The organism is Nostoc sp. DedQUE02, from assembly GCF_034531035.1.
In the GTDB taxonomy this organism is placed as follows: Bacteria; Cyanobacteriota; Cyanobacteriia; order Cyanobacteriales; family Nostocaceae; genus Nostoc.
On record NZ_JAVRBY020000005.1, the window covers coordinates 230686 to 288356 of the forward strand.

57 protein-coding genes (2 of these 57 only partly in view) are annotated in these 57671 nt (G+C 41.1%); 30 read left to right on the top strand and 27 right to left on the bottom strand.

Annotated features, from left to right (window positions below; translation table 11 throughout):
* The 3 genes from RMX98_RS07640 to RMX98_RS07650 all read right to left on the bottom strand — a co-directional run.
* Nucleotides 1-265, bottom strand: partial view of a hypothetical protein gene (locus tag RMX98_RS07640; RefSeq protein ID WP_322677356.1) — the 5' portion only. The gene continues 173 nt to the left of window position 1, outside the view; 265 of the gene's 438 nt are visible here — the first part of the coding sequence; it begins with the start codon at nt 263-265; its stop codon lies off the left edge, out of view.
* Between the two features lie 718 nt (nt 266-983).
* Nucleotides 984-1379, bottom strand: a complete 396-nt coding sequence (locus tag RMX98_RS07645) for a type II toxin-antitoxin system VapC family toxin (protein ID WP_322677357.1) — start codon at nt 1377-1379, stop codon at nt 984-986.
* Nucleotides 1376-1660 carry a hypothetical protein gene (locus RMX98_RS07650; protein WP_322677358.1) on the bottom strand — a complete coding sequence of 95 codons (285 nt, stop codon included), beginning with the start codon at nt 1658-1660 and terminating at the stop codon, nt 1376-1378. The genes RMX98_RS07645 and RMX98_RS07650 overlap by 4 nt, the downstream gene beginning before the upstream one ends.
* A 387-nt stretch (nt 1661-2047) precedes the next feature.
* Between RMX98_RS07650 and RMX98_RS07655 the strand changes: the two genes are divergently transcribed.
* A complete protein-coding gene (locus RMX98_RS07655) occupies nt 2048-5029 on the top strand; it encodes a CHAT domain-containing tetratricopeptide repeat protein (protein WP_322677359.1) in 2982 nt (993 codons plus the stop codon).
* Here the strand turns inward: RMX98_RS07655 and RMX98_RS07660 are convergent.
* Nucleotides 5026-5406, bottom strand: a complete 381-nt coding sequence (locus tag RMX98_RS07660) for a hypothetical protein (RefSeq protein WP_322677360.1) — start codon at nt 5404-5406, stop codon at nt 5026-5028. The two genes, RMX98_RS07655 and RMX98_RS07660, sit on opposite strands and share 4 nt — an antisense overlap.
* Before the next feature lie 152 nt (nt 5407-5558).
* Here RMX98_RS07660 and RMX98_RS07665 point away from each other — a divergent pair, with 152 nt between their 5' ends.
* A complete protein-coding gene (locus tag RMX98_RS07665; RefSeq protein WP_322677361.1) occupies nt 5559-5768 on the top strand; it encodes a toxin-antitoxin system, antitoxin component, Xre family protein in 210 nt (69 codons plus the stop codon).
* Nucleotides 5769-5831: 63 nt separating this feature from the next.
* Here RMX98_RS07665 and RMX98_RS07670 read toward each other — a convergent pair whose 3' ends face one another.
* The 3 genes from RMX98_RS07670 to RMX98_RS07680 form a co-directional block, all read right to left on the bottom strand.
* Complete coding sequence (locus tag RMX98_RS07670; RefSeq protein ID WP_322677495.1) at nt 5832-6875, bottom strand: M42 family peptidase; 1044 nt, start codon at nt 6873-6875, stop codon at nt 5832-5834.
* Nucleotides 6876-6888: 13 nt separating this feature from the next.
* Nucleotides 6889-7929, bottom strand: a complete 1041-nt coding sequence (locus RMX98_RS07675; protein WP_322677362.1) for an SGNH/GDSL hydrolase family protein — start codon at nt 7927-7929, stop codon at nt 6889-6891.
* A gap of 399 nt (nt 7930-8328) precedes the next feature.
* Nucleotides 8329-9723 carry an S-layer homology domain-containing protein gene (locus RMX98_RS07680; RefSeq protein ID WP_322677363.1) on the bottom strand — a complete coding sequence of 465 codons (1395 nt, stop codon included), beginning with the start codon at nt 9721-9723 and terminating at the stop codon, nt 8329-8331.
* 1540 nt (nt 9724-11263) lie between these two features.
* Here RMX98_RS07680 and RMX98_RS07685 point away from each other — a divergent pair.
* Nucleotides 11264-12469 carry a histidine kinase gene (locus tag RMX98_RS07685; protein WP_322677364.1) on the top strand — a complete coding sequence of 402 codons (1206 nt, stop codon included), beginning with the start codon at nt 11264-11266 and terminating at the stop codon, nt 12467-12469.
* 16 nt (nt 12470-12485) lie between these two features.
* Here the strand turns inward: RMX98_RS07685 and RMX98_RS07690 are convergent, their stop codons facing one another.
* Nucleotides 12486-13511 carry a PleD family two-component system response regulator gene (locus RMX98_RS07690; protein ID WP_322677365.1) on the bottom strand — a complete coding sequence of 342 codons (1026 nt, stop codon included), beginning with the start codon at nt 13509-13511 and terminating at the stop codon, nt 12486-12488.
* The gene (locus RMX98_RS07695) at nt 13499-13699 is read right to left on the bottom strand and encodes a hypothetical protein (RefSeq protein ID WP_322677366.1); all 201 of its coding nucleotides are present in this window, start codon (nt 13697-13699) and stop codon (nt 13499-13501) included. Before RMX98_RS07695 ends, RMX98_RS07690 begins: the two co-directional genes overlap by 13 nt.
* 601 nt (nt 13700-14300) lie before the next feature.
* Between RMX98_RS07695 and RMX98_RS07700 the strand changes: the two genes are divergently transcribed.
* Entirely contained in the window at nt 14301-14561 is a 261-nt protein-coding gene (locus tag RMX98_RS07700; RefSeq protein WP_322677367.1) for a chlororespiratory reduction protein 7, read from the top strand.
* A 433-nt stretch (nt 14562-14994) separates the two neighbouring features.
* Here the strand turns inward: RMX98_RS07700 and RMX98_RS07705 are convergent, their stop codons facing one another.
* Nucleotides 14995-15564, bottom strand: coding sequence for a DUF2854 domain-containing protein (locus RMX98_RS07705; RefSeq protein WP_322677368.1), 570 nt, complete (start codon nt 15562-15564; stop codon nt 14995-14997).
* A gap of 296 nt (nt 15565-15860) precedes the next feature.
* Here RMX98_RS07705 and RMX98_RS07710 point away from each other — a divergent pair, with 296 nt between their 5' ends.
* Nucleotides 15861-16034, top strand: coding sequence for a hypothetical protein (locus RMX98_RS07710; RefSeq protein WP_322677369.1), 174 nt, complete (start codon nt 15861-15863; stop codon nt 16032-16034).
* 126 nt (nt 16035-16160) lie between these two features.
* Here the strand turns inward: RMX98_RS07710 and RMX98_RS07715 are convergent, their stop codons facing one another.
* Both RMX98_RS07715 and ppk1 read right to left on the bottom strand, forming a co-directional pair.
* Nucleotides 16161-16577 (bottom strand): response regulator transcription factor, encoded by a 417-nt coding sequence (locus RMX98_RS07715; protein WP_322677370.1) that lies wholly within the window; start codon nt 16575-16577, stop codon nt 16161-16163.
* A 190-nt stretch (nt 16578-16767) separates the two neighbouring features.
* Nucleotides 16768-18948: a polyphosphate kinase 1 gene (ppk1, locus tag RMX98_RS07720; RefSeq protein WP_322677371.1), complete on the bottom strand. Its 2181-nt coding sequence runs from the start codon at nt 18946-18948 to the stop codon at nt 16768-16770.
* Nucleotides 18949-19971: 1023 nt separating this feature from the next.
* Between ppk1 and RMX98_RS07725 the strand changes: the two genes are divergently transcribed.
* From RMX98_RS07725 to RMX98_RS07745, 5 genes are all read left to right on the top strand, one after another.
* On the top strand, nt 19972-20391 hold the full coding sequence (locus tag RMX98_RS07725) for a hypothetical protein (RefSeq protein WP_322677372.1): 420 nt from the start codon (nt 19972-19974) through the stop codon (nt 20389-20391).
* 246 nt (nt 20392-20637) lie between these two features.
* Nucleotides 20638-23202 (top strand): GAF domain-containing protein, encoded by a 2565-nt coding sequence (locus tag RMX98_RS07730; RefSeq protein ID WP_322677373.1) that lies wholly within the window; start codon nt 20638-20640, stop codon nt 23200-23202.
* Nucleotides 23196-23645: a response regulator gene (locus tag RMX98_RS07735; protein WP_322677374.1), complete on the top strand. Its 450-nt coding sequence runs from the start codon at nt 23196-23198 to the stop codon at nt 23643-23645. The genes RMX98_RS07730 and RMX98_RS07735 overlap by 7 nt, the downstream gene beginning before the upstream one ends.
* A gap of 5 nt (nt 23646-23650) precedes the next feature.
* Nucleotides 23651-25933 carry a response regulator gene (locus tag RMX98_RS07740; protein ID WP_322677496.1) on the top strand — a complete coding sequence of 761 codons (2283 nt, stop codon included), beginning with the start codon at nt 23651-23653 and terminating at the stop codon, nt 25931-25933.
* A 206-nt stretch (nt 25934-26139) separates the two neighbouring features.
* Nucleotides 26140-27051 carry a hypothetical protein gene (locus RMX98_RS07745; RefSeq protein ID WP_322677497.1) on the top strand — a complete coding sequence of 304 codons (912 nt, stop codon included), beginning with the start codon at nt 26140-26142 and terminating at the stop codon, nt 27049-27051.
* 214 nt (nt 27052-27265) lie between these two features.
* Here the strand turns inward: RMX98_RS07745 and ychF are convergent, their stop codons facing one another.
* The 3 genes from ychF to yidD all read right to left on the bottom strand — a co-directional run bounded on the left by ychF (nt 27266) and on the right by yidD (nt 29082).
* A complete protein-coding gene (gene ychF, locus RMX98_RS07750; protein ID WP_322677375.1) occupies nt 27266-28357 on the bottom strand; it encodes a redox-regulated ATPase YchF in 1092 nt (363 codons plus the stop codon).
* Between the two features lie 45 nt (nt 28358-28402).
* Nucleotides 28403-28630 carry a hypothetical protein gene (locus RMX98_RS07755; RefSeq protein WP_322677376.1) on the bottom strand — a complete coding sequence of 76 codons (228 nt, stop codon included), beginning with the start codon at nt 28628-28630 and terminating at the stop codon, nt 28403-28405.
* 167 nt (nt 28631-28797) lie between these two features.
* Nucleotides 28798-29082, bottom strand: a complete 285-nt coding sequence (yidD, locus tag RMX98_RS07760) for a membrane protein insertion efficiency factor YidD (protein ID WP_322677377.1) — start codon at nt 29080-29082, stop codon at nt 28798-28800.
* Between the two features lie 61 nt (nt 29083-29143).
* Here yidD and RMX98_RS07765 point away from each other — a divergent pair, with 61 nt between their 5' ends.
* Nucleotides 29144-29845 (top strand): SEC59/DGK1/VTE5 family protein, encoded by a 702-nt coding sequence (locus RMX98_RS07765; RefSeq protein ID WP_322677378.1) that lies wholly within the window; start codon nt 29144-29146, stop codon nt 29843-29845.
* A gap of 258 nt (nt 29846-30103) precedes the next feature.
* Here the strand turns inward: RMX98_RS07765 and RMX98_RS07770 are convergent, their stop codons facing one another.
* Nucleotides 30104-30481 carry a hypothetical protein gene (locus tag RMX98_RS07770; protein ID WP_322677379.1) on the bottom strand — a complete coding sequence of 126 codons (378 nt, stop codon included), beginning with the start codon at nt 30479-30481 and terminating at the stop codon, nt 30104-30106.
* A gap of 127 nt (nt 30482-30608) precedes the next feature.
* Between RMX98_RS07770 and RMX98_RS07775 the strand changes: the two genes are divergently transcribed.
* A complete protein-coding gene (locus tag RMX98_RS07775; RefSeq protein WP_322677380.1) occupies nt 30609-30788 on the top strand; it encodes a hypothetical protein in 180 nt (59 codons plus the stop codon).
* A gap of 99 nt (nt 30789-30887) precedes the next feature.
* Nucleotides 30888-31076, top strand: a complete 189-nt coding sequence (locus RMX98_RS07780) for a hypothetical protein (RefSeq protein ID WP_292814625.1) — start codon at nt 30888-30890, stop codon at nt 31074-31076.
* A 335-nt stretch (nt 31077-31411) separates the two neighbouring features.
* On the opposite strand, the gene RMX98_RS07785 is transcribed toward RMX98_RS07780, so the two are convergent.
* The gene (locus tag RMX98_RS07785) at nt 31412-32311 is read right to left on the bottom strand and encodes an alpha/beta fold hydrolase (protein ID WP_322677381.1); all 900 of its coding nucleotides are present in this window, start codon (nt 32309-32311) and stop codon (nt 31412-31414) included.
* 445 nt (nt 32312-32756) lie between these two features.
* Here RMX98_RS07785 and RMX98_RS07790 point away from each other — a divergent pair, with 445 nt between their 5' ends.
* From RMX98_RS07790 to RMX98_RS07810, 5 genes are all read left to right on the top strand, one after another.
* A complete protein-coding gene (locus RMX98_RS07790; protein ID WP_322677382.1) occupies nt 32757-33311 on the top strand; it encodes a thioredoxin family protein in 555 nt (184 codons plus the stop codon).
* Nucleotides 33312-33382: 71 nt separating this feature from the next.
* Nucleotides 33383-34111: a UMP kinase gene (pyrH, locus tag RMX98_RS07795; RefSeq protein ID WP_322677383.1), complete on the top strand. Its 729-nt coding sequence runs from the start codon at nt 33383-33385 to the stop codon at nt 34109-34111.
* Entirely contained in the window at nt 34098-34646 is a 549-nt protein-coding gene (frr, locus tag RMX98_RS07800; protein WP_322677384.1) for a ribosome recycling factor, read from the top strand. The genes pyrH and frr overlap by 14 nt, the downstream gene beginning before the upstream one ends.
* A gap of 194 nt (nt 34647-34840) precedes the next feature.
* Nucleotides 34841-35962: a geranylgeranyl reductase family protein gene (locus RMX98_RS07805; RefSeq protein ID WP_322677385.1), complete on the top strand. Its 1122-nt coding sequence runs from the start codon at nt 34841-34843 to the stop codon at nt 35960-35962.
* Nucleotides 35963-36016: 54 nt separating this feature from the next.
* The gene (locus tag RMX98_RS07810) at nt 36017-36442 is read left to right on the top strand and encodes a hypothetical protein (protein WP_322677386.1); all 426 of its coding nucleotides are present in this window, start codon (nt 36017-36019) and stop codon (nt 36440-36442) included.
* A gap of 45 nt (nt 36443-36487) precedes the next feature.
* Here the strand turns inward: RMX98_RS07810 and RMX98_RS07815 are convergent, their stop codons facing one another.
* Nucleotides 36488-36691 carry a hypothetical protein gene (locus tag RMX98_RS07815; protein ID WP_322677387.1) on the bottom strand — a complete coding sequence of 68 codons (204 nt, stop codon included), beginning with the start codon at nt 36689-36691 and terminating at the stop codon, nt 36488-36490.
* A 171-nt stretch (nt 36692-36862) separates the two neighbouring features.
* A complete protein-coding gene (locus RMX98_RS07820) occupies nt 36863-37096 on the bottom strand; it encodes an EF-hand domain-containing protein (RefSeq protein WP_322677388.1) in 234 nt (77 codons plus the stop codon).
* 180 nt (nt 37097-37276) lie between these two features.
* On the opposite strand from RMX98_RS07820, the gene RMX98_RS07825 reads away from it, so the two are divergent.
* Nucleotides 37277-37411, top strand: coding sequence for a hypothetical protein (locus tag RMX98_RS07825; protein WP_409881298.1), 135 nt, complete (start codon nt 37277-37279; stop codon nt 37409-37411).
* Between the two features lie 6 nt (nt 37412-37417).
* On the opposite strand, the gene RMX98_RS07830 is transcribed toward RMX98_RS07825, so the two are convergent.
* Complete coding sequence (locus tag RMX98_RS07830; protein ID WP_322677389.1) at nt 37418-37600, bottom strand: hypothetical protein; 183 nt, start codon at nt 37598-37600, stop codon at nt 37418-37420.
* 103 nt (nt 37601-37703) lie between these two features.
* Here RMX98_RS07830 and lysS point away from each other — a divergent pair, with 103 nt between their 5' ends.
* Nucleotides 37704-39389, top strand: a complete 1686-nt coding sequence (lysS, locus tag RMX98_RS07835; protein ID WP_322677390.1) for a lysine--tRNA ligase — start codon at nt 37704-37706, stop codon at nt 39387-39389.
* A gap of 324 nt (nt 39390-39713) precedes the next feature.
* On the opposite strand, the gene purF is transcribed toward lysS, so the two are convergent.
* The 5 genes from purF to RMX98_RS07860 form a co-directional block, all read right to left on the bottom strand.
* A complete protein-coding gene (gene purF / locus RMX98_RS07840; RefSeq protein WP_322677391.1) occupies nt 39714-41213 on the bottom strand; it encodes an amidophosphoribosyltransferase in 1500 nt (499 codons plus the stop codon).
* A gap of 424 nt (nt 41214-41637) precedes the next feature.
* Nucleotides 41638-44028 (bottom strand): phosphoribosylformylglycinamidine synthase subunit PurL, encoded by a 2391-nt coding sequence (gene purL, locus RMX98_RS07845; protein WP_322677392.1) that lies wholly within the window; start codon nt 44026-44028, stop codon nt 41638-41640.
* A gap of 103 nt (nt 44029-44131) precedes the next feature.
* The gene (locus RMX98_RS07850; protein WP_322677393.1) at nt 44132-44464 is read right to left on the bottom strand and encodes a type II toxin-antitoxin system death-on-curing family toxin; all 333 of its coding nucleotides are present in this window, start codon (nt 44462-44464) and stop codon (nt 44132-44134) included.
* Entirely contained in the window at nt 44451-44765 is a 315-nt protein-coding gene (locus tag RMX98_RS07855) for a hypothetical protein (RefSeq protein WP_322677394.1), read from the bottom strand. The genes RMX98_RS07850 and RMX98_RS07855 overlap by 14 nt, the downstream gene beginning before the upstream one ends.
* A gap of 949 nt (nt 44766-45714) precedes the next feature.
* Nucleotides 45715-46200 (bottom strand): allophycocyanin subunit alpha-B, encoded by a 486-nt coding sequence (locus tag RMX98_RS07860; RefSeq protein ID WP_322677395.1) that lies wholly within the window; start codon nt 46198-46200, stop codon nt 45715-45717.
* Between the two features lie 275 nt (nt 46201-46475).
* Here RMX98_RS07860 and rlmD point away from each other — a divergent pair, with 275 nt between their 5' ends.
* Both rlmD and RMX98_RS07870 read left to right on the top strand, forming a co-directional pair.
* Nucleotides 46476-47846 carry a 23S rRNA (uracil(1939)-C(5))-methyltransferase RlmD gene (rlmD, locus tag RMX98_RS07865; protein WP_322677396.1) on the top strand — a complete coding sequence of 457 codons (1371 nt, stop codon included), beginning with the start codon at nt 46476-46478 and terminating at the stop codon, nt 47844-47846.
* A 426-nt stretch (nt 47847-48272) separates the two neighbouring features.
* Complete coding sequence (locus RMX98_RS07870) at nt 48273-48722, top strand: anti-sigma regulatory factor (RefSeq protein ID WP_322677397.1); 450 nt, start codon at nt 48273-48275, stop codon at nt 48720-48722.
* 74 nt (nt 48723-48796) lie between these two features.
* Here the strand turns inward: RMX98_RS07870 and RMX98_RS07875 are convergent, their stop codons facing one another.
* A complete protein-coding gene (locus tag RMX98_RS07875) occupies nt 48797-49075 on the bottom strand; it encodes a DUF6439 family protein (RefSeq protein WP_094328229.1) in 279 nt (92 codons plus the stop codon).
* Between the two features lie 136 nt (nt 49076-49211).
* On the opposite strand from RMX98_RS07875, the gene RMX98_RS07880 reads away from it, so the two are divergent.
* The 4 genes from RMX98_RS07880 (at nt 49212) to RMX98_RS07895 (ending at nt 51491) form a co-directional block, all read left to right on the top strand.
* Nucleotides 49212-49574, top strand: a complete 363-nt coding sequence (locus RMX98_RS07880; RefSeq protein ID WP_322677398.1) for a hypothetical protein — start codon at nt 49212-49214, stop codon at nt 49572-49574.
* 2 nt (nt 49575-49576) lie between these two features.
* The gene (gene asnS / locus RMX98_RS07885) at nt 49577-50968 is read left to right on the top strand and encodes an asparagine--tRNA ligase (protein ID WP_322677399.1); all 1392 of its coding nucleotides are present in this window, start codon (nt 49577-49579) and stop codon (nt 50966-50968) included.
* 80 nt (nt 50969-51048) lie between these two features.
* Complete coding sequence (locus RMX98_RS07890) at nt 51049-51279, top strand: DUF2281 domain-containing protein (RefSeq protein WP_322677400.1); 231 nt, start codon at nt 51049-51051, stop codon at nt 51277-51279.
* On the top strand, nt 51273-51491 hold the full coding sequence (locus RMX98_RS07895; protein WP_322677401.1) for a type II toxin-antitoxin system PemK/MazF family toxin: 219 nt from the start codon (nt 51273-51275) through the stop codon (nt 51489-51491). The genes RMX98_RS07890 and RMX98_RS07895 overlap by 7 nt, the downstream gene beginning before the upstream one ends.
* 37 nt (nt 51492-51528) lie before the next feature.
* Here RMX98_RS07895 and RMX98_RS07900 read toward each other — a convergent pair whose 3' ends face one another.
* Nucleotides 51529-52821, bottom strand: coding sequence for a hypothetical protein (locus RMX98_RS07900; protein WP_322677402.1), 1293 nt, complete (start codon nt 52819-52821; stop codon nt 51529-51531).
* 142 nt (nt 52822-52963) lie between these two features.
* On the opposite strand from RMX98_RS07900, the gene RMX98_RS07905 reads away from it, so the two are divergent.
* The 4 genes from RMX98_RS07905 to RMX98_RS07920 form a co-directional block, all read left to right on the top strand.
* Nucleotides 52964-53440, top strand: coding sequence for a chemotaxis protein CheW (locus tag RMX98_RS07905; RefSeq protein WP_322677403.1), 477 nt, complete (start codon nt 52964-52966; stop codon nt 53438-53440).
* A gap of 21 nt (nt 53441-53461) precedes the next feature.
* The gene (locus RMX98_RS07910) at nt 53462-54733 is read left to right on the top strand and encodes a CheR family methyltransferase (protein ID WP_322677404.1); all 1272 of its coding nucleotides are present in this window, start codon (nt 53462-53464) and stop codon (nt 54731-54733) included.
* A gap of 603 nt (nt 54734-55336) precedes the next feature.
* Nucleotides 55337-57001 carry a methyl-accepting chemotaxis protein gene (locus tag RMX98_RS07915; RefSeq protein WP_322677405.1) on the top strand — a complete coding sequence of 555 codons (1665 nt, stop codon included), beginning with the start codon at nt 55337-55339 and terminating at the stop codon, nt 56999-57001.
* Nucleotides 57002-57181: 180 nt separating this feature from the next.
* On the top strand, nt 57182-57671 hold the start of the coding sequence (locus RMX98_RS07920; protein WP_322677406.1) for a methyl-accepting chemotaxis protein. Its footprint extends 1277 nt past the window's final position; 490 of the gene's 1767 nt are visible here — the first part of the coding sequence; its start codon is at nt 57182-57184; its stop codon lies off the right edge, out of view.

Consider the following 57671-nt stretch of genomic DNA (forward strand, 5'->3'; position numbering starts at 1 on the left):
AGACAGTTGCAACTCCACTTAGCATTCGTTCAGACATTTCGGAGAGAGCTTTATCCATCTGGGTTACTGTTTTACGCGATTCTTCCAGATTGGACACCAGCGTATTATTAGCTTCTACCATTGCACGGGTAGTATTGATTAAGTGGTTGTAGGCTTCAATAGTTAACCCATGTCCTAAATCCAGATTTTCATCAATAGATTTAAGCAAGGCGAGACGAAGTTGGGCTTTGTCAACAGCAGCAGAACCACGAGTTTTTAAAGACATAACACATCCTTTTTTAATAATTCCTTTTTCAACATAGTGGAGTATGCTTTTGCCTGAGATGGGTAGTTTTGTGGATTTATTTCATTAAAAGTTCAACGAAATAATTACGAATTTAGCCGTATTTTTACTCATTTTTTATATCAATTTGTTGTTTGAGAATAAGTATAATTAGCAACAGTAATCACAAAATCAATAAATGAGTACTCCGAAATAGTAATTGGGTACTCCGAAATAGCAATTGGGTACTCCGAAATAGCAATTGGGTACTCCGAAATAGCAATTGGGTACTCCGAAATAGTAATTGGGTACTCCGAAATAGTAATTGGGTACTCCGAAATAGTAATTGGGTACTCCGAAATAGCAATTGGGTACTCAAAATCGATAAATGCGTTGGCGTAGCCCACCGTAAGCATCGCATTCATCCTCTTTTTAACTGAAACTGGTAGTGGGCGATCGCTTAAGATAAAACAAGTAATGAAAAAGTCAATAGACCTCTTGCAAAAGTAATTTTTGCACAATGGGTGGGAAAAGGGGAAAGGTTTTTATTTTTCCTTTACCCTTTCCCCCTTACCCTTTTCCCTACAAATGCCAAAAAGTCTAATGACGCACTGGGTTTTTACACTGCCCATCGTACCGAGATTGATGAAGCGATCGCTCCTTTTCTCACCTGAAACTGCTACTTGCATCCCTACAAAAGCTTTGCCAATTGCCAATCCCTTCAGGGGAGAATTGTTTTTACATAAGAATAAGCAAGTATTTTTTCATCCACGCTTACTAAAGGAACATCATAGATTCTTGCTGTTGAAACGATAATTCTATCGGCTGGATCTTTATGAAAATTTCCTGGAAGCGAGTAGCAATCAATGGCAATTTGGGGAGTGATTGACAGAAGAACTACCCCCTCTTGTGCCAAAGCAATATTAAACCATTCTTCAATGGGACAGGGAAGAATTAGCTTATTTTGGGTAACAAGTCTGCTAATCTCTAACAAACTTATCGAGCAAACACCTAAACCATGAGGTCTTTCACTATTTATGGACTCATTGTGCTTATCTGTTAATCTAGAATCATTGTGATTCCACCAAACCCAAATATGAGTATCAAGAATAATCAAAAATCATTCACTTCAAAATTCTGATTTATTTCCCAATCATCAGGAGAAATAACGGGTTCATTCGGGTCTGCCAAATAAGCATAGGGTTGCATTTCTCTGAGAGGATTAACGGCAGATTTGGTTTGATGTTCAGAAGAATAGGTAATTTTAGAAACCTTTTCAGCGATAGTTTCTTTCAAGATAGAAGAAGCTAATTCTTCAACGGAAATTTGTTGTAAAGCTGCTGCTTTAATTAGAGATTCTTGAAGTTCTTGACTGATGTAAATGTTCGTACCAATCATTTTTTCCTCTGGCTACTTTTTTACATGATACCAAACATCATCAGCGCAGTTATTTTTTAAGATCGCATTCTCTTGTCACCTGAAACTACCATTCAATCGGGTGACAAGGTGCTTCAACCGGGAAATTCCTGGGTTGGGCTATGCCAACGCGTTCATCAACAATTAAGCCATCGCATCTTTTGGAAATCAAGCGATAAGCCTAACGGCATAGCTTCGCTTACCGCAAAATCAGTCTATTGTCTGTTCACAAGTAAAAAACACTCATCTACAAGGTTCTTTCATTGTCAGAAACACATCCATTTGTGATGAAATTCTACACTTTTCTGGAATTTAGGGTGTTGGTGTTGAATTTTTCTTATGATCTAGTTGCGTCTCACACCCTTGCCCATGAATGAACAGCGTCAGCAAGCCTATCTCAACCTCATTCAAAGCCTGTTGAATTGCCGTAGTGACGATGAAGTACAAGAAATTTTGGCTGCAAACCAAGATTTAATTGATGCTGGTCTAGTACAAAAGATGCTGGAAATCGCAAGGAATCTACTAAGGCAGGGCGAATTAGACCAAGCTAATGGTTTGATGAATATAGCAGGACAACAACTTGGGGTTTATAGTAAATTATCATCGACTGCTACAAAAAAAGAATGGTTAGATTTCTTAGAGCAAGCACTGAAAGTAACAGCAGATAGTATAGGTAAGGTGCAAGTAGTTTACCCAATACTTAGAGCAAATATCAAAAAACTCAATAGTATTTCTGCAACAGTATTTAGAGATTGGGCAGAAAATAAACTGAGACAAGTACAATTAGATGAAGGCAAGGGTATTGCATCAGATATTGTTGATTTAAGTAAATTAATTCAAGAATTCCCTTTGGGAGATAAACCCAACAATATAGAAATTGCTATTGCTGGCTATAAAGTAGCCCTTAATGTGTTTAATTCCAATATATTTACCTTACAGTGGGCAATGGTACAGAATAATTTGGGTATTGCTTACTGTCAGAGAATACTAGGAGATAAAGTAGAAAATCAAGAATACGCTATCCAATCTTTTAAGAGTTCATTAAAAATAATAACCCGCTCTAAATTTCCACAAGAATGGGCAATAACGCAAAGTAATTTAGGAAATGCTTATTTTTACAGAGTAAAAGGAAATAGGGTTGAAAATGTTGAATGTGCCGTTAAAGCTTATACCGCAGCATTGGAAGTTATAACTCGCTCAACATTACCGTCAGAATGGGCAATGGTGCAAAATAATTTAGGAAATGCTTACCTTGAACGACAAGGGAAAGATAAAGAGAACATCGAAAATGCCATCATTGCTTATACCGCAGCTTTAGAAATATACACTCGCTTTGAATTTCCACAAGAATGGGCAATAACGCAAAATAATTTGGGGAATGCTTACCTTGATAGAGTTAAGCTTGATAGAGATCAAGTATATAGAAATGAAAATATTGAAAATGCTATCACTATCTTTTCTGCTGCATTGGAAGTATTTAGTCGCACTGATTTTCCAGAACAATGGGCGATGATACAAAATAATTTGGGGAAAGCTTACCGTCAAAGAATACTAGGAGATAGAGTAGAAAATTTGGAAAAAGCCATTGAATTCTGTACCAGTGCTTTAGAAGTATTCACCCACACCAGCTTTCCGCAAAACCATGCATCAACTTTATCTAATATTGGTATTATCTACCAAGAAGCACAACAGTTAACTGAAGCTTACACAACCTTTAATTCAGCCATCACAATAGTCGAATCGTTACGTGGAGAAATTATTTCTGGCGATGAAAGCAAGCGCAAACAAGCAGAAGAATGGAACAAACTTTATCGCCACATAGTAGAAGTTTGCCTGGAATTAGGAAATATAATAAAAGCAATTGAATATGTTGAGCGTAGCAAAAACCGCAATTTAGTTGAACAAATCCTCGCACGTGACCTGAAAACTATCTTTCCTCCAGATGTTGTTACTCAAATAGAACAATATAAGGATGAAATAGCCGTAGGACAATATCAAATCCAAAATGGTAAAGCTGAAAATCCAAAAGTTTTAGCACAACATCTCCAAGAGTTACGACAGCAGCGTAATGAATTACAAGACCGCTACTTACCCGTTGGTTCTGGTTTTAATTTTGACTCATTTCAAGCTACTTTGAATGAGCATACAGCCATTATTGAGTGGTATATTCTCAACGATAACATTCTGACGTTTATTGTCATAAAACAAGGAGAGGTAACTGTTTGGCAATCCCAACCAGAAGACCTGCAAGCTTTGGTAAATTGGATAAATCAATATTTACAGAACTACTACGAGCAAAAAGACCAATGGCTCAATAGCTTAGGGGAAGCACTCAAAGAATTAGCTTCGATTCTGCACATTGATGAAATATTAACCCAGATACCAAAGCACTGCGATAAACTCATCCTAATTCCCCATCGTTTCTTGCATTTATTCCCCCTTCATGCAATTCCAATAAATCAAAATTCGGAAAATTCGTCTTATCTTCTGGATTTATTTGCTGGTGGTGTGAGTTATGCACCCAGTTGTCAACTACTGCAACAAGTACAACAGCGACAACGCCCTGATTTTCAATCTCTATTTGCAATTCAAAATCCTACAGAAGACCTGAATTACACCAATTTGGAAGTACAAGTTATTCAACGCTACTTTAATACTTCCAACGTCCTGAAAAAAACAGCAGCGACACTCACAGCTATTAATAATACTGACTTAAATACTTACCACTGCGCCCACTTTAGCTGTCATGGGTATTTTAACTTAATAAATCCTGGTAATTCAGCCCTAATTTTGGCAAATGCACCCGTAGCTGACACACTTTCACAACCAAATACAGAACGTTATCTGAATTTACGAACAGGGGAAACCCACGATTTAGACAAATGTCTTACCTTAGATAAAATCTTCAGTCTCAAATTACAAAAATGTCGCCTCGTCACCCTTTCCGCGTGCGAAACTGGATTGATTGATTATAAAAATACCAGTGACGAATATATTGGTTTACCTAGCGGTTTTCTGTTAGCTGGAAGTAAAGCTGTAGTTAGTAGTTTGTGGACTGTCAGCGATTTATCTACAGCGTTTTTGATGATGAAATTTTATGAAAACCTGCAAACAATAACTAGTGTCTCCATAGCACTCAATCAAGCACAGCAGTGGTTGCGAAATTTAACAACAGAAGAATTTGAAGCACTGTTAGTTAAATATCATCCACAAATCGAAGAAATATTTGCTCAACTCCCAGAAGAAAAGCGTCCACTGGCAAGAGCGATATTAAAAAGAACCTGCAAGCAAAAACCCCACCCTTTTGCAGCACCGTTTTACTGGGCAGGATTTACAGCTACGGGGCTTTAGGATTCAGGTTTGGCAGTTTCACAAAACTTCTTCACACCGATTTTGGCAACATAAATTACCACTGGAGTTGCCAAGGCTACGGGAATATTACCACTTGCTGCTAGAGTGGCGATCGCAGCTGTCAATACTCCCGTCATCAACTCGTCAAATTCTTCCTGACAGATGATTGTGCTGAATTTTTGGGCTAAATTCTTTAAATAATTGGAATCTCCCCTCAAACTAACTTCTGCATCGGTTGTCTCAACAGCAATTAACTGCGCTGCTGCTTCCAGATTTCCCTTACACTCTTCTATGGCATCCAAAGCTGCTAAAGCCTCTGGACTATCCGCCAACTGACTGCGAAACTGACTAATTTCTTCTGGTGTAACGGTAATCATTTAAATAAATACACGAACATTCAGGAATTATACATCTAATGTTTAATCTAGAATCGATACAATTAGCGATCGCCTTCATCGCTAGAGATAACCAAAAACTATAATGAATGCATAAAGCAAACAATACAGGCAAGGTTAGGAGAATCTAAATAATGCAGGCTGATAGCAGTTCAGAGCAAAGGCTACTTGAAAAAATTCAAAAGTTTCCTCCTGAAAAAGTTTTGTTAGTTGAAGATTTTATTGATTCTCTGAATCTGCAAAATACAGACAATAGCCTTACCTTTGTAGCAGCAAAACTTTCTGAACCAGTTCTGCTCAAAATCTGGGATAACCCTGATGATGCAGAATATGACAAACTATGAATTTGGTGATGTTATTTTAGTGCTTGATATGCGATCGCTCCTTCCAGTAAATGCCTAGAATTATCACTCAAACTCAGTTTCACAGAAAGCTTTTAACAAATCGATACAGTTAGCGATCGCTCCTAAATGAGCAATTTCATATCCATGTGTATTTTGGGTAGGAAATGCCAAACAAGCAGCACGCCCAACATGACCAAATTTCATCGCAATCGAAGCATCGCTACCGAATCCACTCAGAGTTGTGAATTGGATTGGCATATCGAGTTGCTTGGCACTATGACGCAATTGGCCATTTAGTCCCTCATCATATATTCCATAGGCATCTTGAGATAAAAGTACAGGACTTTTACCATCTTTAACAGGATATTCCTCAGATAATGGACAAATTTCTAAAGCAATCAACGCATCCAAACGCTGATTTTGAGTGAAAAATAGCGCCCCAATTGCCCCCACTTCTTCTTTAGCTGAAGCCACCAGATAAACATCAACAGCTGGCTGTTTCAAATTTTCAGCCAAAGCTAGCAAAATCGCCACAGAAGCTTTGTTATCCAAAGTGTAACCAGCAATATGATCCTTTAACCGAATTGGACGCTTGCGATGCTTGCCGATTACCATTCTAGTTCCAGGTCGAATGCCAGCTGCTTCTAATTCAGTTGCAGTAAGCTTCGTTTCTATCCAGGCATTTTCCCACTTAACAGTAGTATCTTCCTGCTGCACTTTTTGGGGCGATTCGTGAGAAACATGGCGCGAACCAAAGCTGAGAATACCGTTAATGGTTTCGTTATCTCCGAGTAAATCGACAACGCCTTCGCCATAAACCCACGGGAAAGAACCGCCGAGTTTGCTGACTTTGACACGACCTTGATCGCCAAGACTCTTGACAATTGCGCCAATTTCGTCCTTGTGTGCGGTGATAGCAATCGCTCCGTCTGGATTTTTCCCTGGAATCTTCGCAATAATATTATCGGCGCGATCACACCAAACTTCTACACCCAGCGCTGTAAATCGTTGCATCAACAACTGATTAATCTCGGCTTCTGCACCACTAGGGGAATGGTGCATGATCAATTCTTCAATAATTTCAAATAAGCGATCGTAATCCCACATCAATACAGTTAGTTTAATTTTCAACTGTTGTATGAGATAATTGTGCATCAACAACCCGACCTGCTGATACAAGTGCTGACCTTTTTTGTTGACGCTTCAGGATTCCTACTGCACCAAAAGCACCAAGAGCTAAAATTCCCAAGTTTATCGCAGGTTCAGGAACAGACTTCGCCTCAATCGCCGCCAGTGCAGCATCTGCTATCACCTTATGAGCAGCAGTGGTTGGGTGGAAATCGTCCCAGAGAAGAAACTTGTTGTTAGCTGGGTCACATATATCTAGTCTAGAGAGACAAGACTCGGTTACATTCGTAAAACCTAATGCACTTGCCTGATTAAATAAAGAATAAGTATCAACCGAGATAATGTTGAGATTCGGGTTTTGGCTCAAAGCGCTCACAGTTTTTGCTAAACCCAAGTTAAATTCATTAGTAGATTTGCTAAGGGTTGCAGGGTTGCGACCGTTGATTTTAGCTGCTGGTACTTGTCCCAAATCAGACAAGTTAAACACCAAAATATTTTTCGCGCCGACTCCTACCAGAGTATTCAACGCCAGAGATATATTACTGATTGGTGTGGTCGAGTCTTCAGGGTTGAGAAAAAAGAAATCATTAGCACCTCCCCACAATGTATAAAGTGCATTTGGGTCAGCAGTTTGATTATTTGCTTGCAGATTTCCAGCAAAACCAAGAACTTGTTTGAGCACTCCCGGTAATCCCACATTGGGAACAACAGCATTATCTAAACCAGAGCTAGCACCACCGAAAGCAAAGTTTATTCCTTGGGTAGGAGGTGTGGCAGGAATAGTAGTGAATAAAGCAGGCTTTAACCCTAGCTGATCTCCTAGATACTCTACCCAGAGCGGCCCATTGGAAAAACGTCCTTCAAAGTAAGGTGGGCTTTGAGGAAATGTTTTACCAGTAGCATTGTATGTATTGCCTGGATCAGAAAGACTATCGCCAAATACAAAAAGCTGATCAAAACTCGCAGCTGAGGCTTTGGTCGGCAACATGAAAGATAAGAGAACAAATCCTGCCGCTACAGCTTGTTTTTTCATATTCGTTTTACCCGTGGTATTTTAAATTTGTTTAAAAGTGGCGATAGTTTGACAACTTGTGTTTTGACTGACTTCAAAACTCAGTACGTGAGTGAATTTACGTTGTTCTACTTAAATATGCCTCAAAAGTTTATTAAATACAGGTAAAAACCCTGAAAATACTAAGATTTACATTTTCTTGATAAAAATTAGCTATTGTACAAAGAAATGGCGAATCTTACATACCAACGGGTGGAAATTGCCCATTTTTTGGTATTGACGGACTAACCTCAACAGAATACGGTAAACATCCTAGACATTGCTTTAACTAATTCTAGGGGTTTATGTTAAAAGTAATTAACAAAATTTCGGCCAGCGTTGAGTCAAGTTGCTACAAGTTTTGTGGCTCTTGCCTTTATTTTAACTTCGCTTTAATTTCAAAGCCTCAGTAGCCGATACACCCTCACTCTGACTGCCAAAGTACGACAAAGCTGTAGCAGCCTCAGCACGAGTTACTGTTTTTTTGGGTTGAAACAGAGTCGTATATCCAAACACCCGGCGAATATTCGATTGTTCGCCATTCTGGTAATCAGCCAACACTGCTCTTAAAGCCTTGGGGTCAATTCGAGCTGCGTCTTGAAAACCCCAGGTTTGTTTGACTGTATCTAAGTTAGCAGAGGGTAAAGCTTGGCGAGTATCTAAGGGTAATTTCCACAGTAGTAACTGTTCTCGCGTTAGGGGTGCATCAGGACGAAATAAAACTGCTGTAGAATCTCCAGACAAAGGACTAGGAATTAACCCAGCTTCGGCTAATCCCTGAATTACTGGAAAATCAGGGTCTTTTGCCGACACATCACTAAAAGCTGGTTGAGTACTTTCTGATGCCAAGCGAATCTGTTTAGCTGGATTGTTGGCATACATAGCATTGTTAGCAGCAATTAGCCAACGAGCGTATTCTCGATGAGTCACGATTTTACCAGGTTCAAACTGGTTATTTGTGGTAGGAGAGTTGTTCTTAGTTGTCTTTGGCTCTAAAGACAAAACACCTAATGTAGCCAAGTCTTGGATGTGTTGCCGCCATTCTTGCGGTGCTTTATTCAGATCGTTGAATACCTGAGATTCAGGTGTCGCTGTCGGGATTGTTTGGTTATTAGCAGTGCTTGGTGGTTGTGCTGCCAAGTTTGCGGGTGGTACTGGGCCAATGAACTGTGGATTTCCTGGCTGAAGAACGGCGTTAGTAGTTTCGTTAGAACTAGTAGTTGGGGTAGGTTGTGCCGTTGCAGTACTATTCGGTACGTAATCAATCAGTAATTCAGTGGCTGTTTGCGGTTGATTGGGTGTGGCGTTGGTGACTGATTTCGGTTGAATGGAAACCTTCAACAGCAAATCGTTACGACGTGCCTCAAAAGCGCCTCCCGCATCATCTGTTGGCTGTTGTAAAATCTGCCAGTTATTTGTTTGAAACTGGCTGCGATAAAAGCTAGCAATAAAATTGCTGGGGTCAGAACTCAACCAGCGAGTTGAGATTCTATTTTCTGAGCCGCTAGCAGGTGTAACTTCCTCTAGTTTGGCATTGGAATATAGGGGGATATCTTTTGGAAAATCAGCTGGTAACTGAACTGTTGATTCCTTTGGCTGTACTTGTGGTTGGTTACTTTGAGATTCTCCAAAGACAACTGGATTGCTTTGCAGTTTCGGATCTGCCGCCAAAGATTGCTCTAGGTTTTTGGCAACTGGACTGTTAGCACAGGCTGTTAAGGAAGTGAATAGAACAGCCCAAATTAGAAATACAGCTGGACGTTTACAAGGAAGCACAGGAAATCACAAATTGAGTTTCAATTCCTACCCTAGCGCAGACTGTTCATTAAATGGGATTGGGTATTACCAAAGAGAAAGCAGAGAAGCCGGGGAGAATCGAAGTTAGCGAGGAACGAGCGTCTTGATTCTGACTTCTGACTTCTGAATTCTTCTTCAAATCACCAAAAGACACTACCGACTTACGGCGTCTTCTTCGTAAATGTCTCTGTTGGTGAAGATAATATCTCCAAAAATGAGTAAACGGTAGCAAAAGCTACCGTATTGTCTTCGTTTTACAGCCATTAGGTTTTGATAATTCCCATGCTTATTTATAGAATTCCCTAAAATTATAAAAAACTAACATTTTCGGAAAAAAATCCAAATAAACCTGGAATACCTGCTATATAAGAGTTTTCTGATTTTGATAATCCTAGATAGCACTCTACTACAGGGTTCATGGCAGGTTAAGGGAGTTCGTACTAAGCACTTTAGTTCTTAAATCGCGGTTAGAGCCAGCCACTACGAACAGCTCAAAATTAATCTGGCAGATTACATACACTAGCACTCAGGCGATCGCCAAGCAAATGAAGTGATAAACTAGGACTAAAGCCCCCCTTAGCCTCATCCAAAGAGGGGAATAGATTAAGTTCGCTCTAACACTGGTTCAGAATCAATTCTGGAAATTATTCATCTGAACGATGGTAAGCTGAGTAAGGCAATAGCTGAAAAATGCCAGTGTTAAGCAATTCCAGGAACAAGCGCGTAAGTTCGTTATTCTTGACGACTGGGGTTATATATAAAGCAGTCAAGTGTCGCAGTAGTTTCCCTAGTATCTTTAAATGATTTTCTAAGGAAAGTGCTACTTAAGATTGTAGTCAAGATTTTCTTGGCAGCCTCGAAAGCAGTGAGTGCTTTCTCTAAAAGTGCGTAGTTTACCGCCGTAGGCATCGCCTCGATGTTATCTAAAGCTTTCCCTCAGATAACCAATCTCCTGTTCTTCTGGGATAGGGCAAGGGTTCTTTTTGGAAAGTTGGGCATAGGGTGCGCTTCGGAAGTTATAGAGGCAGTACATAGTTAACTATGGCTGTTTTCCCAATCCTAGTTAATGATAGGGTAAAGGCAAAAAACACTTCATCTTCTTCACTGGCGGTTAAGAAAATCCTCTACAACTTGGTCTGAACAGTTAACAGCTTCCTGATAGATTAGATACAATTAGCATCTGCGTTTGATTGGGTAATCACTAGTTCAAAGCGAGTACTCAAATTGACATGGTGCTGCTCTAGCTAATTTGGCATAAGATTAACCTTTCACCTCCTGGCTTTGGCGAAAATTTTTGATTCAGGGCAAATTAAGACTTATATTCAAGAGACTTGGGTGTTTCTTGGAGATGAAGTTAACCAAAAGCGAGCAAAAGGCTGAAAAAGATATATCTGATGTCAAAAACGCAGATCGGATAAGAGTATGAAAATCTAAAATAGATATTAAGAAGAAAAAACAACGACCATCGACAACCGTCAGTCCATTTTACTTTCTGTAAAGCGTCACCGGGTTGTTACCAGTGCTGAAACACGATTACATGCAAGTTTCCCAGGATCAGCCTATTTATTCTGAGGCTCCACTCCAGCTGTTACTGTTTGTCGATGGACGCCCCAAGTCCCGCCAACAAGTACAGCGAATACGTGCTTACTTAAAAGAATTGCAGGCTGAGTATAGTTTTGAACTTCAAACTATTGATGTTGGACAACAACCTTACTTAGCAGAACACTTTAAATTGGTAGCAACGCCAGCTTTAATCAAAATCCATCCCGAACCACGACAGGTTTTGGCAGGGAGTAATATCATAGCGCAATTGAAAAACTGGTGGCCTCGCTGGCAAACGGCTGTAGACGCTTACTTGAAATTACAAGAGGACTTACAAGAACGTATAGACGACACTGCTAGAGTGACATCACCCAAATCTACTATCCGTTCAGTTGCTGTTTCTGCTGAACTAATTCGACTCTCAGACGAAATTTTTCGCTTAAAACAGGAAAAAGATAACCTCCAAGAGCAGTTACACTTTAAAGACCGGGTAATTGGGATGCTGGCGCACGATCTCCGCAATCCCCTAACTGCTGCTGCGATCGCCATCGAAACTCTCCAATCTAACTACAATTTAGAGACAGGCCAATTTCAGCGCCTCAAACCATCCTTGACAGCGCATTTATTAAAACAAGCCCGTAATCAAACTAAGGTTATTGATCGGATGATTGCCGACCTTTTGCAGGTAGGTCGTGGCAAAGATACAGAGTTTCCAATCTTACCACAAAAAGTACAGCTAGGTAAACTGTGCTTAGATGTCTTAGAAGAATTGTGCGATCGCTACACCGCCAAATCCCAACAGGTAGAAACGGATATTCCCAATGATTTACCTTATGTATATGCTGACCCAGAACGCATCCGGCAAGTGTTAGTGAATTTATTGGATAATGCCATCAAATACACCCCAGAAGGTGGCAAGATTAGCATTGCCGGATTGCACCGCACTACCCAAAAAGTTCAGTTTAGTATTGGCGATACCGGGCCTGGTATTCCTGTAGAGAATCGCGATCGCATCTTTGAAAACCACTTCCGCCTACAACGGGATGAAGGTACAGAAGGTTACGGCATTGGTCTTTGTCTATGCCAACGTATCGTCTTGGCACACTATGGCCAAATTTGGGTGGACTCTGCCCCCAATAACGGAGCATGGTTTCACTTCACACTGCCAGTTTATCCTTCTTAGTAATGACAAATGACAACTAAGAACTTGAGACAAAGCGATCGCGTCCCCCAGCCTTTGCTTGGTAGAGTGCTTTATCTGCCAGCACAATCAAATCTGAAGGTGAAGATTCCCAAGTGGGGACAACTGTTGCCACACCCATACTCAAAGTGACGTGCTGACTCACCATAGATCCGTCATGAACAATCTGCAAATCTTTGATTCCCGCTTGTATCGTTGCGGCAACATGAACTGCGCCAGATGCAGGGGTGTATGGCATAATCACAGCAAATTCTTCGCCACCATAACGCGCTACTAAATCCTGATGTTTTTGTGCCTTAAGGCTTAAGACAGCACCCACCTTTTGTAAACAGACATCCCCAGCCGGATGACCATATCTATCGTTATAAAATTTAAAAAAGTCGATATCACACAGAATCATTGACAAGGGAGATCCCTCTTGTGCAAGATTAATCCACTGAGTATTAAGATAATCGTCAAAGCGGCGACGATTAGCCAATTCAGTTAAGCCATCTACATTGGCTAGGTGATGCAAAGCTTCATTTGCCGCTTCTAATTGTTTGTATACTTGTGCTTGCTGTAGCAGTCGGCGCAACCTCTGGCGCAATACAGGCCAGTGAATTGGCTTAGTAACATAATCAGTTGCTCCGGCGTCGAAAGCACGGTTTACGGATTCCTCATCGTCCAAGCATGTGATCATCAAGATGGGAGTACGCTCCCATATTTTGGAAATGACTGTATTGTTAAGGGTCGAGTCAGTATCAAAGTTTGCCAGGGCTGAGATTAAATTATTTCTGGCAATCTGGAGTAAGTGCTTACAACAGGTAAAGCCATCCATCACAGGCATTACAGCATCTAGCAAAACTATATCTGGTTTGATAGTCTCGTAAGCATCTAAACATTGTTTACCATCATTGACCTCGACCACTCGATAACCTTCTTGTTCCATAGCTTTACGCAACAATACTCGGATGGTCTTGTCATCATCAGCTACTAAAATCAGTGGTGGTTGCTTAGAAACAGAAAATGGGCTTATGCCTGACATGAGTTGCCTTCCAGTTGCGGGACTATCCGGAAAAAGGCTGTGCAACTCAATCGTATGGGGGCGATCGCTATTTTCATCAATGTCAGGATTTGTGGCAAAGCTGTGTCTAGCTTCACAATCAACTGTTTTTTGACAATGGACTGCTCAATGTTTTTGAGCCAAGCAAGCGGTAGATAACTAAGTTGCATAGACAATCTATAATTGGAACACGAAGGTAATTGTTACCTTTTTGTTCGGCTGTGGTTATGGGAGGAAATGTTACTTTTATATTTCCCAATTGTTAAAGTTAAATTGCAATTTTTTTGAGAATTGCAATTGCACGCCTTAGGTGTTTAGTTTTGTAGTTAGTTTATAAACTGAGTCAAACAGGGTAAAGCAATTGCCAAGGTGCGCTCAGAAGATAGCTAATACTAAATTTTAAGCTTACCTGACTTAAGTTTATTTAGTTTATTTGTCAAGGGTTGCTGAGGTTTAGTAGAATTACATAAGATTAATATTAAATTTAGTGTAAAGTTTAATTATCTAGAGACTCTAAGTTAATAAATTAAGTAAAAGTTCTTATTTAATTCGATTCAGTATCTCTAGTTATCTAAAAATAGATTGTTTCTTCAAAAAAATACCAATTTAGTAGTTAAAATTATATGAGTATAGATATACTAAATTAAATTTAATATATTGAATAACTAAATCCTATAACTAGCTTACAACATATAAAATCGTCATCTTTTTGAGTCAAAAAACGGAACCTATTACCAAAAAGTCCCAATTTATTTACCACTAATCTTTAAAATGCCAGACTCATTAATGTATCAGCAGGATAATTTTGTTGTTTTAGAAACAAATCAGCCAGAACAATTTCTGACACTATCAGAATTATTAGAAAAGCTCCAAACGACTCTCAAACAACTCATAATCGAAGATTTGCCGCCAGATTTGCAAAAGTTTGATACTGTAGAAGCTCAAGCACAATATTTACTCGACACTACCTGCGAATTAGATATTGGCCCTGGGCAATATTTACAGTGGTATGCAGTTCGTTTAGAAAAGTAACTTTTTACTTAGTCGTTAAGAGAATCACAAAAAATAAATTAATAGCTATAGGACTCATATTTGATTGCGTGAAAAAGCTCAGTAGAACTAGGAAGCCTTATTTCTCTTTGCCTATTCCCTGTCTACGCAAATCAGTATGGCTATGCCAAGCTGCGCGAACAGAAATTAAAGCGGATTCCTATGGTAGCATGGAATGCTACTTAGAGACAATTTATAAAGTAAATATTAAGTAGGGTATGTTAGGCACTTATATCATTTTTTGAGAAAAAATTATATCGTAATATCAGTGCCAACACAAGTTACAGTAATTTTATTTTTACTTTATAAATAATGTCTTACTTAAACAAAACTTGCCCCCTAGAACGTCGACTTCTCAAAGTCAACGTTCTAAATCGTAGATAAAGGCATGGAGTTTGGATAACAATAATTTTTGTTATTGACTACTGACTAAGGACTCTTGTTGAGTATTAATCAGCGCTAGTTCAATTGTATTTTCAGCTGGCTGTGTTATTTGAATCTCCAATCCAGGGCCAAAATAATTGGTCATTTTTTCCTGCTTTTTTTGCCACACCTCAATAGGTATTAGTGGTGAATCAAATTCTAAAATTAGGGCATAGTTACCATTGACTTCCGTTTCTCGTAACCCTGTGACTGTAGGACGTTCCTCGTCGGTGGGACTCAAACCCAGAAAAGAAAGTGTTGTATCTAGATGAGCATCTTGACCGTAACAATATCGGGTGATGTCTTTGCGAATTTTATTTTGAGTCTCAGTTGCTTGCTGCTGGCGCAGTATTAATGCTGACGGTGACGTAGTTTGGGTAAAGGGTACTGGCTTAAGTTCATTGGCTTTCAGCGCCAATCCTCCCAACAGTAGAGGAATTCCGTAAAAAAATCCGACAAGATTGAGTGTGGCATTATTATCAGCATAGGCGATGAAGCCAATGATGGTTAATATGCTGCCGATAGTTAAACCGAGTGTTCCCAAAGAGATTTGGCGTAGCATAAGCTTAAATTAGTATAAAGTCTGAATACCTTAGTTTTATTATCATCGGCTATGAGTAACAAATTAGGGAAGAACATCGTCTCATTCGGTAGTTAAAAGGGGACTTAGAAACCGCACGCCAGTTGCTTCTCCCTTTGGTAGAAGCTAGCGCCAAGAGGTTTTATCATAAGCAACTGGTGTGTAAATGACCTTTGCCATACTGGCTCTAAATCGACTACTAAGGGCGTATACTGCTCCAGAATGTTAAATTTTGAGTTAACTTTAAACTTAAAGGTAGTTAAAGATAGGAAAAAATAATGGATTTACAGACTATAAAAGAACGAATTGTCGCAGTTCAAAGTAAACGCGATTACCTGTTAAGCTTACTCGAACAACCAAACCTGGGAACTTTGAGAGTTGATGTAAATCAGGCTTTGGAAGAACTGGATGAATTAATTGATGAATTTAAACGCACCATTCCGGTAGAGTAGCAATAATTAAAAATTGCGTCGGTTTAACCCTCAACTTCAGGCTATACCGACGCTCCTCAGTAGTATCATGTCTTTCAATCCCCAGAATTAAACTAAGTTGGAGCTAGTACAGCAACACAGCTCGATCTATCCTGAAACTGAACCATTTCCTGCACGCTGACCTAACTGCCTAACTAAGGCAATGAGTTCGCTTGTAGGTACATCTTTTTTACAAACGTCATCAAAGCTTGACATTTCCTTTGTTTGCTGAAGATTTACGTCTTCCACTGAGGAGTAGGCGAGGATTTGGGTGTTTGGAGATATAGCTTTAATGTGACTAGAGGCACTCCAACCATCCATGACTGGCATTTGTAAATCTAGAACAATCACGTCAGGATGACAACGTTTAACCATTTCTATAGCTTCTTCACCATTAGTCGCTAAACCTACGACTTGAATATTTTCCTGACAAGAAAAAACCAATTGTAAAGTTAAACGAGTCAGCTCGTGGTCATCAACTACTAGAAGTCGCAAGGTCGAAAGCTCACAGGATAACATTAGCATTGAGGGGAAAGACAAAATTATTCAGAATAACCCCTCCAGTTTATGGGAACAAGTGCCAGCACTAACTCTATCCTATGGTTGAATAACTTGTGCGAACCCATGACAAACAACTTAGATAACTGCTCAAAAATTCCAATTTTCTAGAAATAACTAAGTTGAGCTAGGTGTCAAGGTATTACTAACTTATTTTTTAATCAATCAGGTTTGAGACTACACCAGTTGAGCGTAATGCCATAGTCAGGAAAATTTTTTGTGAATTAGCTTCTGGAGAATCATCATAAGGACGGCGTTGAATATAAGTGCCATCGGCTTGTAATTCCCAAGCTTGACGATTATCTGCGAGCATAATTCCCATAATTTCTTGCAAATCTTTAGCAATATCTGGGTCTTTGACTGGCGTGATTACTTCGACTCGGCGATCTAGGTTACGGCGCATCCAGTCGGCACTGCCGATATAGATTTCCTCCTGTGTATTGTTATGAAAATAATAAATCCGAGAGTGTTCTAAAAAGCGACCGACAATGCTGATGATGCGAATGTTTTCACTAATGTCTTTGATGCCTGGGCGTAAACAACAAACGCCTCTGATAATTAAGTCGATTTGCACTCCAGCGCGGGAAGCTTCATATAAAGTGGCAATGATTTCTGGATCGACTAGGGAATTCATTTTGGCAACGATGCGTCCAGAAAATCCATTTTGAACATTTTCGATTTCGCGGTGAATTAGTCCCAAAAAGCGATCGCGCATATTCACAGGTGCAACCAACAACTCTCGATAAGACTTTTGTCGAGAATAGCCTGTCAAGAAATTAAATAAATCTGTGATGTCAGCACCTAATTCTTCACGGCAACTAAACAATCCTAAATCTGTATACAGCCGTGCTGTCTTGGGGTTATAATTTCCAGTCCCAATATGCACGTAGCGACGTATCCGGTCTTTTTCGCGCCGTACTACCATGACGGTTTTGCTATGGGTTTTCAGCCCTACTAAACCATAGACAACATGAACTCCAACTCTTTCTAGGCGTTTTGCCCAGTAAATATTATTCTCCTCATCAAACCGCGCCTTTAATTCCACCAGTACCGATATCTGCTTGCCATTTTCGGCAGCAGCAATTAAGGCGTTGACGATTGGTGAATCACCAGAAGTCCGGTAAAGGGTCATCTTGATGGCTAATACATTTGGATCGTAGGCAGCATGGGTGATAAAGCGTACCACTGTAGCCGAAAAGGATTGATAGGGATGGTGTACTAATAAATCCTTTTCTCGAATCACAGCAAAAAAGTCTTTTCCTTCCTCTGTCTCTAAGACATCTGGATCTAAATTCGGTTCCCTCAACCTTTGCAGGCGTAATGGTACAACAGATTGGCGTGGCGGATCTTTGAGTTCCGGCAGTGGCAAGGCCATAAAATACATCAAATCCCGCAGTCCCAAAAGACCGTCTACTTCGTAAAGATCGCTTTCTGTTAATTCCAAATCATGCAATAATCGCGATCGCACTATTTCTGGAGTCTGGGATTGAATTTCTAGCCGGACTGGACTTCCACCTAAGCGTCGTTTTCGCAATTCCTGTTCGATCGCTAACAACAAATCATCTGCTTCATCTTCTTCTAAGACCAAATCAGCGTCACGGGTAATCCGAAACGGATGATATTCTTGAATATTCATCCCTGGAAATAAAGATTCCAAGTTATGAGCGATCGCCTGTTCTAAAGGTACTCCAGTCCAGTGGGTAGGTTTGTCACTGTTCTGATCTCCCAATTCTGGCGGTATCGGTAAAAATCTTGGGAGAACACTGGGGACTTTAACTCTGGCAAAGAATTCTTCTTCGGTGTCTGGATTTTTGACCACAACAGCCAGATTTAGACTGAGATTAGAAATAAAAGGAAAGGGATGACTCGGATCAACAGCCAGAGGAGTCAAAACTGGAAAGACTTGTTCCTCAAAATAACTGTTGAGATGAGTTCGCTGTTTTTGATTTAAATCTATGTAATCTAGAATATGGATGCCATTATTTGCGAGTAAGGGCCGAACTACTTGCTCAAAATGTTGGTGTTCTTTTTTAACATGGGGAATCAAGGTAGACCGAATATCGTCTAGCTGTTGTTGTGGTGTCCGACCATCGGGAGTTAACAGGCTGACTTTCGCCTCTACTTGTTGCTTTAAACCAGCAACCCGCACCATGAAAAACTCATCTAAATTCGAGTTGAAAATTGCCAAAAACTTCAGGCGTTCGAGAAGAGGCGTGCGATCGTCACAGGCTTCATGTAACACCCTGCCATTAAATTCTAACCAGCTTAACTCTCGGTTAAGATAATATTGTGGATCGCTGAGATTGATGGGGGTAGAGCTTTTCTTAGATTTTGCCATAATGACTTAAAGGCAGCAGATGTAGCCCATTGATCTGGGGGACAATAAACATAGTAATACCAATTCAAAATTCAAAATTCAAAATTCAAAATTAAGAAAGCCAGACAGAACAAAGGTATGTCCGTATGTATCTGTCGCACTCTTTTTTCAAAGTGGTATAAGTTAAATGGTGCTTGAGCATAACGCTGAGGTAATTTTTGTCTTTGCTGATTCTCTACTTCGCTACTGGTAAGGCATAGAGATTTGACCTCACTACCATTCGCTACAAGGCAAGGCGTTGGGGGTTATGTTGGAGATAAAAGGTGTATTTCTATCTAAATAACTTTAGTTAAAGACCAAAAAATAAACTCGTATAGGCACAAAAGCCAACATTACCAAGAACTTTCTGGTTTTGCATAGGCGTAGACCGTTGTAGATATCGCCTCTAGCGGATGCTTTGCACAATTGCATAGCGTTTCTTTCTGATAATCACTCTACTCAACCTATAACTAGATTTTATAGCTGTTTTCAACTGTGTAAAATCTGGTACTGGCTTAAAGTTGTGCGCCCTGACAAAATATTACATCCACAACAAGAACTGCAATCAGGTTGGACATTCAAATCGTTGCCCACAGCATATTACCTATGAAGATGCATTTAAGATTTAGCAAAGACATAACATAAGCATTTTTAGAAATGTGTGACTAATTATTAAGGGGAGTTTACAGAGAAATATGGTGTTGAAAGCAGTCTAAAGTCTTACTTCAATGCTCCACGGACTTAGTTTTCTAAAACGCTGAATTTGGTAAGCATTATCACAATTTATATACAGTCACTAACTAGATACAAGCCTTGCTGTATCTCCATTTTGTTGTTATTTTGCCGCTTTTATAGAGTTTTTCGCCAACCATTTAGTCTATTAGTTTTTTTTAATTTATGACCGCTAGAATTTTTATAAATTCGAGTATAATTACTGAGAGTTTTCTGGTAGGTAATGGTTATATTGAAAACGCAAAGAGAAACAACACGAGGAGTTTGTTGATCATGAAAATTTCTGCGATCGTTAAAGGAAGCATCTGCTTATTAGGTTTGGTTAGTGTTGGTAATATCCTGGCTGCGCCAGCAAGTGCAGGGCAAGCATCAGCTCGTGGTGCAGTTACAATAGTTAGACCATCAGGTTCTTCTATCAGTGTTAGTGGTGAAGTAGTTGCAGCTCCGGGTTCGGACTTTAACTCAGTAGCTGTTGTGGTTGATGGTAATAGTGTTCCAGGTACAAACCAAGAAGTTGTCACAGGCATCACAGTAACCCCAGGTGCTGTAACACCTACAACACCACCTACTGGCAATGCAATCCAAACAGCTGTTGCAACATTGCTTGATGCTAGTACCCCAGCCGGTATTGAAGACAAAGCAGCCCTCCTCAAGGCAATTTCTGGTGTTAATGGTTTAGGTGGTTTAGAGTAGATTGAATTTTTGCTTCGTAAGCACTTACAAAGTTTTTAGTAACTGACAGAACAGTTGAATAGGTTTAAAGACAGGGGAGAAATATAGCAATGCTATTTTTCTCCCCTATATTTATGATTTTGTTGGCAAATTCGTAAGTTAAGGGGCTGAGAAAAAATAAATTATCCTTGAACACAGCGTTAAACTATTCATCAAGTAGTCAGGCTGCTGACTGGATATCCCATTTAAATTTCTTAATAAAAGTTAATGAAATCTGGAAATATTGATACAGAAGCGGTGAGGTTAGAAGCCCTCCGCCAGTATCAAATTCTTGACACAGAACCCGAAGAAGCATACAACAATATTGCTCAATTAGCCGCATTTATTTGTGGCACTTCTATATCTTTAGTAAATTTCATTGATGAAAACCGTCAATGGTTTAAGGCAAAAGTAGGTTTAGATATATCAGAAATGCCCCGGTGTGTGGGGTTATCTTATCTTTGCCAAGAGCAGCGTGGTGTTGTGGTGGTTAGCGATACCCTAGCTGATGAAAAGTTGGCAAATAATTCGGTAGTGACTGGCTATCCATATATACGATTTTATGCAGGTGTACCCTTAATTAGCCCGAAGGGAGATTTACTAGGAACTTTGTGCGTGATTGACCAAGTTCCAAAAGAATTGAGCCAAAAACAAGTAGAGGCGCTTGTAGCTCTGAGTCGCCTGGTAATCGACCAATTAGAACTCAGGCGGTATGTAACTGAGGTATCTCAAATTACCGAGAAATTAATGGCGCAAGAGCAAGCAGCCCGCGCCCAATCTGAAGCTGCAAGAATCCGCATCGCTAATTTGCTTGAAAGCATCACTGATAGTTTTTTTGCTTTAGATAAAAAGTGGCAATTCACTTACATCAATGGTCAAGCAGAACGGCTGTTGCAAAAAAACCAAAATGAATTATTGGGTAAAAACATCTGGGAAGTGTTTCCAGAAATTATCAGCACAAGATTCCATTGTGAATATCACAGAGCAATCTTAGAACAGGTGAGTGTGGATTTTGAAGAGTTTTATCCACGACTAAACTGCTGGCTTCAAGTCCATGCTTATCCTGCAAAAGACGGCTTGTCTGTTTATTTGCAAGACATTACTGAACGACGAAAAACAGCAGAAGCACTACGAGAAAGTGAAGAACGTTGGCAACTAGCATTGCATGGTAATAATGATGGTATTTGGGATTGGAACTTCAAGACTAACGAAGTGTTCTTCTCAACTCGATGGAAGGAAATGCTCGGTTATCAAAACCACGAAGTTTCCAACCATTGGGATGAATGGACAAAACGAATCCATCCCGATGAGCGAGATTCGGTACTTCAAGCCTTTCAAGACCACTTTGCCAAGAAAACACCTTTTTACGTCTGTGAATATCGAGTCCAGTGCCAAGACGGCAGCTATAAATGGATTCTAGATCGAGGACAGGCACTTTGGGACGCATTGGGTGATATAGTGCGGATGGTAGGTTCTTATACTGATATCACAGACCGCAAGCAGGCAGATGAAGAATTAAAGCGGCAAAATCTGCGATCGCAATTATTTGCTGAAATCACCCTGAAAATTCGAGAATCTTTACAAATAGATGAAATTCTTAAAACCACGGTGACAGAGGTACAAAAATTACTCCAAGCTGACCGGGTGTTAATTTTTCGGTTGGAGGCTGACGGTTCAGGAACAGTGGTGCAAGAAGCAGTACTGCCTGCTTGGCCAGTAATTTTAGGAAAAAATCTTTTTGACTCTTGCTTTAAAGAACAATATATAGAGAGATATCGCCAGGGAAGAGTAAGTGCCCTTGAAGACATTGAAGCTGCTCATATTCAACCATGCCATCGAGAATTTCTTCGGCAGTTTGCTGTCAGGGCGAATCTAGTAGTGCCGATTCTTGTCAGAGACGGCATTTGGGGCTTGTTGTTAGCTCATCAGTGTGCCGCACCTCGACAGTGGAATCAGTTTGAGATGGATTTGTTACAGCAATTAGCCAATCAAATTGGGATTGCTTTATCTCAAGCACAACTATTAGAAAAAGAAACTCAGCAAAGTCAGGAACTTATTCGTTCTAATGCGGAATTAGAACAGTTTGCCTATGTGGCTTCCCATGATTTGCAAGAGCCATTGCGGATGGTAACTAGTTATTTACAACTGCTGGAGCGGAGATACAAAAGCAAACTGGATGCCAATGCAGATCAGTTTATTGCATACGCAGTAGATGGGGGCAGCCGGATGCAGACCCTAATTAATGATTTGTTGAACTATTCCCGCGTCAGCAGCCGTGGACAGCCTTTTGTGCCAGTTGATTGTAGTGTTGTCTTAAAACTGGTGCTTGCTAATCTCCAAATTGCGATCGCAGATCGAAAGGCAGTTGTCACCTACGATACTCTACCTGAAGTGATGGCTGATTCTACCCAATTGACACAAGTATTTCAAAACCTGATTGCCAACGCAATCAAATTTTGCGATCGTCAACAGCCATTAATTCACATTGGGATAAGTAAAGCAGATGCAGATATATTAAATGGAAAAAATTTAAATTTTACCCCCTCGGAGGATGAATGGTTGTTCTCAGTACGTGATAATGGAATTGGTTTGGAATCCCAATATATTGAACGTATTTTTCTAATTTTTCAGCGCTTGCACGGTAGAGACAAATATCCAGGTACTGGAATTGGTCTGGCAATTTGTAAGAAAATTATCGAACGCCACGGCGGCAGGATTTGGGTTGAGTCGAAACCTGGTCAAGGCTCGACTTTCTACTTCACAATTCCAGATAGAGTAGGTAAGCAATGGTAAACACCATAACAGCGATTATGCCTATTGAGGTTTTGTTAGTAGAAGATAATCCTGGCGATGTCCAACTTACACGCATCGCCTTAGAAGATAGTAAAATCTCAATTCACTTGAACGTAGTCGAGGATGGTGTAGAGGCAATGGCATTCTTGCGTAGACAGGGAAAATATGCTAAATTACCTCATCCAGATATTGTACTGCTCGATTTTAACCTTCCGAAAAAAGATGGACGAGAGGTATTAGCAGAAATAAAAGGAGATGAAAACCTCAAACGAATTCCTGTAGTAGTTTTGACTACTTCCCAGGCTGAAGAAGATATCCTCAAAGCCTATAACCTTTTTGCCAACTGTTATATAACCAAGCCAGTAGATTTCGATCAATTCGTTAAAATTGTCCAATCAATAGAAAATTTTTGGTTTGCGATCGTAAAACTGCCACCGGAGTAGTGGAAATGGCAGGTAAAAATATTATTAAAGTCTTGTTAGTAGAAGACAACCCTGGTGATGTCTTATTGTTACAAGAGTTATTCAAAGAAGTTACCACAGTTGTAGTTGAGTTGATGCCCGTTGAACGGCTTTATGAAGCACTCAACTACTTAACAAACGAAATTTTTGATGTAATTTTGTTAGACCTCTCGCTGCCAGATAGCCAGGGATTACAAACTTTTGTCATGGCTCATAATCAGGCAAAAGCAACTCCAATCATTGTGCTGACGGGTATAAATGATGAAACCCTGGCAACTAGGGCAATGCAAAAAGGAGCGCAGGATTATTTAGTGAAGGGGCAAGTAACTGGCGACTTGCTGGTGCGAACTATGCGTTATGCGATCGAACGTCAGCAGGCAGACAACGCACTACGGCAGAGTGAGGAGCGATTTCGGGTAGCTCTCAAAAACTCTCCAATCTTTGTCTATAACCAGGATAGAGATTTGCGGTACACCTGGGTTTACAATCCCCCATCTGGATTGACAGTTGAGAAAATATTGGGCAAACAAGACTTAGATATTATCCCAGCAGAAGATGCTCAACGTCTCCTCATAATTAAACGTAGGGTATTGACTACAGGTATAGGAACGCGAGAGGAAGTATCAATTACCATCAAAGATATAACCCGATATTACGATTTAACTGTCGAGCCACTGCGGAATGAAACCCAAGAAATTGTTGGGGTGACATGCGCCAGTATAGATATTAGCGAACGGCAGGCTGCGCTACGCGAACGCAAATTAGCAGAAGAAAAAATCCGCGAACAAGCAGCGTTACTAGACGTGACGACAGATGCCATTTGCGTCCGAGATTTAAACAATCAAATTATCTTCTGGAATAAAGGTGCAGAAACACTTTATGGCTGGCAAGCTACAGAGGCTTGGGGCAAAAATGCTAGTGAGCTTTTGTATGACGAACCTTCACCGGAAATTGAAGCGGCTCTATTGCAAGCTATTAGTAAAGGGAAGTGGCAGGGTGAATTAACAAAGCTTACTAAAATGAACAAAGAAGTCCTTGTAGCTAGTCGCTGGAGTCTAGTGTGCGATGAACAAGGCAAACCCAAATCAATACTCACCGTTGACACAGATATTACTGAGAAAAAGCACTTAGAAGCCCAGTTATTTCGCGCTCAACGCCTGGAAAGTATTGGTACTTTAGCTAGTGGCATTGCTCACGATCTCAACAATATCCTGACACCGATTTTGGCGGGAGCGCAACTGCTACCACTCAAATTTCCTAATGCAGATGAGCGAACTCGTCATCTACTAGAAATTTTGGAAATAAACGCTAGACGCGGAGCTGATTTAGTTAAACAGGTACTGTCCTTTGCACGGGGTGTGGAAGGGAAGCGCATCACTTTGCAACTCAGACATATAATTGTGGAACTTGCCAAGATTCTTAAAGAAACCTTTCCCAAATCTATAGAAATCAGCACTAATGTACCGCAAGATTTGTGGATGGTTTCTGGAGATAGTACCCAACTGCATCAAGTGCTGATGAACCTCTGCGTTAACGCCCGCGATGCTATGTCTAATGGCGGTAGTTTGAGTATCTCTGCCGAAAATCTGTTGATTGACGAAAATTCTGCTCGCATCAACCTGGATGCTAAGGTCGGATTTTACACAGTAATTACTGTCTCCGATACCGGAATTGGTATTCCTGGGGAAATATTAGATCGAATTTTTGAGCCATTCTTCACCACAAAAGATGTGGGAAAAGGCACAGGGTTGGGACTTTCCACCGTGCTTGGAATCATTAAAAGTCACGGAGGTTTTGTGAACGTCTATAGCGAACGCGGTAGTGGCACTAGCTTTCAGGTTTACCTACCAGCCGTAGAGGGAATGGAAACAATAAACCCAGAAGATTTGACACCACAGACAGGACATGGAGAATTGATTTTAGTTGTAGATGATGAAGCCGCCATTCAAGAGACTACCAGAACATCACTAGAAGCTCACAACTACAAAATTTTAGTTGCCAGTGATGGTATTGAAGCGATCGCGCTATATGCTCAAAATAGAGACAAAGTTAGTGCCGTCCTCATGGATATTATGCTGCCCTCACTGGATGGTTTAACAGCCATACGTACCTTGCAAAAAATTAACCCCCAAGTCAAAATTATTGCCAGTAGTGGACTGATGTCTGATAATAAGCTCAGTGCAGTAGCTGCTATTGGTGTCAATACGTTTTTGTCAAAGCCTTATACTGTTAACGAATTATTGCTTTCTTTACGGAAAGTATTATCTTAAGTCAATTAAGTATGTATGTATACTTACATAGTATAAGTGTAAAAAGTAATTATTAATCTGAGGACGAATTGCCTAGATCTGATCTGATTGAGCATCGGCTAACGCACTTCTTAGCGATACTGGGGACTGGGAAGAGTTTTCCTAACCCAATAGCCAATACTTCGACTACGCTCAGTACAAGTACCCCATGCCCAATCCCTTTTACTATGCCTCGGTTTCTCAAATTAATCATCAATATAGTAGTTTTGGGTGCATTGGTATTTATATCCCAGCAAGTTTGGGCGCAAGATTGGCGTCCGGTTCGCGGTAGTATCCCTTTCGGTATCAGTGGTATGGCTTTGATAAAGCAGCAAAGCAATACGCTAGATTTTCTGATTGTTCATGACAATAAACAAAAAAACCAAGGTCGTATAGCAATTATCAGTATTAAGGGTAAGAACCAACCTGAATATTTCCCCTTGAACTGTCCAAATAATACAGAATTGCCTATTGACTTAGAAGCTTTAACATCTGTTCCAGAGAAAAGAAAATTCTCTTTTATCGCTTTAAGCAGTTCTGGAAAAGCTTATTACATCAGGTTAAATCCTGCTAATAAGACCATCTCGGTACTAAAAGAATTCAATGTACCAGGAATTATTCAAGGAAATAATTTTGAAGTATTTGGATTGCAAAATATAGACGGCAAATTAGTTGCTATTTGGGGAAATCGAGGTGAAAGAGAACAACCAGCAACTATTTTTTGGGGAATGTTTGATTTGGCTAAATATCAAATTACTCTCGCAGGTTCTGCCAATCTGAAAGTACCGTTTCCATCTGGCAATGTTCGCCATATTTCAGATATTAAGGTAGACCCAGTAGGCATTGTTTACATCACTTCGGCAAGTGATGCTGGAGATGATGGCCCATTTCAGTCAGCTGTGTATGTCGCTGGTTACTTGGGATTTCGTGGCAACAAAATTGTATGGCAGCAAAATTCTCAACTTGTTCCCCTCTACCGCTCTAATTACCACAAAATTGAAGGCATGGAACTTATTCCCGGTGCAGAAGGTGGTGTGATTGTTGGTACAGATGATGAGAATTTTGGTTCCTATGTATACATTTTGGGTAGAAGTAACTGAAGTATGTCTTTTGATTGCAACTGCAACTATATTTTGAGAATTGCTTGAAAATTCCTGATTTATTTGCGATCGCCTCGCAACTTTCTTAAAATTAGACACATATATTGAGCATTTTGTCAATGTTTAGAGTGCGATACCTACGGCGGGCAAAGCCTACGTAAATTGGTGTAACTTGACCATTATCTTATCGATAACGGTCACACATTAATTACCCCTACACATTAAATCGGAACAACATTACATCCCCTTCCTGCACAACATACTCTTTCCCTTCACTGCGAACCAACCCTTTTTCCTTCGCCGCATTCATCGAACCAGTTGTTACCAAATCTTTATAAGCGACAGTTTCAGCGCGAATAAATCCCCGCTCAAAATCACTGTGGATTACACCAGCAGCTTGAGGTGCAGACATTCCAGCATTAATTGTCCAAGCGCGGGTTTCTTTGGGGCCGCAGGTAAAATATGTCCGTAAGCCTAAAAGCGTGTAAGTTGCCCGAATCAATGATTTCAAGCCGCCTTCTTCCACACCTAAAGACGCAAGGAAATCAGCTTTATCTTCTTCTGGTAATTCCACTAATTCAGCTTCAACTTGAGCCGAAACTATTACAACTTGGGCATTTTCTGTTGCGGCAATTTGCCGTACTGTTTCCACAAAATTATTACCAGTTGCCAACTCATCCTCAGATACATTCGCGGCGTAGATAATCGGTTTATAAGTGAGCAAATCCAGCCCTTTAATAATTACTGCTTCTTCTTCATTCAAGCTCACCTGACGCACTGATTTACCTTCATTTAAAGCCGCAGCTAATTTTTCTAAAACTGTGATTTCATACTGTGCATCTTTGCTGGTACGAGCTAGTTTACGAGTGCGGTCAATTCGCCGCTCAATTTGTCCTAAATCTGATAAACCCAACTCTATATTAATGATTTCAATATCTCGCGCTGGGTCAACAGAACCAGCAACGTGGATAATATCGTCATTCTCAAAACAACGTACCACATGGACGATCGCATCAACTTCCCGGATGTGGGACAGGAATTGATTCCCTAATCCCTCACCCTGACTTGCACCTTTAACTAAACCGGCAATATCCACAAATTCCACCCGCGCCGGGATAATTTGTGCCGAACTGGCAATCTTAGCAAGAACATTTAACCGTTCATCCGGTACTGCGACAACGCCGACATTCGGTTCAATCGTGCAAAAAGGGAAGTTAGCTGCTTCAGCTTTAGCATTAGCAACTACAGCATTAAATAAAGTAGATTTTCCGACGTTGGGAAGTCCGACAATTCCGGCTCTTAGCATTTTGGATTTTAGATTTGAGATTTTGGATTACATTACCAAGGTAATCTAAACAGGTTCCGGTATGGTTTGGGGAATCGTTCCTGGAACTGTCTGAGGAATAGGAGCAGGTACTGTTTCTGGTACAGGCCCCGGTAACGGCTGGGGTATCGCTGGCCCCGGTACAGGTTCGGGGCTAGGTAGCGGATTCGGCTCAGGATTGGGACTAGGTAGCGGACTCGGCCCAGGAGTAGGAATTTGTGGTTCTGGTATAGAAATCGCAGTAAGATTAATCATCGTAAATCCAAATCAAATTATTCAACCTTCCCACGCTAGATGACAACCTCATCTATTGACATCTCCCCAAATACCTATACCCACGAACACATCCTTTAACTTGGGCATTGGGAAAGGGGTAAGGGGAAAAGGGGAAAGATTAAATTTATTCCTTTCCCCTTTAACCTTTAACCTTTTCCCCTGCTCCCCTGCCCCTCTGCTCCCCTGCCCTCTGTCCCATTGCCTCTTTGCTTTTCCACCACCTCTGGCACTGGATCGTAACCACCTGGATGAAACGGATGACACCGCAAAATCCGCCGAGTTGCCATCCAGCTACCACGCAACACTCCAAACCGTTCAATCGCTTCAATAGCATACATCGAACAAGTTGGTTGAAAGCGACAAGTCGGGAGAAATAAGGGCGAGATAAACATTCGGTAGCCCCGAATCAGCCAAATAAATAATAATTTCATTGCAGCTACCCAAATCTTATAAATTAGTAACAGGGGTAAAAATTTTCATTTTGTCGTATCTTTGTTAATTACATTTTCTGACTTCACCTCAATTCCGGTTTTCTGGCTGCAAATTGCGTTGGCTGCAATTTGGGTGTTACTCATCCTCCTGATTGCATGGGTGGTAAACCGCTTCGCCAACGAACCAGAAATCGTGCGGAAGATTGTTCATATTGGCACTGGTAACGTTATTTTAATCGCCTGGTGGCTAGATATTCCCGCCAGTGTAGGGATTACAGCTTCTATTTTAGCGAGTGCAATCACCTTATTATCCTACCGATTGCCGATTCTTCCTGGTATTAATAGCGTTGGACGGCAAAGCTTAGGGACGTTTTTTTACTCTGTCAGTTTCGGTATTTTAGTTGCCTGGTTCTGGTATTTACAACAACCCCAGTACGCAGCACTCGGAATTTTAATCATGACTTGGGGAGATGGATTAGCAGCCTTAATTGGGCAACGTTTTGGTACACACAAGTATAAAGTTTTTGGGACAGAAAAAAGTTGGGAAGGCTCCCTAACTATGATGCTCGTTGGCTATGTTGTCAGTAGTTTGATTTTAGTTGGAACTCAAGGAAACAGTTGGCAAACTTGGGCGATATCGCTGATAGTGGCAGTTATCGCTACTGCTTTAGAAGCTGTTTCATTTTTAGGTATTGACAATTTGACAGTTCCTTTGGGTAGTGCAGCACTTGCCTTCTTTTTAAGTCAGTTAGTTTTGAATTAGTAATTGCCTTGAGTGCTATTGCTAATTGAGCAAACAATTGATAGTGTCAAAAATTCATCCTTAGTACTTTTTTAAACGCAGAGGAACACAGAGGTAAACGCAGAGGTACGCAGAGTTTTGCCAAAGTTAATTCGCCATGAATTAATGAACTATTGCACTTCTGAGTTGAGTCCAATACGGGTAAGCAATTTCCTAGTAAGGACTTTAGTGCTTAGAAAATAAGGACTAAAGTCTTTACTACAAACCCTCAAAACTGATTTATTGGTTTAGTAGTCCGATCGCCATTTCAAGATACATCTTAGCCTTGTGCAAGTTAAGCAAGCTCTCTTGATCGTATCTGTCAGGGTAGCTCATAGCTTTGCCTTCCATTGTCAGCTTAATCAGTGCCGCTTGCTCATCAGTGGGTGAATTCATCTCATCTACCACCCCTTCAAGGAATTGAATAACGCTAAAGCCTGGTGACTTCAACCCTCTTCCTTGCCTTAGTTGCGCGAGTCCTATCTGTGGGAATGCCATCAAGGTAACAATCCAACTGGTCTTGTACCCTCCGTTTCCAGTAGGCTTCAATCCATAACGCCTACACAAATCTCTCAACTCAGCAGTCGTTTTGATTTCGAGTTCTGACCTTGTGAACATAAAATAGAGTTACCCATTTGTAAAAGTGGTATCGGTGAGTTACAAGTTTTCCAGGCAAGTACTCACCGATTAAAAACTCTAACCCGATGGTTTCATCGACTTCAAGCTATATTTACTTTTCTAAACAATGCCTGACCGCAAGGGTAAACCTGAAAATTTTGGAAACCAACCAAGCAAGGAATTAACCGATCAATTGAGCTTCCGTGTCACCAAGGAAATGAAGGAAGAGGTAAAGGCTAAAGACGATCCTCCTGAGTTTTGTCGCCAAGCTATCCAAAAAGCACTAGACGAAGATAGGCAGAAGTAGTTAAAAGTTCTTGGACGTAAATCAGAGGTAATATTATTTGGAAAATGACTGCTGAAGAATGGTTTCGTTAGTATCAAGCTATATTTACATCTCTCAACAATGCCTAATCCTAAAGGGAACCCTCAAAATTTTGAACCAGCGCAACCAAAGGGAGATAAGCCATTAACTGACCAATTAAGTTTTAGAGTCTCTAAGGAAATGAAGGAAGAGGTAAAGGCTAAAGACGATCCTCCTGAGTTTTGTCGCCAAGCTATCCAAAAAGCATTAGATGAAGATAGGGAGAAGTAATTAAAAGTTTTTGGACTAATACTTCAAGAACTATAAGAAAGCCCTTGTGTTATAAGTTAAGTTCTGGAGTTTAGACTAGACAACAAGAAACGACCCAGTAATGCTGAGTTGAAAAAAACAAGCTTCCAAGATGAAAATCCCCATTCCTAAGCAGATTCTGGTTGCTCTTTGTGGGGCTGAGTTGTAGTTTTTTTTGACTATGGATGGCAAATTCGCACTAATAGTGACGTTATCGTGCAAGCAAATTTCGCAGCACTGGCAGCCGCAAACCTTAACTAGAAATGTATTTTAGCTGATTGACAATAATTGACTGTATTCTAACCTCTCACAAATGATTACCGCGATCGCTCCAAAATCCAATCGAGTAAAATCGGATTGACTAACTCCGGTGCTTCATCCTGCGGACAATGCCCAACTCCCTCTAAAGGAATAAACTTTTCTACTTGGGGAAAGTTAGCTAATTCTCTCCCTAACTTAATTGGTTCCCACGGATCGGCTGTTCCCCACAAAATAATTGCCGGAGACTGTAACAATGGTAAAAGGTCTTCTGGTAATGGCCCTGTAGAATAAGAAGTAAAAGCCAGAAACACAGCCCCAGCCCCCGGATCGCTTGCTGGTGAAGTGAGAATATCTACTAACTCATCTGTCACCATCTCAGCATTGGCATAAGCTTGCAGCAGAATTTTCCGCACCGTTTTCGGTTTTGCGAGTTGATTGAAAAAGAAATCACCAACTGGTTTAATAGATAAAACTCGTTGCAACAAAGGCGCTCCGTAACGACGAGATAAAGGTAAAGTTTCCCGTTTGCGATCGTGCAATAGCCGTAAAGAACAGTTGAGCAAAGCAACTCCCAAGGCAATATCTGGGTTGCTGACTGCTGCTTGCATGGCGACAATACAGCCAATGGAATTTCCCACTAAAAAAGCTGGCTCACCCACAACTTCACGGCAAAAATCTGCTACTTGCTGTCCCCAGGTTTCTAGTGTGTAGTTAATTTTTTCACCAGGCTGAGGTTTTGCAGAAGCGCCAAAACCAATCAAATCGATCGCATAAACGCGACAATTTTGTGCTAATAGCGGAATATTTTTTCGCCAGTGCCACCAAGAAGCACCAAATCCATGCACCAGGACAACAGCTGGCCCAGTAGTTCCTTGGGTTTGGTAACAGATCGAAAAATCTTGCCAAATCCAGGTTTTTGTAGAGTTAAGTGCTGTTTTTGAACTTGAAGTTGTCATGGTAAATTTGACGTAAAGAATGCTAAAAGCTTTTTAGCAACAAAGCACAAGTAAAATTGTTTTGAATTTGCAGAAAATTTATCAGATTTTCAAAATAAATTCTTGGCTCTAGTGATAGCCTATACATATACCACAAAAGCTTCTAAGCTAATAGTTTTATCCAGTATCGATTTTCATCTTATTGATAGAGGTAATTTACTCACAACTGAGATTATGTCAGTATTAAAAATCATAACGTTTCTAATATGAGTAATATTTGGGCTATTTTTTAGATGTGAGTGAATTAGCATCAGTGCTAGATTCAGTAGTTTCACAATTTACGATCGCAAATTTGGTCTATAAGATTGGCGAATATGAGGCATCGGCTAAGGGGTGGTTTGCAACTGGAAACTGACGCTGAATTTAACAATATTTTTCTTGTTCCTAGTTCTGCGAGCCAGAAATCATGAATCTACTAGAAACAATTGATACTCCCGTCGGGAGCTATGCACCAGATTTTGAATTGCCAGGAATTGATGGTCAAGTACACCATCTCAGGCGTTATCTTGAGAAGTTCCGAGCAGTCGGCGTTATTTCTATGTGTAATCACTGCCCTTATGTCGATCGGTATTTAGGCAGATTAAAAAACATTCAAGCCGAATTTGCCCCCAAAAGCTTCACACTAATTGGACTCAATGGTAGTAATGTTGACTACGACACTAGGTCAAGCTTTGAAAATATGAAAGCTTTTGCCTTACGTCACCAGTTGAATTTCCCCTACTTGTGGGACTCAACGCAAGATGTGACCGGTAGTTTCGGTGCAACAAAAACACCAACGGCTTTTCTCATAGATACTAACGGTATAGTCCGTTACAAAGGTAAAATTGATAATCATCCCCAAGAACCATTCTCAGTGGGAGAGGATTATTTGAGGACTGCGATCGCTTCTCTGTTTAAAGGTGAAGAAATAGCCATACCACAAACAGAGCCAATCGGTACTACATTGATTTGGCGTAACTAGACATAGATTGTCCCTGTAACTGTTATCTTAAATTGGAGGCAATTGCAACTTTTTTGATAAAGCGTAACTTCATGGGAACGAATTACCGACGGGTTTTACTCAAACTGAGCGGTGAAGCCTTAATGGGCAACATGGGCTATGGAATTGATCCAGAAGTGGTCAAAGGAATAGCACAAGAATTAGCAGAGGTGATAGCCACTGGTACTCAAATCGCCATAGTTGTTGGCGGCGGCAATATTTTTCGTGGCGTTAAAGCAGCGTCGTCGGGGATGGACAGGGCAACTGCTGACTATATCGGGATGATTGCCACGGTAATGAATGCCATGACCCTGCAAGATTCGCTAGAACGCATAGGAGTACAGACGCGGGTGCAAACTGCGATCGCTATGCAAGAATTAGCAGAACCATATATTCGTCGTCGTGCCATCCGTCATCTTGAAAAAGGGCGGGTGGTAATTTTTGGTGCTGGTTCTGGAAATCCCTTTTTTACTACAGATACTACTGCGGCATTAAGAGCAGCAGAAATTGATGCTGAGGTGATTTTTAAAGCCACCAAAGTCGATGGAGTATATGATGCCGATCCTCATATTTATCCTGACGCCAAGCGTTACAATAGCTTAACCTACGCGCACGTTTTAGCCCAAGATTTGCGGGTGATGGATAGTACTGCGATCGCCTTGTGTAAAGAAAATAATATCCCAATTCTGGTATTTGATCTAACGGTGCGAGGAAATATCCACCGAGCAGTCTTGGGAGAATCCATCGGCACCCTTGTGGGAGGTTCTTGTGAAATTAGCTGAAGCTGAAAGTACGATGCAAAAAACCGTTGAGGCAACTCAACGAGCTTTTAACTCGATTCGCACTGGTCGCGCCAATGCGAGTTTATTAGATAAGGTATTGGTGGACTATTACGGTTCGCCTACTTCCTTAAAATCACTGGCAAATATTAGCACGCCAGATGCTACGACAATCTTAATTCAACCCTACGAGCGCAACACCCTAAACATCATTGAGAAGGCTATTTCCCTCTCAGATGTGGGTTTAACACCCAGTAACGACGGTTCTGTAATCCGGTTGAATATTCCGCCCTTAACGAGCGAACGCCGTAAAGAATTTGTCAAAATGGCATCCAAGTATGCTGAAGAGGGTCGTGTTGCTATTCGTAACATTCGCCGTGATGCTATAGACGCCATTCGCAAACAGGAGAAAGCCTCTGAAATCTCCAAAGATGAATCGAAAGATCAGCAAGATAGCTTGCAAAAATTGACAAATGAGTATACTGCCAAAATAGATGCACTGTTGGCAGAAAAAGAAAAAGACATCACGACTGTTTAAAGTCTAAAGTCTTAAGCATAAAGCCTGAAGGATAATGGATAAATTCTTCAGCCTTTATCATTTCTTAAGTTATTGCATAAATCCTAGAAAAATTGATCGAGTAAGTAAGTAGACATGAATAATTAAAGTAGGAACAATTCATAAATTGCCCCTACTCAATAGAAAATAAACTAATTCTGGAGCAAAAATTCAATATGTACGACTGCATCATCGTCGGCGCAGGGCCAGCTGGTGGAACAGCTGCATATCATTTAGCCAAGCAAGGCCGCTCAGTATTAGTGTTGGAAAAAGAATCTCTGCCAAGATATAAACCTTGTGGTGGTGGTGTATCTCCAGCGATCGCTCAATGGTTTGACTTTGATTTTAGCCCAGTAATTTCTGTAAAAGCCGACTCCCTTCGCTTTACCTGGAATTTGGGCGACCCCGTAGAAGCTAAAATCGCCACTAAAGAACCAGTTTGGATGGTGCGACGAGATACTTTTGACCATTTCCTAGTACAGCAAGGGCAAAAACAAGGAGCGGAACTACGAGATAATACGGAAGTAACGGGTATTGAGTTTCAAAGCGACTACTGGCAAGTTCACACAGCTAATGGCTCAGTTACAGGTCGCTACTTAATCGCGGCTGATGGTGTCAAAGGGCCAATGGCAAAATGGCTAGGCTTCAAAGACCGCAAACGCCGTTTAGCAGGAGCTTTGGAGGCAGAAGTTGCTGCGGAAGTCAAGGATAAATCTACAATTCATTTCGAGTTTGGCTTGGTGAAAAACGGCTACATTTGGAATTTCCCGAAGGCGGATGGTTATTCCATTGGTGTCGGTACATTTGTCGGCGGCAAACCCCAGGATTTTAAGAAAATTTTAGATGAGTACGCGCGATCGTTTAATGTAGATATCAAAACTGGCAAGCAATATGGTTATCCTCTTTGCTTGTGGGATGGCAACCAAAAGTTGCATACTCAAAATGCAGTTTTAGCTGGGGAAGCTGCTTGTGTAGTCGATCCGATGACAGCAGAAGGCATTCGTCCGTCAATTTTTAGCGGTTTAATTGCAGCAGGAGCCATTAATGAGGCACTTTCTGGCGATACTAACGCTTTAGAAAAATATAGCGAAGCCATTAATGAAGAATGGGGTACTGAGATGGCTTGGGCGCAAAAATTAGGTGGGGCATTCTATCGCTTTCCTGGCATTGGCTACAAAGTTGGTGTTAAGCGTCCTTCCGGTGCAAAAATTATGGGTAAAATTCTGTGTGGAGAACTGCGCTATGGTGACGTTGCCGGTCGTGCCCTCAAGCGTTTAATTCCTGGTTTTGGGACTTGAGCAACTTGTTAAAGTAAGCAAACTTCTGCCGCAGTGTACTAGATATTTCTCAATATGGCAATTTACTTGACAAAACGGCTATCTGTGTTAGCTAATATTCTTGCTCTTGTCCTCTTCATGCCGGGAATTGCCTTAGCTGCACCCGTTCAAATTAATACTACTTCTGGTGTTATTTTCGCCCAAACTACCAAAATTGCAAGCTATTCCACCTCGTCAGAGATTAACCTGACTCCTTTACAACGGCAAGAACTCCAGGCTGTGCGTCAGAGAAGAAATAGGGAAATTGAGGCAGTGTTAAACTCAGCCCAACGTGCCCAACTTACTCACAATCTCCGGGCTGGTAATAATATCAAGCAAGCCCTAGAAAAATTAAATTTGCAACCAGAACAGCAAGATTTTGTAAAGGCGATCGTCCAATTTACTAACTTAAAAATGAAAGCAATCTCATCTAGGCATTTGCTAAAAATAGCCGATAAGTAAAGGTTTTATTTGTAAAAATTATGGAAACATTTGACTAATCTGGACTTAAATTTCTGGAAAGGCAATCAAGGATAACGTTGCATCCTCTTGCAAAATAAATTCAAGATTGTAGCTTTCCAAATCTGGTTTGCGGAAAACATAAACCTGATGCTGATTCACATCCAAAATCCAGTAGGCAACAATTCCCTCTGTACATATACAGCATTTACGATCGCACTTGCGGAATGTGGATTGAATAATCAAAATCATTAACCAATCGAAAACCCTCTGAGAGGTGGCACAGAGTCGATGGTAGGTTATTACTAGCAAGAATGATGTCACTGGCAAATAAAAGCAAATCCCTCAATAGTTGCCTAGAGAGGGATTTAGTGTGGGCTAGAGACAGATTTTGGGGTGAGTGTGGCGTTGATTTTTTGACTGCTAGTTTAAATTATTTGCTTTCTCAACTGCTTCCTTTAACTGTTCAAAGGTAATACTACCGTCTTTGTCCGAATCATACTGTACTAGTAACTCCTGGGGACTAGTGGTATTTGTTTCTGATGAGATGATTGCACTTAAACCAGGACTTAAAAAAAGATCATTAATGGAGACTTTGCCATCTCGATCGCTATCTAAGGTATTAAAAAGAGATTGAAGCTCTTGCTCGGTTGTCATAAGTTTCTATCTGAATTGATTTTTCAATTTAATATCTCAAAATCTTGACAAATACGCAAGGAAAGTTAATAAAAAGATTTTATTGGGTGCGGGATGCAATACAGTTCAGTTAAGCTTTTTTCTCTCCCCCTGCTCCCGAAGCCTCCCCTGCTCAAGAACAGCCTGCCTTAACAGATAAATTTGCTTAACCCAAGCGTATTGGTGCGGGATGGCGATCGATACACTTTCGCGAATCGATGCGGACAACAGCGATATCTGGCTCAGGTTCCGAATATTGGCTTAACTGAATGGGATCTTGTACCCGAACTAAGGTAACTTCTGCTAGCAGCCGCTTGAGATAATCAGATGCACATAGGGTTGTGCTGTATGAGGAGGATTTTTGGCACTCATCGGGATAACTTGCCCATCAATCAGTTCTACCCGTTCATCCTCTGTAATAATACCCGTTTCAAACATCCAGTGATATTCGTTTACAGTCCACAGGCGGATTCTAGTTTGTGTCATTATGTATTTCCTTTAGCCATGGGACATCACTTTTAGGCGATTATTCCTTACTCTCAACTTTGGCAGCATCTATAATTAATCTTGCCCTATTTAGTTCGTTACCATGTCGGAAGAAGATATCCGAGCCGCAAGGCTGGAGAAAGTAGAACAACTCAAGCAGCTAGGGACTAATCCTTATGCCTATCGTTGGGAATCCACCCATCATGCAGCGCAGTTGCAAGAAAAATTTGCCGATTTATCCAATGGTGAAGAAGTCGATTTAGAAGTTGCCATAGCTGGACGCATTATGGCGCGTCGCGTTTTCGGTAAATTGGCTTTTTTCACCTTGCAAGATGAAACCGGTACAATTCAGCTTTATCTGGATAAAAATCGCATCCAAGAAAGCATGGCAGATATTGATGCTGATGCCTTCAATCATTTAAAACAACTCACAGATGCAGGCGATATCCTGGGAGTTAAAGGTACTATTAAACGGACTGAAAAGGGCGAGTTATCTGTCTACGTTAAACAATATACTATCCTTACTAAATCCCTGTTGCCCCTACCCGACAAGTGGCATGGATTAACGGATGTTGCCAAGCGTTACCGTCAGCGCTACGTTGACTTGATTGTTAACCCTGAAGTGCGGCAAACTTTCCGCCGTCGCGCTCAAATTACTGCCGGTATTCGCCGCTATTTGGAACAGCGAGATTTTCTGGAAATTGAAACTCCAGTTTTGCAAAGTGAGACTGGGGGTGCAGATGCCCGTCCATTTATCACCTACCACAACACTTTAGAAATGGAATTGTATCTGCGAATTGCCACAGAACTCCATCTCAAGCGGTTGATTGTGGGTGGTTTTGAAAAGGTGTTTGAATTGGGGCGAGTTTTCCGCAATGAGGGAATTTCGACTCGACACAATCCCGAATTTTCGACGATTGAAATTTACCAAGCCTACGCCGACTACAACGATATGATGGCGTTGACTGAAGGGATTATTACTACTGTTGCCCAAGATGTACTCGGTACATTGCAAATCACTTACCAAGGGGAACCGATAGATTTAACACCACCTTGGCGACGGGTGACAATGCACGATTTAGTTAAAGAATTTACCGGCTTGGATTTTAATTCGTTCCAAAGTTTGGAAGAAGCAAAAACAGCAAGTAAAAATGCTGGTATTCCTGGTATAGATGAAGCCCAATCAATTGGTAAGTTACTAAATTTGGCCTTTGAAGAGAAAGTAGAAGCTAATTTAATTCAACCTACCTTTGTAATTGATTACCCTGTAGAAATTTCGCCCTTAGCAAAACCTCACCGTTCTGTGCCTGGTTTGGTGGAAAGATTTGAGTTATTTATAGTCGGGCGAGAAACTGGGAATAGCTTCTCAGAATTGACCGATCCCATCGACCAAAGAGAACGTTTAGAAGCCCAAGCGGCGCGAAAAGCTGCTGGTGATTTAGAAGCCCAAGGTGTAGATGAAGACTTTCTGACAGCTTTGGAATATGGGATGCCGCCTACAGGTGGTTTAGGGATTGGGATCGATCGCTTGGTAATGTTATTAACCGATTGTGCCAGTATTCGGGATGCGATCGCCTTCCCCTTACTCAAGCCTTCCAGCAGCCTGGTTAAAGAATTTCGTTACGATCCAACAACTCAAACACTAACTATTGAATTTGACAATGGAAGTGTTTATGAGTATTTCAAAGTACCCCTTAGTGTAAAGGAAGGCTTAGAAAATGCACCGTCTGATGGTCAATACTTTAACAAGTTTATTAAAGGGAAATTTAAGTTTGAACAATTGAGTTGAGTTAGTAAAGGTAAATGGGGCGATGACTTGCCCTATTCATCAACTTGATTCGGATTTGCTAAGAGTTTTGCCTGGAGTGTCTCTCGTTGCCAGTCGGAGACTATTGGTGTCAACTTAAGCTAGAAATCTCTTATCTGTTGGCTTCCACACCCGCCCTGAAATAAATTTCAGGGCTAATAGCTAAAGTCTACTGAAGTAGACTAAAGATTTTTCCGATTATTTAGTCATCTTTTAGATGACTTTAGCTATTAGCAAGGAACTTCAGTTCCTTGCAGGACATAACTTTCACGTTAAGTTGACACGTATATCTAATACCCTCAGCTTCTACACCACTACTTTTTCCAAGATCAGCTTAGAACGTTTCACTTGCTCAGGAATCGCCACGGGATAATCTCCGGTGAAGCAGGCAGAACAGAAACTATTGGTGTCTTCTCGTGTCGCTTCTAGCATTCCCTCCCAACTCAGATAGGCGAGGCTGTCTACTTCCAGTTGCTTGGCAATTTCTGCTACTGACTTGGTAGCAGCAATTAGCTGATCCTGAGAATCGGTATCGATGCCATAGAAGCAGGGATGAGTTACAGGCGGAGAAGAAATTCGCATGTGTACCTCTACTGCGCCTGCTTCACGCAAAGTTTTGACTAATTTACGGCTGGTAGTACCCCTTACAATCGAGTCATCTACAATAATTACTCGTTTACCTAGCAGTACATCTTTGAGGGGGTTGAGTTTCATTCTCAGACCCGATTCCCGCATGGTTTGGGTTGGTTGAATGAAGGTTCGCCCAACATAGCGATTTTTAATCAGTCCTTCGCCGTAAGCGACACCAGACGCTTGGGAAAATCCAATAGCAGCAGGTATACCAGAATCAGGAACACCAAAGACAATATCGGCATCTACAAAAGATTCTTTAGCTAGCTGGTGTCCTAATCGCATTCGATAGCTGTACAAACTCTCGTTGTGCATGACGCTATCAGGGCGGGCAAAGTAAATCATTTCAAAGATACACAATTTCCGCTCAGATTTTTGACTCCAATGATAAGAAGCCAAACCTTCTTCAGTAATCCAAATTAATTCACCCGGTTCTACGTCTCGCAGGTATTCGGCTCCAATGATGTCTAAACCACAAGTCTCGGAAGCCAAAACGTAACGGACTGGATTACCAGCCAAAGTGCCGATTACTAAGGGGCGGATTCCATTAGGATCGCGGACACCCATAACGCCGACGGGAGTGCCAATAACTAAACTAAAGGCTCCTTGGCAACGTTGAAATGCCTGAATTCCACCTTCTAGCCAATCAGCGCCCTTATCTATGGCTTCGGCGATCGCAAAAGCGATCATTTCTGAGTCTGTTGTGGTGACTAAGTTACATTTATTCTCAAGCAACTCTTGACGCAATTGCACAGTATTGACTAAATTACCATTGTGTGCAAGCGCTATTGTACCTAAACGGGTTTCCAGCACTGCGGGTTGGGCATTAACTTTGCGACTAGAACCTGTGGTGGAATAACGAGTGTGACCAACAGCAAGACTACCGGGCAATTGATCCAAAACAGATTCATTGAAAACTTGAGACACCAAGCCCATATCTTTGTGGAGATGTACCTTTGTCCCCTCAAAAGTGGCAATACCAGCTGATTCTTGACCCCGATGCTGGAGGGCGTACAATCCAAAGTAGGTCAGTTTAGCAACATTTTCTCCTGGAGCGTAGATCCCGAAAACACCGCAAGCTTCTTCTGGCTTGTCAGGTTGATTTTCATGACTATTGATTGGGTTGTTGGTCTGGTCGGGGTATTCATCCGAAGTGACAGAATGAATAGAAATCATGCTAGCTTTGCTCCTGGTGGGGGGGTCAATCAATTTTGGATTTGAGACTTCGGCTACACTCAGTCGAACTATTGACGATAGCGGAGCGTAAAGCCTTCGGCATGGCTTCGCTTAGAGCGAGTCCGTGTTCGCGCAGCGTCTCGTAGAGAGCGTCTTTTGGATCGATCGCACCGTAGTAATAGATGCGGCTTGGGATTTTAGAATGGCTATTTTAGATTTTTTGCTCACTAAGAGAAAGATTTGAACTAGAAGCAACGCCTCTAATCCAAAATCTAAAATTCAAAATTTCAAATCGGTAGTCAGTCACTGGGATTATATAGATGGCTGCGGAGTTCTTAACAAATCTTTAACCATCCATTAAAACAGTACCGTAATTTTGCTCAGAGACGCTAATAGTTGTGAGTGAAGTCTAAATACTCCGCATTCAGCGCTCAGAAGTAGTGGTATGGATGGCGAGACGTTTGGCGATCGCATGGAAATAGCGATCGCTCATATCTTCGATCCTAACTTTGATTAAGGTTTGGTTATCAGTGGTGAAAACCCCCAAACCCGTCTCAAAATTACTAACTACACCCAGTTTTTGCCACTCTTGACCCAGATGTTCCTGTAAATATGATTCCCAAATTTCTTGTTGTGCTGATGCTACAGAAACTAAAATTCTGGCACCACCTTCGGCAAACAACACCTCGTCGAGACGGTTTAACTGTGTTGGTGCTATTTCTAAATTGATTTGAGCACCAAGATTACCAGCAAGACAAGATTCGGCTAGTGCGATCGCCACTCCTCCCTCAGCAGAATCGTGAGCTGAACGTACCCAGCCATTACGAATTCCTTCACGACAAACTTTTTGGACGCGGCGTTCCAAGTCAAAATCTACCCGTGGTGGTTTTCCGGCAACAGTATCGTGGATAGTAGCTAAATATTCAGATGCTCCCAAACTGATTTTGGATGCCAGAGGTAATCCGAGAAGATAAATTACATCGCCGGAGGCTTGCCAACCTTGACCACAAATTTTGGTTAGATCGGGAATCAAGCCCACCATACCGACAACAGGAGTGGGATAAATGGGTTGGGGGATGCCTTGAGAATCAAGAGTTTCATTGTACAAAGACACATTTCCACCCGTGACTGGTGTTGCCAATTCTCGGCAACCTTCCGCCAAACCGCGACAAGCTTCTGCCAATTGCCAGTAACCTATGGGTTTTTCTGGAGAGCCAAAATTTAGGTTATCCGTCACCGCCAGAGGTTCAGCACCCACACAACTAAGATTACGTGCAGCTTCTGCCACCACTGCCTTAGCTCCTTCGTAGGGGTCAAGATAAACATAACGAGGATTGCAATCTACCGTTGCCGCCACACCGCTTTGGGCATTGAAAATTCTTCTCTGCTCCTCTGCCCCCCCGCTCCCCCGCCCCTCTTCTAGGGGGCGCAAACGAATAACAGCAGCATCTGCACCACCTGGTAGCATTACCGTATTATTTTGTACTTGATGGTCATATTGACGATATACCCAATTTTTAGAAGCGATCGTGGGTGTATCGAGCAAAGTTAACAAAATATCATTCCAATTTTGCAGTCCTCCTGGAAGTTCTATTCCAGCAGTTGTGGAAGGAGGTAAGGAATCAGGTGTCCATTCCCAAGCTTGACGCGCATATTCTGGTGCTTCTGCCAATAACTCCCGGTTATACAGTGGGGTATTTTCTGCCAAAGCTTCAGCGGGAATTTCTGCTGCTACTTCACCCTGAAAGAGAATTCGCACAATCGGATCGGCGATGACTGTACCAGCAACAACGGCTTGAAGTCCCCAACGGTGGAAAATGTCAATTAATTCTTGCTCGCGCCCTTTATGAGCAACAAACAGCATTCGTTCTTGAGATTCCGAAAGCAGATATTCATAAGGAACCATCCCTATTTCTCTGACGGGAATCTTATCTAAATCTAGTTCAATTCCCACACCGCCTTTTGCCGCCATCTCTGAGGTAGAACAGGTGATTCCCGCAGCTCCCATATCTTGGGCGGCGACAACTGCATCCGTTTTAAACGCCTCCAGACAAGCTTCAATTAACGATTTTTCCAAAAAGGGATCGCCTACTTGCACAGCAGGGCGATCGTCTATGGATTGATCGCTCAATTCTGCACTAGCAAAACTCGCGCCTCCCATACCGTCGCGCCCAGTGGTGGAGCCAACATACAGCACGGGGTTGCCTAAGCCAGATGCTCCAGATTTGACGATTTCTGAGGTTTCCATCAACCCCAATGCCATAACGTTCACCAGAGGATTACCAGAGTAAGCAGAGTCAAAGTAAACTTCGCCGCCAACGGTGGGTACTCCCACACAGTTACCATAATGAGAGATTCCTGCCACCACACCGCTAAACAGTCGTTGGGTTTTGGGATCTTCTAAGGAACCAAAGCGTAACGAGTTTAATAGGGCAATGGGACGCGCACCCATTGTAAAAATATCTCTGAGAATACCTCCGACTCCCGTTGCAGCTCCTTGAAAAGGTTCGACTGCTGAGGGATGGTTGTGAGATTCAATCTTAAAAGCTAGTTGGAGTCCATCACCCAAGTCTACAACACCAGCATTTTCACCAGGCCCCACAAGGATGCGGGGGCCATCGGTGGGAAATTGTTTGAGTAAAGGTCGAGAATTTTTATAACAGCAATGCTCAGACCACATGACGCCAAACATTCCCAGTTCAGCTTTGTTGGGATGACGGCCTAGCCGACGGACAATTTCTGCGTATTCTTCTGGTTTAAGACCAACAGCCGCAATTTCTTGGGGGGAAAAAGCTGGTTTTGAGGTTGCAGTCATGGAAGTAATGCACTCTGGGGGGACAGAGCATTATTCTATCGATTTACTTGCCCTGTAAGTACAGTTGCAGAAATGTAGATAATTCTTCTTTGGATATTTCTTTCTAAACTACTTGAATCACCAAGTTGTAAGCTTGCTCTTGGGATGCGTTGAGAGTGTAGCCATTTAAGCTCAAAAAAGTAAGCATAACAGCGAAAGCGGTACGCTTATTGCCATCAATAAACGGATGGTTCATTGCTAAATGGTAAAAGTATGCTGCTGCTTGCTCGTGAATTGTTGGATGGAGAAGTTCACCGCCGAAAGTAGCTTGAGCTTGTGCCAGTGCTGAATCTAGCAAACCTTCGTCTCTCACACCTGATGTTCCACCAAATCTTTGAATTTGGCGTTGGTGAATATCTAAGACTTGAGAAATAGTGAGAAATTTAAGAGTCTGCAAGCTGAAGGAATACCTCTTCCCATTTTTTTTCAACTGCTAAGTAAGCCTGCCATACTTCTTCATCTGAGGCAATTTGATTTGAGGCAGTATTTTCTAATTTGTCTTCATTTTGTTCAATTTCGCGCAAAAATTTGGCAAAATCAGGAATATTTAATAATAATTTTTCAGTAACTTCGTTTTCTTCTGTTTCTTGCAAATAAGCCAGAAACGCAACTGCTAATCGCAACTTTTCAATAGAAAGTTGACGCAAACGGCTTTCGGCTTCTGATAAATAATTGCTGTGCTTTTGTTCTGTTGCCATCGTTACCCCAGGCTAGTTTTTTGCCAGTTGTGAATCAATTCTGCTGCTAACTCTAGCTTATCGCGCTATTGTGATTGACTCAATTAAGGTAACTGCAAAAATAGGTAAAGAGCAATGCTTAATACAATTGCTATAACCACCGCATGATTTCAATTAGTAGTTGAATTGGTTAATGGCGTTAAAAGTATTTTGGGATGCTAATTAATTTATGTTGTAAAACACAATGCCTACGGTGGCAAGCTACGCACTTTTACTTTCCTGTAGATTGAAGCGCGATCGCTCTTCAATTTAAACTCTAACTAAATATCTGTATTTCTATTTTAGGAAGTATCGACAGTAGATGCTTGTGCTGCCTTCTATCCAAGCAAACTTGTTGCTTGGATAGAAGGATAGTATAACCCCAGAAAACGCTTAACAGAGTCATCCCGACCTTGAGGTAGAGCAGATGATTAATACCACACTAAATGCTTTATTCTTTAAAGATAACTTAATTTTTTAATCTCAGTGAAATTTCTAGCCCCTTGATTTACATAAATCTGGTGTCACTCAGAGATTATTCGGGTATATGCAGTTTAGATGTAACAATCAAGTGACGAGAATCACACATAGTAGATGATTAAGATCGTCTCACGGCACTCACTAACTAGGCATAATTAATGACAACTGAACTCTAGCCGAGTCATTAATAGGGAACACACTTAATTACCGACAGCCTTAATCAAGGACTGTCGGTTTTTTGTATCTATTTGTCCTTATCCTTTGAGCAATGCCCATACTCATAAAATTTCCCCACAACTGGTTAGTAACTTGACAGAGATTTTGCCATAGCCACTACCAAATGTGGGGAAGGTATGATCAAATTGGGGATTTTATGCCTTTCGAGTGCTAATATCTCGCACTCACTCTAGTAGACCGGAAGTATATTCCTAGAATCAGCACACACTTTGTATTAAGACATCGCTTGAATGATGTAATCAAAGTAAGGTGCTGCTTCGGCAGCGTCTTCCGCACTCAGTAAGCTAAGGGAGGCTGTTTTGAGGGAATTTATCGCTTCTACCATTCCAGGCACGGGAACGCCCAATGAATTGTACATTTCCCGCACACCAATCAAACCTATTTTTTCAATTGGCTCTTTGTCACCGGCAAGTACACCATAGGTAATTAGGCGTAAGTACCAGCCAAAATCACGGATACATAGAGAGCGTTGGCGTTCCCCGTAAGCATTACCTCCAGGGGAGATAAAGTCAGGACGCTTCTGCCAAAGTTGTTTGGTTGCTTCTTGAACTATCTTCTTTTCGTTTTCGGCTAAGGTAGCCGCAATCCGCGTCCGTTGTATGCCGGTTTCGAAAAAGTCTTTGATATTTTTAAGTTCGCCACTGCTGGGATAACGCAGTTCGTCGTCGGCTTTGAGAATAACTTGGCTAATTACAGTCATGATTATTGAAATCACCTGAAATATTATCTGTTAGTTTAGCGAGTTGGAGGTACACAAGTGAAGGGATCGGAGTTACTTATGTATTGAATTTATCTGTTTGGGGAGATGAGGGAGCAGGGGGGCAGAGGAGACAGGAGGCAGGGGAAAAGGTTAAAGGTTAAAGGGAAAAGGAATAAATTTAATCTTTCCCCTTTTACCCTTACCCTTTTCTCTTTCCCCATGCTCAATGCCCCATGCCCCTTGCCCAATGACCAATGACTAATGACTAATGATCAATGACTAAAATAATTTGGCAACAGGGTGAATTAATTGAGGTGACGATCGCTAATCTGAGTGATACAGGCGATGGTGTGGGACGTGCTGAAGAGCGTGTAGTGTTTGTCCCAGATACCGTCCCAGGCGATCGCGCTATTGTCCGTTTAGTACACGTTAAACCAAAATACGCCCACGGTAAGCTCCAAAAGCTATTAGAGCCATCCCCCCACCGTATCCGACCTAGCTGTATTGTGGCGGATAAGTGCGGTGGTTGCCAATGGCAGCATATTAATTATGATTACCAGCTAGTAGCCAAGCAAAATCAAGTTATCCAAGCAATGGAGCGCATTGGCGGTTTTATCCAGCCACCAGTAGATCGGGTACTTGCTGCCCCTTCTGCTTTGGGCTACCGTAATAAATCTACATATCCTCTAGGGATATCGGCAACAGGACAAGTACAAGCTGGTTACTATCAAAAAGGTAGTCACCAATTAATTAATTTAAATCAATGTCCAGTCCAAGATGCGCGATTAAATCCCTTACTTGCCGAAGTTAAGCAGGATATTCAACAGCAAGGTTGGCAAATTTACGATGAACACCGCCACCAAGGAAAAATTCGCCATCTCGGTTTACGCATTGGGCGACATACAGGGGAAATGTTGCTGACTTTGGTGGTAAAGGACTGGAATTTATCAGGAATTGAAACCCAAGCGCAGGAATGGTTAAAGCGCTATCCGCAGTTAGTGGGAGTGTCGCTCAATCGCAATAGCGATCGCACAAATGCTATCTTTGGATCAGAAACCCGTTGCATCGCTGGAGTACCCCACCTGCGTGAAAATTTTGCCGGACTGGAATTTCAAGTACGCCCAGATACATTTTTCCAAGTGTATACCGAAACAGCAGAGGCACTATTAGAGGTAATTCAATCAGAACTCAATCTTCAAGGGCATGAGTTCCTAGTTGATGCCTACTGTGGTATTGGGACTTTAACTTTGCCTCTTGCCAAAAAAGTACGTATTGCTACAGGATTAGAAGTGCAATCAGCAGCAGTAGAACAAGCAATTTTGAATGCCCACCGCAACGGAATTGATAATGTGACTTTCCTTGTCGGGGCAGTAGAGAAATTGCTTCCAAAAATGGGCACAATACCAGAAGTAGTAATACTCGATCCGCCACGTAAGGGGTGCGATCGCGCAGTCATAGATACTTTACGGCAATTGAAACCATATAGGATCGTTTACGTCAGCTGTAAAGTAGCTACCCTCGCCCGCGACCTGAAATTGCTTTGTCAAGATGGGCAATATACCATCACACGGGTACAACCTGCCGATTTTTTTCCTCAAACTGCTCATGTTGAAGCTGCCGCCTTTCTTGTGTTATCACATTGTTGACAAGGTTAGTAATTCCTTCAAAAAAACTGAAATTTGAAATTTTTAGTCTAGTGCATACTAAAGATGCTAAAATTGAATTAAGCCAAAAATAAAAATTCATTTTGTTTAAATAAATTCAAGTTGCATGGGTTCTTAAAAATATGAAGAAGATTGTGTAAATGATAAATCGGCAACTAACTAGAGTATGCCAATACTCTCTAAAATTAACAGCATATTCTTAATTTGCTGACCTCATTATCAAATTACTTCCAGCCGATATATCTAAACAATCGCAATTCATAGTTATAGAGCCAATGCTCCCTAGCATTTTCAAAATTTAGTTTTAAAGACGCAAGTTTGAAGGCAGCATGACCACCTCAAGTTTTATCAGGGTGACTGTAATAGCAAACTGATGTCTAGCTAACTGAAAGCTATGGGGTTTCTCTTGTGATTACTATTTCACTCCGTCCAGTTGGACGTTATTGGGGCACTATTAGTTTTGCCTCAACCCTCTACCTTTGTCCCATATTAGACTTATTGTTGGCAGAAATTCCAGCAAGATTACAAGCAGAACTGCGGCTAGGACTTCAAGAAGCCCTAGTCAACGCAGCTAAACATGGTAATAATCTCGATCCGAGTAAAACAGTTGTAGTTCGTTTTTCCGTAATCGATAATCAATATTGGTGGATAATATCAGACCAAGGTAGTGGCTTTACTCCTTCGTCTACTCGTAATGAAGAACCAACAGACTATCTTCCACCAGATGAGTCAGAAAATGGTCGTGGTTTATGTCTTCTACATCAAATTTTTGATCAGGTAGAGTGGAACCGCAAAGGCACAGAATTGAGGCTTTGTAAACAAATGGAAAATCGCCGAGGATTATCTCTGCGGCGGTAGGGTAGTTAGGATTAGGAGTTAGGAGTTAAAAGTTAGAAGTTGAATAATAATTCATAACTCCTAACTCTTAACTTCTAACTTTTTCCGTGAGTCGGACAGGGAGGGGCAGAAATAGAGCGATCTAACCAACCAATTGCCTGTTCTAATCTAGCTTGAGCTTCTTGTGGCTGATTCTTTAAAAGATACACAATAGCTGCTGCCACTTGTTCATTAGCGCGGGAATTGCGGTTAGACTTGAGGCGATGCCAATCGTTAGGGGAAATGCTCAGTCTTTCCATGAGGGCTTGAGCTAGTTCTAGAGTACTAAGTTCATTCAGTTGACTGGTTTTCGGCAGCTGGGTAGATTGGGACATAATTATGAGTGCTGAGTGCTGAGTGCTGAGTGCTGTTAGCGGAAAGCTAAGGTTTAGCCCGTGCTGAGTCAAAAACTCATAGTTTTAATTTTGACTATTGGCAGACTGCTCTTTAATTTTAGTTTACTACTTGTAAATGAAGCCGCCAAAACAATCACAGCCGTCAGCAGAAAATCCCGAACCAGATTTTGAACAGGAACTAGAGGAAGTAGAGCGATCGCTCCTATCCTTAAGAGAACGTTACGATCAAGTGCAACGCGATCGCCAACAACAGGCACAATGGCAACAGCGCCGGGATCAACTAAAGCACAATAAATCTCAGACACCAGAAATCAAAGCAGAGTTACGGCACATTCAACAGCAGTTGGAACGGCTAGAACTAAACTTAGAAAGCCAGTTATTTTCTTGGCGTAGCCTCAAAAAACCTTTCTGGCAAGTCGTCCGCTTTGGTGGAATGGGCGTTATCATAGGCTGGATATTAAAGTCTTATGCTGGGTAAATATGGTAAATCGACGGATTGCAGAAATATTGCGAAGTGGCCAACCTGATGAGTCCCTCCAAGTGCAAGGCTGGGTGCGGACGAAGCGCGAGTCCAAAGGGTTTGCTTTTATTGAAGTCAATGACGGCTCATCACTAGCTAATTTGCAAGTCGTCATTAATCAGGATTTGCCAGATTACGAAGCTATTTTGAAAAAATTGAATACGGGTGTTGCTGTCGAAACGACAGGGGTACTAGTGGCTTCTCTGGGTAAAGGACAACGGATTGAGTTGAAAGCCGAGTCAGTGAAAGTTTACGGCGAAGCTGATCCCGATACATATCCCCTGCAAAAGAAACGCCATTCCTTTGAGTTTCTGCGAACCATTGGACATTTGCGATCGCGTACTAATTCTTTTGGTGCAGTTTTTCGCGTCAGAAATGCTTGTTCGACAGCAATTCACCAATTTTTCCAAGAAAGAGGCTTTTTGTGGGTACACACACCCATTATTACTGCTAGTGATTGCGAAGGTGCGGGTGAATTGTTTAGCGTTACCAGTTTAGATTTAAAGAATATTCCCCGCACAGAAAACCAAGCAGTAGATTACAGCCAAGACTTTTTTGCTAAACCCACATATCTAACAGTTAGCGGCCAGTTGGAAGCGGAAGTGATGGCGATGGCCTTTAGCAATGTTTACACATTTGGCCCTACCTTCCGTGCAGAAAACTCCAACACCTCGCGTCACTTAGCAGAATTTTGGATGGTTGAGCCGGAAATGGCTTTTTGTGACTTAGAAGGCGATATGGATTTAGCTGAGGCATTTCTCAAACACATTTTTAAATATGTGTTGGAAACTTGCCCAGAAGACATGGAGTTTTTCAATGAACGCATTGATAAATCTGTGTTGGCAACAGCCGAGAATATTATTAATAATCAGTTTGAACGCTTAACTTATACAGAAGCCATCAAACTTTTAGAAAAAGCTGATGTTAAATTTGAATATCCTGTGAGTTGGGGTTTAGATTTACAATCAGAACACGAACGCTATTTAGCTGAACAACAGTTTAAAAAGCCAGTAATTGTCACAGATTACCCAGCGCAAATCAAAGCTTTTTATATGCGCTTGAACGACGATGAAAAAACCGTTCGCGCAATGGATATTCTCGCACCCAAAATTGGCGAGATTGTCGGCGGTTCTCAACGGGAAGAACGTTTAGAAGTATTAGAACGCCGTGTGTTAGCGCAGGGTTTAAAGCCAGAAGACTTGTGGTGGTATCTTGATTTGCGTCGTTATGGTACTGTTCCCCATGCTGGTTTTGGGTTGGGTTTTGAACGACTCGTGCAATTTATAACAGGTATGGGAAATATCCGCGATGTGATTCCGTTCCCGCGTACACCGCAAAGTGCTGAGTTTTAGTTTAATTAGACCTGGCTATTTCCAATCGCCAGGTTTTTTACTTTTGTGGATAAAGAGAAATCCATTTGAGAAGATTTATCATGAGCATACAAGACCAAACCATTGGTAAAATCCGGCAAATGCCAGAAGCTTTAGTTCAGGAAGTGAGTGATTTTATCGACTTCCTATTAATGAAGCATAGCGGTAAGAACTGGGAATTATGGCTTCAGTTTAGCGAATCGTTAGAAATAGTAGAATCAGATTTTTCAGAATATTTATCTAATTTAAAAAATTATGAAGAACGCTTGGCACGTGGAGAAATCCAGTGGTAGATATCTCAAGAAAGGATGTAGTTTTGTGCGATCTAAATCCTGTTATTGGTACAGAAAAAGCAGGGATTAGACCTGTGATAGTAGTGCAAATTGATCGGGCAAATGCTGTTATCCCCCATACTATTATTGCACCATTCACTTCGAAAATTAGACGTGCTATTTTACCTTTTCATGTATTTGTACCTGCTGGTATCGGTGGTTTAAGCCAGTAAATAATGTGTTCTTACTTCGGACGTTATTTACAGGTCGCTACAAGTATTTAAGGGACTCTGGCACTCCCCAAATTTTAATTGTTCTATCAATGCTATAACTAGCAATGAAGTTACGATCGCTACTCATGGCAACATAACCAATTGGCGCTGTATGCCCCTGCAATGTACATAGTTTTCTGTTCATTGCCAAATCCCAAACAACTATTTCGTAGTTGTCTGTACAGTAGATTAAAACTCTACCATCTGAACTCATAAGGCAAGGAGCAACACCCGAAGATGTATAGAGAATGCGATCGCCGATCAATTCCCACACACACACCTTTTTTTCCCGGATTCCGCAAGCCAAAATTTGCCCATCAAAGCGATTTGCAAGTCCATTCACTGTCATAGCAGGTAGATTATCCAATGTTTGAATAAGTTCTCCTGTTTCGGTATTCCAGAGGTGTAGCTTATTCTGCAATCTCTGCTTGAAATATGCAACCAATAGTTTTCCATCAGGAGTGAAGAGAAGGGGTGATATATAGTTACCCAAAGGTAAATTCTCAAGAGGTACTAAAGCCCAATCCTGAAATTGATGATGGAAGCGACGAGTATAGGTTTCATAATCCCAAATCTCTAGCTCTCCTGTTTTCCCCACAGTATAGCCAGTGGCAAGCAATGGCTGCTTAGTTGAGCAGACAGCCAAGCAATGGGGAGCGGTTTGAACAGTATTCATAAGGTAATCGGGATAAGTGCCAATTGGCTCTTGTGTTTCTGTATCTAATGGCCAAAAAAAGTGCTGAAAGCTAATGATACATACTTTTCCGCTTTTGCCTAAACCAAATTCGTGAGCCATCGCCAGATCAAAATCTTTCTTACTTTGACCTGTTTTCAAATGCCAAATATTAACGAAAGATTGCTTATAAGACAGATCCCAGTAGCAAATAAGGGTGTTATTGTAGTCTGCAATCGCAAAATAATATGGATGATGTTGTTCAGGTTTGTAGCAATCTAGATTAAATTCCGTCAAGCTATGCAGGCATTGCATTTTTGTAAAGGGCAGATAATTCCATAGGGCTTGTTCAGCAGTAGCTTCGCTGCTGTAGGACAATAACAGCAAAGCTGATTCCCGCACTTCTCTGACGCCATCGCCCAATGCCTGGATTACTAAATCAATTCCTTTGTGCCCATATTGAAATGCTTCTAAAAGAGCATCCACTTTTTCTTTTGTAGAAGCACCGCGCAAACGATATCTAATGCCCTCTAATCCCTGTATTACTGGACTAGAAGAAGAAACTAGGTCGTGTTCTCTTATCACGTTACTGTTATCTGTGGGCTTTTCAGAAGTCATCTGGCAAACACTAAAACTCTGACAAAGTAGCATATAGTTTTTAGAATATGCCTGCAATAAATTTCTCATCACCGTAGGATAGGCATCTTGCATAGCCTACAAGGAACATCAAAGCTAGCAATGGAGATGTAAATTAGTGTTAATGCTACTTCTCAACATTGGGAATGAGCGATATGCCATAGAAAGCCGACAGGTTGTAGAAGTAATACCACTTGTTGTACTCAAAAGTTTGCCCCACCAGCCTGAGCATATCGCTGGTGTTTTTAACTATCGTGGACGCATTGTACCAGTAATCGATTTATGTCAGTTAATGCGTGGTAAACTTTCCAGTGAGTACCTGAGTACTAGAATTGTTCTAGTCAATTATTGGGGAAGTAATAATACAGAACTTCAGGCTCCCTATATTTTGGGTTTGATGACAGAACAAGTTGTAGAAACATTACATCAGTCTGAGTCTGAATTTGTCGATCCCAATATTCAGATAGATACAGCGCCATATTTGGGCAAAATGATTGTAGATGACCGAGGGATGATTCAGTGTCTTCGCATTGAGTACTTGTTGTCAGAAGCACAGCAAGTCAATCTCTTGCCAGAAAGTCATCACAATACTAGATTTTAGATTGGTCTGAAGACTCTATAAATGGCACAATCTGTTATTCAAGCTTTACTAAAAAGCAAGATTGGTTTAGATGCAAATTCTATTGGTGCTGATGCGATCGCTAGTGCAATTTATCAACGCATGGCAGATTGCGGCATCACGGATATTGCTCACTATCTGGGGAAGTTACAGGGATCTACCCAGGAATGGGAAGCACTGATTGACAGTGTAATTGTTCCAGAAACTTGGTTTTTTCGAGAACCAGAGTCTTTTGTATTTCTGAAGCATTACGTATTATCTGAATGGTTGCCAAAAAATTCCCAAAGCGTACTGCGGGTTTTGAGTATACCCTGTGCAACCGGTGAAGAACCATATTCCATTGCAATCGCTCTTTTGGAAGCAGGATTAAATTCAACAAACATTCACATCGATGCTGTTGATATTAGCAACAAGTGCCTACTAAAAGCCCAACGAGCAATCTACCATCAATACTCGTTTCGCGGCAATAGCCAATCGTTTCAAGAGCGCTATTTTCAGCCAACTGAGGCAGGATACCGCCTGTGCGAACAGGTGAAAAGTATGGTGAATTTTCTGCACGGTAACTTAGTAGATACCGATTTTTTATTAGGTACGCCGCCCTATGATATTATCTTTTGCCGTAACCTGCTGATTTACTTTGATAGTGCTACCAAAGTACATACTATTAGAGTTCTAAAAAGGTTAGTAAACCCGCAAGGTTTGCTATTTGTTGGACATGCTGAAGCTTGGTTACTATCGAAAACTGAATTTGTTTCAGTTCGTCAAGATTCAGTGGTTACTCATCGAAAGTCCCCAACGTGCGAGAATATTCGCAAAAATCATCATCCCAATCTTCAGAAACAAGACTTTACAAGCAAAAATATCGATGTTCTTAACAACCGACAACTACAGAACAAAAACCATTCCAAGTTTGCCGCACAAGCGAGATTGAATCTTCCTCCTCAAAACCCCATATTACCAAAAGACCTGAAAGAAAATTTGTTAGAAACAGCCAGAAACTTAGCTAATCAAGGTCAGTTGAATGAAGCTGCTAAATTATGCAACGACTATCTGAACCAAAATCAGGTCAGTATTGAAGCGTATCTTCTACTTGGTCAGGTACAGCAAGCAATGGCACAAAATGAGCAGGCGGAACGATCTTTTCAAAAAGCAATCTACCTGCAACCTACCCATGAAGAGGCACTTATTCATTTGGCATTACTCAGAGAACATCAAGGAAATATTGGTAGCGCAAATATCCTTTGGCAGCGAATTCACCGACTAAAGAAGAAGTGAAATCAGGATAGCGCTTAATAATTTGTTTCAAAATTGAATATGCAAATTGTTAATCTCGTTTACGATCTGGGAACTCTAAGAATTGCAAGTGTTTCAAAAGACTTTTGACATCATGTTCAAAAATATTTACAACAAATGAATCAGTCATAAAGGCTTATATCTGTATGAGCCTACCCATATAACCCAATACGGCTCAGTTAAAGGTTACTGGCAACAATTTTGGGTTTTCGAGACGCGATAAATCGCCGTCTCTACAAGTGTTTTGTTGCTCATTCTGAACTGTTTTTCTATATAACCTTCATCAGCCTCTGACAAAATTTACTTTTGCAAAAAATCTAATTGGCGAATTGGGTAAACCTCAAGCAATTCCTATCCATCCAGAAACGTACATTAAAACCTCATCCATTTGGAAACTTGGAGTAGTACGGACATCTTGCGCGCTAATATCAGCAGGAAGCAAGATACTCCCACTACTTTAAAAATATGGTTTTCAAAATAGATGTGGTTTAGTATAGCGTGGTGGAAATAGCTATCCAATTTAAAAAGCTGACTTTTGCATTTTACCTAATACACCTATTTGGAAAAGTCAAACATCAAAAATATATGCAACAAGGAATTAGAATTAATCAATTTGTCATTGGTGGATTTGGAATCATTGTTATCTTAACAGGTATTGCTAGTTTTGTGGCTAAATCAGCAAACGATTCTCTAGCTAATTCTGCTACTTTAGTAACGCATACCTATTCAGTTAAATTGGATTTAAAAGAAATTGAAAAAATTTTAGTTGATGCTGAAACTGGACAAAGAGGATTTATTATTACAAACAAACAACAATATTTAGAGCCTTATGAAATTGCTAGAAATAACCTGAAAGATAAATTTAAATATTTAAGACAAAAGATTTCAGATAATCAAAAGCAAGTCCAGAGTTTAGATAAATTTGAGGAGTTATCCCAAGAAAAGATGAGCGAGTTAGAAACAACGATCGCTCTCAAAAAAGCTGGTAAAGAGCAAGAAGTACTAGCTCTGATTCTTTCAGATAAAGGTAAAAGTATTATGGATGCAATCAGACAAAAGCTTAGTGAGATGCTGCAAACAGAAGAGCAACTTTTAGAAGAGAGGCAAAAGCAAGCAAGTCAATTTCAGACATTTGCAAATTCCGTTAATTTCGCTACTTTCTTCTGTATTATGATTGTTGCATTCATTGTTTCACTGGTTATTGTCCGCATTCTCAGTCTTTCCTTGAGTCGCTCTTTGCAGTCAGCATTTAGTCTAGCAGAGCAGGTTTCTGCCGGTGATTTGACAACCCAGGTTGAAGTTACCTCAGATGATGAAATTGGCAAGTTAATGGCTGCATTGAAAAACATGATTGCTAACCTCAATACCCTTGTCCGTCAGGTGCAAAATTCAGGTATTCAGGTAACTACTTCAGCTACTCAAATTGCTGCTTCTGGTAAACAATTAGAAGCGACAATTTCTGAACAAGTAGCCTCGACGAATCAGGTAACTGCTACTGCTAAGGAAATTGCTGCAACTTCCAGAGAACTGGTAAATACTATGGAACAAGTTGCGACTACCTCACAAATCACGACGACGGCTGCTAGCAATAGCCAAAAAGATTTAGTTCGCATGGAAGCCACTATGCGGCAATTGGCAGAAGCCACCAATGCCATTGCTGCTCGACTGGGAGTAATTAGCGAAAAGGCGAATAACATTAACAACATTGTTGTCACAATTACGAAAGTGGCAGATCAGACAAATCTACTGTCGTTAAATGCGGCTATTGAAGCCGAAAAAGCTGGAGAATATGGTTTGGGTTTTGCGGTTGTTGCAAGAGAAATTCGCCGACTGGCAGATCAAACTGCTGTTGCGACTCTCGACATTGAACAGATGGTAAAACAAATGCAATCGTCAGTCTCTACAGGTGTGATGGAGATGGACAAATTTGCTGCTGAAGTTGGACGGAGTGTAGAAGATGTTGCCAGCATTAGTTCTCAAGTTGGGCAAATTATCCAACAAGTGCAAGACATGGCCCCTCACTTTGAGTCTGTGAACCAAGGTATGGAAATCCAGTCGGTGGGAGCGCAACAAATTAGTGACGCGATGGTGCAGTTGAGTAGTACTTCAGTGCAAACGGCGGATTCTCTGCGAGAAATTAATAGTGCCATAGCTCAACTCAATCAAGTTGCTCAAGGATTACGTCAAGAAATTGCCCGCTTTCAGGTGAAAACAGAATATTCTACTTTAACTCCTCAGCAATCAATCTAATCAACAATTGAGGAAATATCTCAAGACTTTTACATCATCAGTAAAATCTAATCTCTGAACTAAGCTATCTACTTAATAATTTGTTTAAAAATAAAAATACAAACTGTTCATCTTGTTTGTGATTTGGGAATTCTAAGAAACGAATGAATTTTACAGCAACAGACGAACAATAGATATCCAATGTTCAAGAACATCACCTTGCAAACACGGTTGATCGGTTCATTTTTATTCATAGGACTGATTGTATTCGTAATGGCCTTGCTGGCATGGTTCGTTACCAACGAGTTAAATCAGTCAATTAATTCACTAACCTTGAATAACATCCCCAGCTTGTCTGGGGTATGGAAGATTAAGGAAGGCCAGACACAAATTCAATCGGCAGAACGATTATTATTTAATCCGGAAATTACTGTTAGTGAAAGAGAGAGTGCGATCGCGGAAATCGAAAACGCTTGGAAACAGATTAACGAAGGTATTGCACAGTACGACGCAACTCCATCTACAGAAGAAGAGTTAAAAGAGTATAACTTACTTAAAGAAAACTTGGGAGCTTGGAAAAAAGTCCATGAAAAATTCTTAGAAATTGAGCAAAAAATAAATCAAAATGGAATTAAAAATCCTTGGAAAAAACAACTTGAGTTAATTACTCAAGGACAGCAAAAAGCTGTCC

Excerpts from the sequence above, each read along its gene's own strand:
- purF (WP_322677391.1), bottom strand. The coding sequence starts at position 41,213 with ATGATTTCTATTCATTCTGTCACTTCGGATGAATACCCCGACCAGACC.
- RMX98_RS07770 (WP_322677379.1), bottom strand. The coding sequence starts at position 30,481 with ATGTTCACAAGGTCAGAACTCGAAATCAAAACGACTGCTGAGTTGAGA.
- ppk1 (WP_322677371.1), bottom strand. The coding sequence starts at position 18,948 with ATGGCAAAATCTAAGAAAAGCTCTACCCCCATCAATCTCAGCGATCCA.
- RMX98_RS07780 (WP_292814625.1), top strand. The coding sequence starts at position 30,888 with ATGCCTAATCCTAAAGGGAACCCTCAAAATTTTGAACCAGCGCAACCA.
- RMX98_RS07740 (WP_322677496.1), top strand. The coding sequence starts at position 23,651 with ATGGCAGGTAAAAATATTATTAAAGTCTTGTTAGTAGAAGACAACCCT.
- RMX98_RS07650 (WP_322677358.1), bottom strand. The coding sequence starts at position 1,660 with ATGATTGGTACGAACATTTACATCAGTCAAGAACTTCAAGAATCTCTA.
- lysS (WP_322677390.1), top strand. The coding sequence starts at position 37,704 with ATGTCGGAAGAAGATATCCGAGCCGCAAGGCTGGAGAAAGTAGAACAA.
- RMX98_RS07690 (WP_322677365.1), bottom strand. The coding sequence starts at position 13,511 with ATGTCAGGCATAAGCCCATTTTCTGTTTCTAAGCAACCACCACTGATT.
- RMX98_RS07700 (WP_322677367.1), top strand. The coding sequence starts at position 14,301 with ATGCCAGACTCATTAATGTATCAGCAGGATAATTTTGTTGTTTTAGAA.
- RMX98_RS07790 (WP_322677382.1), top strand. The coding sequence starts at position 32,757 with ATGAATCTACTAGAAACAATTGATACTCCCGTCGGGAGCTATGCACCA.
- yidD (WP_322677377.1), bottom strand. The coding sequence starts at position 29,082 with ATGAAATTATTATTTATTTGGCTGATTCGGGGCTACCGAATGTTTATC.
- RMX98_RS07675 (WP_322677362.1), bottom strand. The coding sequence starts at position 7,929 with ATGAAAAAACAAGCTGTAGCGGCAGGATTTGTTCTCTTATCTTTCATG.
- RMX98_RS07900 (WP_322677402.1), bottom strand. The coding sequence starts at position 52,821 with ATGACTTCTGAAAAGCCCACAGATAACAGTAACGTGATAAGAGAACAC.
- RMX98_RS07755 (WP_322677376.1), bottom strand. The coding sequence starts at position 28,630 with ATGATTAATCTTACTGCGATTTCTATACCAGAACCACAAATTCCTACT.
- RMX98_RS07860 (WP_322677395.1), bottom strand. The coding sequence starts at position 46,200 with ATGACTGTAATTAGCCAAGTTATTCTCAAAGCCGACGACGAACTGCGT.
- RMX98_RS07890 (WP_322677400.1), top strand. The coding sequence starts at position 51,049 with ATGAGCATACAAGACCAAACCATTGGTAAAATCCGGCAAATGCCAGAA.
- RMX98_RS07915 (WP_322677405.1), top strand. The coding sequence starts at position 55,337 with ATGCAACAAGGAATTAGAATTAATCAATTTGTCATTGGTGGATTTGGA.
- RMX98_RS07725 (WP_322677372.1), top strand. The coding sequence starts at position 19,972 with ATGAAAATTTCTGCGATCGTTAAAGGAAGCATCTGCTTATTAGGTTTG.
- RMX98_RS07705 (WP_322677368.1), bottom strand. The coding sequence starts at position 15,564 with ATGCTACGCCAAATCTCTTTGGGAACACTCGGTTTAACTATCGGCAGC.
- RMX98_RS07785 (WP_322677381.1), bottom strand. The coding sequence starts at position 32,311 with ATGACAACTTCAAGTTCAAAAACAGCACTTAACTCTACAAAAACCTGG.
- RMX98_RS07905 (WP_322677403.1), top strand. The coding sequence starts at position 52,964 with ATGCTACTTCTCAACATTGGGAATGAGCGATATGCCATAGAAAGCCGA.
- RMX98_RS07910 (WP_322677404.1), top strand. The coding sequence starts at position 53,462 with ATGGCACAATCTGTTATTCAAGCTTTACTAAAAAGCAAGATTGGTTTA.
- pyrH (WP_322677383.1), top strand. The coding sequence starts at position 33,383 with ATGGGAACGAATTACCGACGGGTTTTACTCAAACTGAGCGGTGAAGCC.
- RMX98_RS07855 (WP_322677394.1), bottom strand. The coding sequence starts at position 44,765 with ATGGCAACAGAACAAAAGCACAGCAATTATTTATCAGAAGCCGAAAGC.
- RMX98_RS07710 (WP_322677369.1), top strand. The coding sequence starts at position 15,861 with ATGGATTTACAGACTATAAAAGAACGAATTGTCGCAGTTCAAAGTAAA.
- RMX98_RS07745 (WP_322677497.1), top strand. The coding sequence starts at position 26,140 with ATGCCTCGGTTTCTCAAATTAATCATCAATATAGTAGTTTTGGGTGCA.
- RMX98_RS07735 (WP_322677374.1), top strand. The coding sequence starts at position 23,196 with ATGGTAAACACCATAACAGCGATTATGCCTATTGAGGTTTTGTTAGTA.
- RMX98_RS07875 (WP_094328229.1), bottom strand. The coding sequence starts at position 49,075 with ATGTCCCAATCTACCCAGCTGCCGAAAACCAGTCAACTGAATGAACTT.
- RMX98_RS07695 (WP_322677366.1), bottom strand. The coding sequence starts at position 13,699 with ATGCAACTTAGTTATCTACCGCTTGCTTGGCTCAAAAACATTGAGCAG.
- RMX98_RS07665 (WP_322677361.1), top strand. The coding sequence starts at position 5,559 with ATGCAGGCTGATAGCAGTTCAGAGCAAAGGCTACTTGAAAAAATTCAA.
- RMX98_RS07830 (WP_322677389.1), bottom strand. The coding sequence starts at position 37,600 with ATGACACAAACTAGAATCCGCCTGTGGACTGTAAACGAATATCACTGG.
- RMX98_RS07820 (WP_322677388.1), bottom strand. The coding sequence starts at position 37,096 with ATGACAACCGAGCAAGAGCTTCAATCTCTTTTTAATACCTTAGATAGC.
- RMX98_RS07810 (WP_322677386.1), top strand. The coding sequence starts at position 36,017 with ATGGCAATTTACTTGACAAAACGGCTATCTGTGTTAGCTAATATTCTT.
- RMX98_RS07655 (WP_322677359.1), top strand. The coding sequence starts at position 2,048 with ATGAATGAACAGCGTCAGCAAGCCTATCTCAACCTCATTCAAAGCCTG.
- RMX98_RS07660 (WP_322677360.1), bottom strand. The coding sequence starts at position 5,406 with ATGATTACCGTTACACCAGAAGAAATTAGTCAGTTTCGCAGTCAGTTG.
- rlmD (WP_322677396.1), top strand. The coding sequence starts at position 46,476 with ATGACTAAAATAATTTGGCAACAGGGTGAATTAATTGAGGTGACGATC.
- RMX98_RS07670 (WP_322677495.1), bottom strand. The coding sequence starts at position 6,875 with ATGTGGGATTACGATCGCTTATTTGAAATTATTGAAGAATTGATCATG.
- purL (WP_322677392.1), bottom strand. The coding sequence starts at position 44,028 with ATGACTGCAACCTCAAAACCAGCTTTTTCCCCCCAAGAAATTGCGGCT.
- asnS (WP_322677399.1), top strand. The coding sequence starts at position 49,577 with ATGGTAAATCGACGGATTGCAGAAATATTGCGAAGTGGCCAACCTGAT.
- RMX98_RS07715 (WP_322677370.1), bottom strand. The coding sequence starts at position 16,577 with ATGCTAATGTTATCCTGTGAGCTTTCGACCTTGCGACTTCTAGTAGTT.
- RMX98_RS07880 (WP_322677398.1), top strand. The coding sequence starts at position 49,212 with ATGAAGCCGCCAAAACAATCACAGCCGTCAGCAGAAAATCCCGAACCA.
- RMX98_RS07805 (WP_322677385.1), top strand. The coding sequence starts at position 34,841 with ATGTACGACTGCATCATCGTCGGCGCAGGGCCAGCTGGTGGAACAGCT.
- ychF (WP_322677375.1), bottom strand. The coding sequence starts at position 28,357 with ATGCTAAGAGCCGGAATTGTCGGACTTCCCAACGTCGGAAAATCTACT.
- RMX98_RS07815 (WP_322677387.1), bottom strand. The coding sequence starts at position 36,691 with ATGATTTTGATTATTCAATCCACATTCCGCAAGTGCGATCGTAAATGC.
- RMX98_RS07775 (WP_322677380.1), top strand. The coding sequence starts at position 30,609 with ATGCCTGACCGCAAGGGTAAACCTGAAAATTTTGGAAACCAACCAAGC.
- RMX98_RS07730 (WP_322677373.1), top strand. The coding sequence starts at position 20,638 with ATGAAATCTGGAAATATTGATACAGAAGCGGTGAGGTTAGAAGCCCTC.